Below are 56746 nucleotides of genomic sequence, written 5' to 3'. Positions count from 1 at the left end.
GATGCCGTGCCCGGCGCCGGGCGAGACCTTGACCAGGTGCGGGGCCGGCGGCGGGCCGTTGACTATGCGCAGTCCCAGGCCGCCGAGGACATACCCGATCTCCACCCGCGCCCCGGCGCCCGGCGCATGCCGCAGCGAGTTGCTCAGCGCCTCCTGCACGATCCGGTACGCCGACAGCTCCACCCCCTGCGGCAGCTCCCGCACCGCGCCGGTCACCGCCTTCTCCACCTCCAGACCGGCCTCGCGCACATTGGCGAGCAGGCCGTCCAGATCGGCCAGAGTGGGCTGCGGGGCGTCCGGCGCCTCGTAGTTCTCCGCGCGGACCACCCCGAGGACCCGGCGCAGCTCGGTCAGGGCCGCCACCGCGTTCTCCCGGATGGTGGCGAACGCCTTCTCCAGCTCCGGCGGCGGGTTCTCCACCCGGTAGGGGGCGGCCTCCGCCTGGATGGCGACCACCGACATGTGGTGGGCGACGACGTCGTGCAGCTCACGGGCGATCGTCGTGCGCTCCTCCAGCAGGGTGCGCCGCGAGCGCTCGTGCTCGGTCACCGTCTGCTGGGCGGTCACCTCCTGCTGGGCCTGCCGGCGTATGTGACGGACCGTGACGGCCAGCAGAAGCAGCGCGGACACGACCAGCATGGGACCGGTGTCGGTGTCGTAGTGCCCGAAGCCGAAGAGAGCCTCGGCGAAGAAGCCGTACAGCCCGGTCAGCAGCCACATCCAGGCCGCCGCGCGCGGGCGGGTGCGGCTCGCCACGATCGTGAGCACCAGCAGGTGGGAGACCAGGCTGCCCGGCAGCCAGGGCCAGCTGCCCCAGTCGCCGCCGATGACGGCGGTGGCGGTGGTCGCCGCGAACGACAGCCAGAACGCGCCGACCGGACGCACCAGCGTCAGCAGCACCGGCGCCAGGGCGAGCAGCCCGCACAGCAGCGCCGCCGCGCCGGCGTCCGTGCCCGTCATGCCGGCGGCCAGCGCGACGAGTCCGCCGGCCACCACCACGGCGTGCGGGGTCCAGGCCGCATACCCCTGTATCCGCTCGGAGAAGTGGCGGGAGAGGGGGCCGGCCACGGCCCTGGGGGGCAGCGGGCGGTAGGCGAAAGCGTCGTGGAACAGGTCCTGCCACAGCCCGCGCAGGGCGTCCGCAGCCAGCCTGACCTCGGGGCTGCGCGGCCGGCCGGCCGGGCCCGGCGTCGTCTGCGTGTGCGTCGTCTCGGTCACGTACAGAACGGTAGGCGCGGGCGGGGGGTGCGGTCGTCCCCTTGGAGAGGGGTCCTTGGGGGTCCCTCTCAGGTACTACGGGTGGGAGGGGTCCCACCGGGGGGAGGGGCTGACGCCGGCCTGGCGGCTGGGGGCAGGGGCCGACGCGGGCCCGGTGGCCGGGGGCCTCGGCCGACGCGGCCCGACGGCGGAGCAGGGGCCGATGCGGGCCGGCCGGGAGCAGGGGCCGACGCGGGCCAAGCGGCCGGCGCGGCTGGTCAGCGGGCGGGGGTGCCGGCCGGGGCGCTGCTGGGGGCCGGCTGGGGGCTGTCAGCGGCCTCCGGGGCGGACCACGCCGGACTCGTAGGCGAAGACCGCCGCCTGGGTGCGGTCGCGCAGGCCCAGCTTCACCAGGATGCGGCCCACGTGCGTCTTCACGGTCTGCTCGGCCACGACCAGCCGTTCGGCGATCTCCGCGTTCGACAGACCCTGCGCGATCAGTGCCAGCACCTCCGTCTCCCGCTCGGTGAGATCGCCGACGCGCTGCTTGAGCGGGCCCCGGCTGCTGCCGTCCAGGCGGGAGAACTCGGCGATGAGGCGGCGGGTGATGCCGGGGGCCAGCAGGGCGTCGCCCGCGGCCACGACCCGCACCGCCTCGGCCAGTTTGTCCGCCGACGCGTCCTTGAGCAGGAAGCCGGAGGCCCCCGCCCGCAGCGCGTCGTACACGTACTCGTCGAGGTCGAACGTGGTCAGCACCAGCACCCGGACGGCGGGGTGGTCCTCGATGATCAGGCGGGTCGCCTCGATGCCGCCCATTCCCGGCATCCGGATGTCCATCAGCACCACGTGCGGGACCAGTTCGGCGGTCCGGGCGATCGCGTCCCGGCCGTCCACCGCCTGCCCGATCACCTCGATGTCGGGCTGGGCGTTGAGCAGCACGGTGAAGCCCTGCCGGACCATCTGCTGATCGTCCGCGATGAGTACCCGGATGCTGCCGGTGCCGCTTGTCATGGCGTCTGTTCTCCTGTCAGGGGCTGTCGGGCGTGGTCGGGGTGATGTCCCGGGGAAGGAAGGCCGTGACGCCGAAACCGCCGTCCGCGGTCGTCTCCGCGAGGACGTGACCGCCGAGCATCGCCGCGCGCTCCCGCATGCCGAGCAGCCCGTGCCCGGCGCCCGGGGAGCGCGGGACGGGATACCGCGGGCGGGAGTTGGTCACCACCAGGTGCAGACCGTTCGGGAAGTGCCCGACCTCGACGTGCACCCGGGACCCCGGCGCGTGCCGCAGCGCGTTGCTCAGCGCCTCCTGCACGATCCGGTACGCCGACAGCTCCACGCCCGGAGCGTACGGCCGTACCTCGCCCACGATCTCGGCCGTCACGTCCAGCCCCGCCGCGCGGGTGTTCTCGATCAGCGCGTCGAGACGGTCGAGCGTGGGCTGGGGAGCGTCCGGGGCCGCTCCGGTGCCGGGACTGCCCAGCCCGTAGGGGTCCTCGGGGTTCTCGGACCGCAGCACGCCCAGCACCCGGCGCAGCTCGGTGAGCGCCTCCAGGGCGTTGTTGCGGATGCCGGCGAGGTTCTCCAGCAGCTCCTCGGAGGGATTCTGCGCCAGATGGGGCGCCACCTGGGCCTGAATGGAGATCACCGACATGTGGTGGGCGACCACGTCGTGCAGCTCACGGGCGATCCGGCTGCGCTCCTCCAGCAGCGTGCGGCGGGCCCGCTCCTCGGCGGTGATCGTCGTCTGCTGGACCAGTTCCCTACGGGCCTCCTGGCGGCTGCGCAGGGTGCCGCCGATGGCGGTGGCGATGGCGAACAGGGACACGGCGATCATGCCGGTGCCGGAGTAGTGCCCGGTCGCGAGGCCCGCGTGCAGGAGGTAGGTCACGACAGTGGTCACGCCGAGCGCGGTCAGCGTGCCGAGCAGGCGCACGCGCAGCGCGAAGAGCAGCAGGACGGCCATGTGGGCCAGCAGCGCGGGCGTCGACCAGGGCCAGTTGGGGCCGGGCGGCGCGACCGACTCCAGATGCGGACGGCCGAGCAGGGCGGTGACGGCGGCGGCGGCCAGGGACACCGCCCAGGCGGGGACGGGACGCCGGACGGCCAGGACGAGGGCGGCGGCCTGGAGCGCCGTGGCGAGGAGGGCGACGGGGTAGGTGAGGTCGTACGACTCGGAGACGTCGACGCCCCCGCCAAGGGCGATGCCCAGGGCCGCCCAGGCGATGAGGAGGTAGGTGAGGAGGCGGGCCCAGCGGTACTTGGAGAAGGGGGGCGAGTTGCGGACGGGGGCCTCGCCCAGCCAGGTGCGGAGGCGGGGGCGCGGGCGCGCGGAGTCGGCGGGCGGGGCGTGACGGCCGTCCGCGGGACTGGGGGTGGGGTTGGGGTCCGCGGGCGTCACAGGGGCAACCTTAGGCATGGTGCGGGGACTTCGTCGGCGGGAGGTGGCGGTGGACCACCCGGGACGGGCGGTTGCGGGGGCGGCGCGGGCCCTGTTCGTGGTGACGGAAGGCCGCCCGGCACAGGGCGAGCGCCAGGGTGAACAGCGGGAGCCAGACGAGACGGGACGCCACCCAGGTCAGGGAGTCGGGTGCGGTGTGCAGGCCGGGCAGACGGCCGGCCAGGAGACCGGTGGCCGTGGTGGCCATCATCGCCGTCTGGTGCCAGAGGAAGATCGTCATCGCGGAGAGGTTGACGAGGGCCACCCCCGCCCAGGCAAGGGGGCGGGCCATCGTACGGCGCAGCCGGTCGCGCAGCAGGAGCGCCAGGCCGCACTGGGCCAGGCCGAACGTGACGGCCGCCAGGGTCGGGGGGTTCAGGTTGGAGACCGCGCTGCCGGGGACGCCGACCATGGACGCCGGGTAGCCCGCGTAGCCGACGAGCAGCGCCGTGGCCGCCGTACCACCGAGGAACAGCGCCCAGGCCGAGCGGCGGGCGCGCAGCCCGCCCCGGGCCCAGGCCGCGCCCAGGGTGTAGGGAACCAGCCAGCCGGCGGCCAGGTTCACCCAGCCGAGCCAGGACGGGCCGAGGTGCAGGCCGAAGCGGAGCAGGTCGACGTGGAGGACGACGGCGAGCGGCCAGAGCGGGTTGAGGCGGGCGACCAGCGGAGTGGCGGCCGTCAACGCGGCGAAGACCAGCAGGAACCACAGGGGGGACAGCGCCAGCTTGAGCAGGGTGTGGATGGTGGGCAGGGACGCGCCGGTGAGCAGCAGGGCCGTGGCGGCCACCGACCACAGGGCCACCAGTGCGGCCACCGGGCGGAGCAGGCGGGTCAGGCGGACGCGCAGCCAGGCGGCGTAGGACTCGCCTCTCGTGCCGGCCGAAGCGAGGCTGCGGGTCGCCACATGGCCGCCGACCAGGAAGAACACGGCCAGGGTCTGGAAGAGCCAGGAGACCGGCGCCAGCCGGGGCATGTGCTGCAGCGGGCTGGCCGCGTGCAGAGCGCCGTCCTCCGCCACCAGGGCGGTCACCAGCCAGTGGCCCAGGACGACACCGAGGATCGCGACGGCGCGCAGCGCGTCGACGGCACGGTCGCGGGAGGCGGGGGTGGCGCCGTCCACGCGGTGGGCTGCGCGGTCGGCTGCACGGTGGAGCGCGTGCAGCGGTCGGCGGAGGGGGTGTGCGGGGCCGCGCGTACGCCGGGAGGGCTCAGGCACGGGTTACCTCCGAGGGGTCGTCGAGGGTGATCCGGGCGAGGTTGGCGAGGGAGGCCGAGCCCGGGGTGAAGTAGCCGCTGTGGTCGGCGTCGGCCGCGTCGAAGACCCGGGCCCCGAAGGCCGCGGAGACCGGGTCGGTGCCGAAGCCGACGGTGGTGCCGAAGAGGTCCGCACGGACGTGCGGGACCTGCTCCACCCAGTCGTCGCTGCCGCGCGCCGCCCAGATCCGGGCGCGGGTGTGCAGGGCGGCGGCGGAGTCCGCACCGGTGCCGGGGCTGCCGACCAGGGCTATGTCGTCCGCGTCCAGGCCGGGAGCGGCGCGGCCGCAGACCACGGAGCCGTAGGAGTGGCAGAGCAGGGAGAGGTGGGCTCCGGCGGGGGCCACCGTGCGCAGTCGGCGTATGAAGGCGCGCAGGTCGGGGGCGGCTTCGTCGGCGCGGGTGGTGGTGGTCACCGTGGTGCTGACCGTGGCCGGGGTCTCGTAGCCGAGCCACGCTATGACGGCGACGCGGGTGCCGGGGGTGGAGCGGTGGGTGAGGTCCGCGTACAGGGCCGTGGCTGCTCGGTGGAAGCGGGCGTAGGTGTCCAGGGAGGTGTCCGAGCCGGGGACCAGGACGGCGATGTGGTCGGCGTGGGCGAGGTCGCCGAGCACCTCCGCCGCCTGGCCCGCGCCTCGGCCGTCGAAGGTGAGGAGGTGGCGGGTGGGGGCGGCGAGGGTGCGGTCTGCGGTGGCGCGGTGCGGGTCGCCGTGGGCGGCGGCCATGCGGGCGGCTGCGGCGGCGTTGGCTCGGTTCGCCGCGTATATGGAGGGGAGAGTGGCGGGAGTGAGGGTGGGGAGGGTGGCGGGGGGTGGGGCGGGGATGGCGGGGCGGGTCGCGGCGGCGAGGGGGGCGACGATGGCGGCGGTGAGGAGGGCGGACAGGAGCGTGCGGAGGGCTTTTTGACGGGGGCGGGGGGCTGTGCGGGGGGCTGTGCGGCGCGTTGTCGGGTGCGGGTTGGTGGGTGGACGCCCGGCCTTCGGCCGGATCCGGTTTCCCACCCGCACCACCCGTGCAGCTTTCGTCGTCACCTGAGGGTGGCCCCCGCGGGGCGAAATCGCCGTCGGCGGCTGCGGATTGTGGATGGGCGTCGAACCCGCCACCGGAAACGTCGACAGCCGCTGTGCAGCGTCGGTGCGCGCCGAACCCGCCACCGGAAACGCCGCCGGCGGCTGCGGGATGTCGCTCGGTGGCGGGTCTGTTTGCCCCATGGGTGGCTTCCTTTCAGAGAGCCCGGCCATCGGGCTTTGCTGACAAGGAAGTTAGGCAGGGGGGCGTGTCGTCGGCGTCCCGCCAGGGAGCTGTCCTGCGGGGTAGCTCTCAGGTATTACGGGTATCACCGGGTGCGCCCGTAGTGGCCGCATCCGGTTGCTCACCAGGCCAGTTGTGCGATCTCCTCCGCCACCACCGCGCAGGCGTCCGCCGCCGGGTCGATCAGCGGGAAGTGGCCCACGTCCTCCAGGAGCGTCAGTCCGACCACCTCGCCCGACTTCGCCGCGGCCTCCGCGTACGACTCGGCCACCTGGTGCGGCACCACCAGGTCGGTACGGCCCTGGACGAGCGTCGTCGCGATGCCCGTCGGAAGGAGCAGCCCGGGGTCCGCGTACGGCCTGCGCTCGGCGAAGTGATCCTGCCCGCCCAGCAGTTGCAAGGACGCGTGCGCGCACACGTCCAGCTTCTCCGCCACCTCGAAGTCCGCGATCGGGGCCAGCGCGACGACGCCGCGGAGCGGTGCCGGGCCGTCGGTGCGCCAGGCGGCGTCCGCCGGGAGGACGTGCCGGGCCGCCGCCCACAGGGCCAGGTGGCCGCCCGCCGAGTGGCCGGTCAGCACCGTGCGGCGGGGATCCGCCTGCGGGAGCGCCTCGCGGACCAACGCCGGCAGGGCGTCCAGGGCCGCCGCGACGTCGTCGAACGTGTCCGGCCAGCGCCCGGCGAGCGGCGTGCCGCCGGCCCCGGCCGGCTCCTCGTTCCCCGCCTGCTGCCCCGGGATCAGTGGCTCGCCGCCCCGCCTGTACTCGACGTTGGCCACCGCGAAGCCTCTTCGGGCCAGGTAGTCCGCGAAGGGGGTGATGTGGCGGCGGTCGTAGCGGGCCCGCCAGGCGCCACCGTGCAGGACGACGACCAAGGGGGCCGACGAGTCGGGAGCGGCGGACACCGTGCCGGTGCGGGGGGCGTAGAAGTCGATCACCTGGTCGGGGTGGTCACCGTACGCGGCGGTGACGTCGGGGTCGACTGCGGGGTGTGAGAAGGCCGATTCCTCTTCGGCGGCGGCGCGGGCTGCTGCTGCGTCGTCCGGCATGCTCCAACCTCTCAGCGACGATGGGGGCACCTCCCAGGCTTTCGGCACTGGGGGAGGGCTTGGCGGACCAGGTGGGAAATCGGCCGTTGGCGGGGACGGTATCAGGCCGGTGACGTGCGGGGATACGGGGATGTGACGCACCGTGAGGGATAAACGGTTCTGTGCCGCACGGGGCGCCCGACAACACCGGCCGCGGGCCCCGACAGGCCCGAATCGCCGGGGTGCGGGCCCCCGGACCAGGCACTGAACGCCGGGCGCGGGACCCGCCACCACGCACGAACGCCGGCCGCGGGGCCCGCCACCAGACACGGAGGCCGGGGCGCAGGGCCAGCGCCTCACACCAGCGCCCCGCACCCCACGCGCCCCACACCAACACCACGCACCCGGCACCAGCCGCCAGCCGCCAGCCCTAGCCACCCGCACCCGCACCCGCACCAGGCCCCTCCCGGCCCCCGACCCCACGCACCAACGCCCTACCCCAACTCCTCCCCCAACACCCGAGCCGCCCGTTCCACGTCCCGGAAGCCCACGTACAGCGGGGTGAAGCCGAAGCGGAGGACGTCGGGGTGGCGGAAGTCGCCCACCACGCCCCGGGCGATCAGGCGCTTCATCACCTCGCCCGCGTCCGGGCAGCGCAGCGCGATCTGGCTGCCCCTCTCCTCGTGCCGCTCGGGCGTCACGCACTCCACCCGGCCGGGCTCGGTGTACGCGGACACGCACCGCAGGAAGAAGTCCGTCAGCGCCAGTGACTTGGCGCGGACGGCGGAGACCGACACCCCGTCCCAGACGTCGAGGGCCGCCTCCAGCGCCAGCAGGGAGAGGATGTCCGGGGTGCCGACCCGGCCGCGCAGGGCGCCCGGTGCCGGTGTGTAGACCGGGCTCATCCCGAAGGGCTCGGCGTGGGAGTTCCAGCCGGGCAGCGGGGAGTCGAAGCGGTCCTGGTGCTCGGCGCGCACATACAGGTACGCCGGCGAACCCGGGCCGCCGTTCAGGTACTTGTAGGTGCAGCCGACCGCCAGGTCCACCCCGTGCTCGTCCAGGCCCACCGGCAGCGCGCCCGCGCTGTGGCACAGGTCCCAGACCGCGAGGGCGCCGGACGCGTGGATCGCGGCCGTCAGAGACGGCAGGTCGTGCAGCCGGCCGGTGCGGTAGTCGACGTGGTTGAGCAGCACCGCGGCCGTACGGCCGCTCAGTGCGGACGGCACCTCCGACGGGGTCACCGCGCGCAGGGTGCGGCCGGTCAGCCGGGCCGCCGACTCGGCGATGTAGCCGTCCGTGGGGAAGGTCGTCGCGTCGACCAGCAGCTCGTCCCGGGCGTCCCCGGCCATACGGACCGCCGCCACCAGCGCCTTGAAGACGTTGACGCTCGTCGAGTCGCCGACGACGATCTGGCCGGGTGCCGCGCCCACCAGCGGGGCGATCCGGTCGCCGATCCGCTCGGGCGCCGTCCACCAGCCGCTCTCGTCCCAGGAGCGGATGCGCAGTTCGCCCCACTGGCGCCGGACCACGTCCGCCACCCGGTCGGGGACGCCCGCCGGCAGGGCGCCCAGCGAGTTGCCGTCCAGGTAGACGCCCGCGGCGTCAGCCGCATGATCGGGCACGGCGTCCAGGACGAAACGCTCCCGCAGTGGCGCCAGCTCGTCCGCCGCGTCCAGCTTCTCGGCGTGCAGGGCAAGCTCAGACATGGGACCTCGCCGTCCACAGCTCCGGGAAGACGTTCTTGCGGGCGCGCTTCTCCAGCCAGGCCACTCCGGCGGAGCCGCCGGTGCCGGCCTTGGCGCCCATCGCGCGCCGGGTGGCGACCAGGTGGTCGTTGCGCCAGCGCCACACCAGCTCGGCCACATCGCTCAACGCCTCGCCGAGGCGGGCGAGTTCGGCGTTCTGGTCGCCGGAGTAGATCTCCGCCCAGGCCGCCTCGACGGCGTCGGAGTGCTCGTACCGCCGGGTGACGTCACGGCGCAGCACGGACGCGGGGATGGCGTGGCCGCGGCGCGCGAGGAGCCGTACCACCTCGTCGTACAGGCTCGGCTCGTGCAGCGCCTTCTCCAGTTCCGCGTGGACGCGCGGGGCGCCGCGGTGCGGGACGAGCATGGACGCGGACTTCTCGCCGAGCAGGAACTCCAGGCGCCGGTACATCGCAGACTGGAAGCCGGAGCCCTCGCCGAGGGCGCTCCGGTACGAGTTGAACTGGGCGGGGGTGAGCTGGCCGAGCGGCTTCCAGGAGGCGTTCAGGGCCTCCAGCTCGCGCACGGAACGCTTCAGCGCGGCGACGGCGGTCGGCACGTCGTCCGAGCGGAGCGCCTGCGCGGCCGTCTCCCACTCGTGCACGATGACCGTGAACCACAGCTCCATGACCTGGGTCGTCACCAGGAAGACCATCTCTCCGGGGTCGTCGGAGAGGGTCTGCTGGAGGTGGGTGAGCACGTCCGCCTTGACGTAGTCCTCGTACGGCGTCGTCCCCGCGAAATCGAGATTCGGGGTCTCGGGCTCAGCGGCCTCGTAAGGGGGGTGAGCCTGTTGGGACATCGCTGTCTCCTGTTGTTACTCCGGGTAGCGGTCCGCCCCTGCCGATGCCGGCACGGGGGCCCCGGTCCCCACCCCGACATCCTCCGCAATGCCCCCGGGTACGGCAAGGCCCGTCTGCTGCCAGACGGGCCACACCGGTGACTCCCCTACGGGTCAGCCCAGGGTCTGGGCCGCCGTCGGCGAGGAGTCCTTCAGGAACTGCGTGCAGCGCTCGTACTCCTCCTGCTCACCGATCGCCTGTGCGGCGCGGGCCAGGCCGTGCAGGGCGCGCAGGAAGCCGCGGTTCGGCTCGTGCTCCCAGGGCACCGGGCCGTGGCCCTTCCAGCCGCTGCGGCGCAGGGCGTCCAGGCCGCGGTGGTAGCCCGTACGGGCGTAGGCGTACGACTCCACGACCGAGCCCCGCTCGAAGGCCTCGTCGGCCAGCTGGGCCCAGGCGAGGGAGGAGGTGGGGTACCGGGCGGCGACATCCGCCGGCGCGGTGCCGTCCGCCAGCAGGCGACGGGGCTCCGGGGCGTCGGGCAGGTGGGTGGGAGGCGGGCCGCCGAGGAGGTTCTCGTGAATCGTCATGGGTTCAGTCTGTCACTGGGGGATGCTCCCGGCCCCTGCCCCTCCAGGGGTGGAGAGGTCACCGAGCCGTGGGTGCGGCACTCCGGCCGGCGGCAGCCCGGGGCGGGACGGCGCACCCGGGTGAAGGCCAGCAGCGCACCGGCGGCCAGCAGGCCCGCGCAGATCGGCATCGCCCGGTCGAAGGCCGCGTCGAAGGCGGTCGGCGACCGGTACGCCTCCGGCCCCATGCCCGCGAGCAGCGGGAGTGCCGCCACGGCCACCAGGCCCGCCGCCCGCGCCGCCGCGTTGTTGATGCCGCTGGCCAGGCCCGCCCGGGCGGTGTCGACGGAGGCGAGGACGGTCGCCGTCAGCGGCGCGACGAGGGTGACCATGCCGGCGCCCATCACCAGCACCGCGGGCAGGACGTCCGTGAGGTAGTCGGCGTCCGCCCCCACCCGGAGCATCAGGAGCATCGCCGCCGCGCACAGCAGCGGGCCCACGGTCAGCGGCAGCCGCGGGCCGGTACGGTCCGCCAGGGCGCCCGAACGGGCGGAGAACAGCAGCATCAGTGCGGTGGTCGGGAGCAGGGCCGTACCGGCGGCCAGGGGCGAGTAGCCCGTCACGACCTGGAGCTGGAGGGCGGTGAGGAAGAAGAAACCGCTGAAGGCCGCGTACACGCACAGCGTGACCAGGTTGACCGCGGTGAACTGGCGCGAGGCGAAGATGTCCGGCGGGAGCATCGGGTCGGGGCGGTGACGCTCCACCTGGACGAAGGCCACCGCCGAGGCCAGGCCCGCCACGGCCGTCAGGGCCACCACCAGCGAACCCGCCCGGGCCTCGATGAGCGCGTACGTCAGCAGGGCGAGGGCCAGGGCGCCCAGGGCCGCGCCGAGGACGTCGAAGCGGCCGTGGGCCCGGCGGTCGGCCGACTCCGGCACGTGCCGCAGCGCGACCGGTACGCACAGCAGCGCCAGCGGCACGTTGAGCAGGAACACCCAGCGCCAGCCGGGGCCGGCCACCAGCCAGCCGCCCAGGAACGGGCCGACGGCGGCACCGATCCCGCCGAAGCCGGACCACAGGCCGACCGCGCGGCTGCGGTCGTCGGGGTGGAAGGACGCCTGGATCAGGGCGAGCGAGCCGGGGGTCAGGAGAGCGCCGCCGATGCCCTGCAACGCGCGCGCGGCGATCAGCACGCCGGAGGTCGGGGCCAGGCCGCACAGCAGCGAGGCGGCGGCGAACCAGACCACGCCGAGGACGAAGACCCGGCGGCGGCCGTAGCGGTCCCCCAGCGAGCCGCCCAGCAGGATCAGACCGGCCAGCGTGACCATGTACGCGTTGACCGTCCACTGCAGGGTGGCGAGGCTCGCGTCCAGGTCGTGGCCGATGCGCGGAAGGGCGACGTTGACGACGGTGGAGTCCAGCATGGCCATGCTGGAGCCGAGCACGGTGGTGAGCAGGATCCGCTTGCCCTGGGGCGAGGCCAGCCGGACATCGGGCATGGTCCCAGGTATACAGCGGGCCCGGCGGCATGGACAGCCGCCGGGCCCGCCGGGTAGTACCGCTTACTTGATCTTGTTGCCCGCCGAACGCAGGTGCTGCGTGGCCTCGACGACGCGCGCGGCCATGCTCGCCTCGGCCAGCTTGCCCCAGGTACGCGGGTCGTAGGCCTTCTTGTTGCCGACCTCGCCGTCGACCTTCAGGACGCCGTCGTAGTTCTGGAACATGTGCGCGGCGACCGGACGGGTGAAGGCGTACTGGGTGTCCGTGTCGATGTTCATCTTCACCACGCCGTTCTCCAGCGCGGTGAGGATCTCCTGCTCGGTGGAGCCGGAGCCGCCGTGGAAGACGAAGTCGAACGGAGCGGCCTTGCCGAACTTGGCGGCGACGCCTTCGTTCAGCTCCTTCAGCAGCTCGGGGCGGAGCACGACGTTGCCCGGCTTGTACACGCCGTGCACGTTGCCGAAGGAGGCGGCCAGCAGGTAGCGGCCCTTCTCGCCCAGGCCCAGGGCCTCGGCGGTGCGGATCGCGTCGTCGACGGTGGTGTACAGCTCGTCGTTGATCTCGTGGGTGACGCCGTCCTCCTCACCGCCGGTCGGGGTGATCTCCACCTCCAGGATGATCTTGGCGGCGCGGGCGCGCTCCAGCAGCTCCTGGGCGATGGCGAGGTTGTCGGCGAGGGTCTCGGCGGAGCCGTCCCACATGTGCGACTGGAAGAGCGGGTTACGGCCGGCCTTCACGCGCTCCTCGGAGAGCGCGATCAGCGGACGTACGTACCCGTCGAGCTTGTCCTTCGGGCAGTGGTCGGTGTGGAGCGCGATGTTGACCGGGTACTTCTCGGCGAGGATGTGCGCGTACTCGGCGAGCGCGACCGCGCCGGTCACCATGTCCTTGCTGTACTGACCGCCGAGGAACTCGGCGCCGCCGGTCGAGATCTGGACGATGCCGTCGCTCTCCGCCTCCGCGAAGCCGCGCAGCGCCGCGTTCAGGGTCTGGCTCGAGGTGACGTTGATGGCCGGGTAGGCGAACTTGCCTGCCTTCGCCCGGTCGAGCATCTCGTTGTAGACCTCGGGGGTTGCGATGGGCATCTGTCCGCTCCTTGAGTTGCGGGTTGGCGTTCTGCGTTACGGCCCTGACCTAGACCTTGGGGGCGACGTCATCGTCGGCCCCATCTTTCCAGACATGAACCGATGGTCCATGCGCCGGTCAAGTCCAGGTCAATTCGGGTCGTCAGTCCAGTCCCAGTTCATCCTTCGAGAAGGCGAAACGGTACGGAACGCCCGCTCCGGCCTCGATCTTCTCGGCGGCGCCGGTCGCCCGGTCGACGATGGTGGCGACGGCGACGACCTCGGCGCCCGCCTCGCGCACGGCCTCGACGGCGGTGAGCGGCGAGCCGCCGGTGGTGGAGGTGTCCTCGACGACGAGGACCCGCCGGCCCGCGATGTCCGGTCCTTCGACGCGCCGCTGCAGGCCGTGCGCCTTCGCGGCCTTGCGTACGACGAAGGCGTCCAGCTTCTTCCCGCGCGCGGCGGCGGCGTGCAGCATGGCGGCCGCGACCGGGTCGGCGCCCATGGTCAGCCCGCCCACCGCGTCGAAGTCGAGGTCCGCGGTGAGGTCCAGCAGCACCTGGCCGACCAGCGGGGCGGCCTCGCCGTCGAGGGTGATGCGGCGCAGGTCGACGTAGTAGTCGGCCTCCAGACCCGAGGAGAGGGTCACCTTGCCGTGCACCACGGCCTTGTCCTTGATCTGCTGCAGCAGCTCGCCACGTACGTCCGTCATGCCGACCAGCTTAGAGCCGGCGCCAGGTCCAGGTGGTCGTGGCTTCCAGCGGTTCCAGCGGGGTGACCAGGCGCGGCAGGGTGTTCAGGCCGTTGGGCGGGCCGGTCTGCGGCTCCACGCACACGGCTTCGGCCTGCTCGTCGTAGACGACCACCCACTCCTCGCGGCTGGCCACCTTCAGCTCCAGCCGGCCGGGCCAGGTGAGGGTGACGTCGACCCCGTCGGGCATGCCGAAGCAGTCGTCCCAGGGGCCGGGCTTCGGGTCGATCCGGTTGCCGGTGGGCAGATGGTCGGCGCCCCGCTCCTCCTGCCAGGCCGGCGTGAAGTCGAGGCGTACGTCCGCGCCGTCCAGGTTCCGGTTGAACCACGGGTGCCAGCCGATCTGCGCCGGGAAGGAATCGTCGTACGCCTCCACGGACATGGTCAGCGTCAGGCTGTCCTCGGCCAGCGTGACCACCTGGGTGACGCGGCCGCGGTACGGCCAGGGGTCGACCAGGTCGTGCGTGATGACGGCCTCGTTCGCGGCGGTGCGCGCGGTGCGCCAGGCGCCGTCGCGTGCGGTGCCGTGGATGGCGTGCGGCGGGGAGTTGAGGGGCATCTGGCGCACGGTGGCACCGTCCAGGAAGCGGCCGTCCCGGATCCGGCCGCACCAGGGCACCATCGGGAAGCAGCCGTAGCGCTCGCCCTGCCGCAGCAGCTCCACACCACCGATGCGGAGCCCGCCGATCCGGCCACCGTTGCCGGGCCGCACGGTCACTTCCGCGTCGCCCGCGGTCAGCGTGATGTCTTCGTTACTCACGGGACCGACCCTACTGGGGCGATCAAGAGGGCGTGCGGCAAGCCGTTCAGCGTCGCTTGCGCAGGGCGCGGGTCACCACGATCGCCGAGGCCAGGGCCAGCGCCGCGGCGGGGGCCGCCCAGCGCAGGGCCGGGTTCCCGGCGATGGTCTGCGCGGCCGGTACGGGGGCGTAGCGGCCGCGGGGCGGGGCGTGGTCGACCTCTTCGGCGCTGCGGCCGATCATCGTGCGGCGGGCGTGCGCGGCCTCGGCGGGCGGTTCGCCGGTGTCGGCGAAGTCCCCGGTGAGGCGGTCGGGGTACTCGACGTCGTCGTCCGCGTCCGGGTCCAGGGAGGGCGGGGGCACCTCGGTGTCGAAGACGGAGGTGCGGCCGGAATCAGTGCCCGGGGTCTCCGGTTTCTCCGTCCCGGCCCCGGGCTCAGCCGTCTCGGCCTGCGGCTCTTCCGCCTCGGCCTCCGGCTCCTCCCCTTCGCCCTCCGGCTCCTCCGTCTCGCCCCCGTCCGTCGCCAGGTTCTCCACAAAACGGTTCAGCAGCCGCGTCACCGCCGAGGCCACCGCCTCCGCCGGGAGTTCGGTGATCCGTCCGGACGCGTCCGCCGTGCCCTCGGCCGTGACGGTGCAGCCGCCCTCGGTGTCCGCGAGGCGCAGGGTGAGCGCGAGCTTGACCGCGCCGGTGCCGCGGGCCTCGGTGACGTCGCCCTCGACGGCGTACGTACCGTCCGCGCGGACCGTCACCCGTGCCGTTCCCCGGTAGGTGACGGAGTGTCCGCCGACGCGCAGCTTCAGCCGGCCGGCGACGGGTTCGGCACCGGCGTCCTGGTGCAGGCCGGGGACCGCCCGGGCGACGCGTGCGGGGTCGGCCAGCGCCGCGCTGAGCCTCTCGGCGGGGACCGGGACGAAGACCTGGTGCCTCATGGTCGGTGAGCCTACCCAGTCGTGGCCGGAACTCACCCTGTCGTGCCGGGGCTCTCGCCCCCGACCCCCGTTTGCCCGTCCACCCGCCGACCCGGCCGGCCGACGGAAACCGGCCCGCACTCCTCAGTACCGCGGATGCACCAGCGTCGACGCCCGCAGCCCCCCGATCCGCGTCCGTTCCGCCGCCCGCGCGTCCGCCGTCAGCTCGGCCTGGGTCAGGGTGCGCAGTCGGCCGGGGCCGGGCCGCAGGGGCGGCGGGGTGTCGCCCGGGGCCGCCAGCAGGAAGCCCCAGTCGTGCGGGGCGCGGGAGGTGCCCGGCGAGCGGTCGGGGCCGGCCGCGAAGCCGGAGCCGTCGCCGAGGACCCGGTAGGGGGAGACGGCGAAGCCGGCCGTGCGGAGGGTCGCGGCGACGGTCCAGAAGGCACGGGGGCGGGCGGTGACGGGACCGGCGTGCACGGCCAGGCGGCCGTCTCCGGCCAGCACGCTGCGGGCCAGGCCGTAGAACTCCTGCGAGTACAGCTTGGTGCTGGCGGTGATGCCGGGGTCGGGGAGGTCGGCGATCGCCACGTCGTACGCCGGACCGTGCGCTCCGCGCAGCCAGGTGAGCGCGTCGGCGGTGGTGACGTGCACCCGCGGGTCGGCGAGGGCGTGTCCGTTGGCGGCGGCCAGGCCGGGGTCGTGGCGGGCCAGGCGCAGCAGGCCGGGGTCGAGTTCGACGATGTCGACGCGGCGCACCCCACGGTGGCGCAGCACCTCGCGGGCGGCCAGGCCGTCGCCGCCGCCGAGGATCAGGACGCGAGTGTGCGGGCCGGCCAGGGCCGGCTGGACCAGGGCCTCCTGGTAGCGGCGCTCGTCCCGGCCGCCGGTGCGCAGCCGGCCGTCCAGGAAGAGTTCGAGGGGCCGGCCGTGGGTGCCGCCGGCCAGGACGATCTCCTGGACGCCGGTCTGCACGGCCACCCGGACGTCCGCGCCGTACACGGCGTGCCGGGCGGCCCGTTCGAAGTCGCCGGCGAGGGCTGCGGCGGAGGCGAGGACGCCGAGGACGGTGAGACCCGCGGCGAGCAGGGTCCAGCGGGCGCGGCGGGTGAGGTCACGGCGGAACAGGCCGAGGACGAGGGCGCCGCCGGCGACCACGTTGACCGTGCCGGTCAGCAGCGCGCCGGTCAACTGACCGAAGAACGGCAGCAGGAGGAAGGGAAAGGCCAGGCCGCCGACGAGCGCGCCCACGTAGTCCGCGGCGAACAGGTCGGCCACCGCGCCGCCCGCGTCCTGCCGGCGGATCCGCTGGATCAGCTCCATCAGCAGCGGGACCTCGGCACCGATGAGCAGGCCGATGGCGAGGGAGAAGGCGACCAGCAGCCAGCGCGGCCCGTCGGCCCAGATGCCGCCCCAGCCGCCGGTCCAGGCGAACACGGCGTACAAGGCCATCGCGCTGCACCCGCCGACCAGCGCGAGGGCCGACTCGACCGCGCCGAATCCGGCCGCCGCGTGCCAGCGCAGCCGCTTGGCACCCAGCGAGCCGATGCCCATCGCGAACACCATCACGGACAGCACCACGGAGGCCTGGGTGACCGTGTCGCCGATCAAGTACGAGGCGAAGGCGACGAGTTCGAGTTCGTACACGAGTCCGCAGGCCGCGCAGACGAAGACGCACACGAGGACCAGGAACCGCCCGGTGCCGGGCCGGACGGGCAGCCGTGCGGGGCCTGTCCGGTGGGGCGGGGCACCCGGGGGCGCGGGGGCGTGCGGTTCGATCACTCTGCGACGTTACGTCAGACACTCGGGACGCTTCGTCACCCACACGTGTGGAAACAACGGCAGTTGACGCCTGGCGGGTTTATGCCGCCGCGAGGTGATCAGCTCCGCTGTCGCACCGGCACCCGGACCCCGACCCGGGTCCGGGTGGCCACCAACTGGCCGTCCTGCGGGTAGGCGTGCCAGGTACGCCAGTGCACCTGCCCCTCGTGCCGCTGGGCCAGCATCGCGGTGAAGGCGTGCGGGCTGCCGGGGAAGACACCGGCGAGGCCGTGCGGATGGTCGGAGACGAGGGCCAGCAGTTCCTGGGCGCGGCCCGCGAACGAGCCGGGGGTGAGCACCTCCACCCGGGCGGCGAACTCGTACTCCCAGTCGTCGACCCGCTTGGCGACGCCCAGCGGCAGCGGGGTGCTGGAGCCGGGGAGGCACGCGACCGTCTCCGAACAGCTGCCTCGCTTCTCCTCCAGAAGCACCTGATGGGACGCGCCGAGCAGCCTCAACTGGAGTTTTGCGCCCGTCAGTTCGAGATCGAGGGTGGCGAGGGCGGGCAGCGGCTCGCGCCCCAGGGCCCAGGCGAGGTCCGCAGCGCGCGTATCGGTATAGGAGGTGTTCAGGGTCGTGAGCATGGATCGGCTCCGCTAACACGCGATGAGGGGGAGATCGGCCATGTCAGCCCAGCCGGCCCGGCCGGTGTGGGGAGGCGTCAGGGACGTCCGAGGGGCTGCGTTGGCGATGTAGAGGGAATCATGAACAGTGGCGTCGCCACAGCGTTTTTACCCAACTTCGTGGGGTTTCCATCCCCTAGAGGGCTCCACAGCTCAACTGTTCAACCATGGCGTACGCCGGGCGCGGGAGCGGACAGGCCGAGCGCCCGCCGGAAGTCCTCTCCGACGGGCGCTCGGCCGTGTGCCGCCCGGCTGCGGTTCCCCCGTTCCTGCAAGCTCAGCTGCCCCGTGTCAGCTGCCTCCCCCGCAACCTCCCCCGCCGCCGCACGACGAACCTCCGCCGCACGACGAGCCGCCACCGCACGAGTGGCCCCCGCAGGAGTGCCCCCCGTGCCCTCCGTGCCCCCCGTGGTGCCCGCCGTGTCCCCCCGACGAGCCGGAGTCACCGCCCCCGACCCACCAGCTGCTCCCGCCGCCGTCGTAGGACGACGAAGACGAAGACGAAGACGCCGCCGAGCGGCGCCTCCCGCTGCGCCCGCCGCCCTTGCCGAGTGACAGCCCGGCCTGCAGCCGGTTGCGACGCACCCGGTTCACCCCGATGAGCACCATCACGATCACCGCCAGGATGATGCCTGCGATCTCGGTGTCACTCATGGCGTCACCCTCCTTCCGTTCCCCCGAAGCGGCCCCCCGTGGGCGCCTCGCATGCTGCCGCGTCTCGCGCGGTGCCGGGGAGATGCCCAACGGCCCGAACCCGCAAAGCAGAGTTGAGGAAGTCCAGAGCTTGAGCGCAGGATGACCGGCATGACCTCCAGCGCACGCCCCCACCTCAACCGCCGGCTCGCCGCGTTCGGGACGACGATCTTCGCCGAGATGTCGGCGCTCGCCGTGGCGACCGGGTCGATCAACCTCGGCCAGGGCTTCCCCGACACCGACGGGCCCGAGGAGGTCCGCGAGGCCGCCGTACGGGCGCTGCGCGACGGCCGCGGCAACCAGTACCCGCCGGGCCCCGGCGTCCCCGAACTGCGCACCGCGATCGCCGCACACCAGCAGCGCCGCTACGGCCTGTCCTACGACCCCGACACCGAGGTGCTGGTCACGGCGGGCGCGACCGAGGCGATCGCGGCCGCGCTGCTGGCGCTGGTCGAGCCGGGCGACGAGGTCGTGGCGCTGGAGCCGTACTACGACTCCTATGCGGCGAGCATCGCGATGGCGGGCGGCCGGCGGGTGCCGGTGACCCTGCGGCCGCACGTCACCGAGGGAGCCGGCTTCCGCCTGGACCTGGACGAGCTGCGCGCCGCGGTCACCGACCGCACCCGGCTGCTGCTGATCAACACCCCGCACAATCCGACCGGTACGGTCCTCACACGCGCGGAGCTGGCCGCGATCGCCGAGCTGGCGGTGGAGCGGGATCTGTTGGTGGTGACCGACGAGGTCTACGAGCACCTGGTCTTCGACGGCGCCGCGCATCTGCCGCTGGCCACGTTCCCCGGGATGCGCGAGCGGACGGTGACCATCGGCTCGGCGGGCAAGACGTTCTCGTTCACCGGCTGGAAGGTCGGCTGGGTGACGGCCGCGCCCGAGCTGGTGAGCGCGGTCCGGGCGGTGAAGCAGTTCCTGACGTACGTCTCCTCGGGACCCTTCCAGTACGCGGTGGCCGAGGCCCTCGCGCTGCCCGACACCTACTTCGAGGAGTTCCGCCGGGGCATGCTGGCCCGCCGGGACATCCTGGCGGAGGGGCTGACGGCGGCGGGTTTCCAGGTGTTCCGGCCGGCCGGCACCTACTTCATCACCACCGACATCCGGCCCCTCGGCGAGAAGGACGGGTTCGCCTTCTGCCGCGCGCTGCCGGAGCGGGCGGGCGTGGTGGCCATCCCCAACGCGGTCTTCTACGACGACCGGGAGGCGGGGGCGCCGTTCGTGCGGTTCGCCTTCTGCAAGCGGGAGGACGTGCTGCGGGAGGCGGCGGAGCGGCTGCGGAGCATGTGAGGGGGTGCGGTCCGGGGGCGGCGCCCCCGGACCGGTCCGGGCTCGGTTACTCCCCGTCGCCCTCGGGCTTCGGGGCGTCGTCCGCGCCGTTCTGGCCGTTCTCGGGCGTCTCCGCCTCGTTGACCTCCTGCTCCAGGCCGAGCTGCTCGACCAGCCACTTGTCGAACTCGATCGCGGCCCGCACCCAGCTGACCGTGGAGGAGACGAAGTGGTTGATGTCGACGCCCGTGCCGATCAGCATCTGGGCCTCACCGATCAGGCGGACGGTGCCGTCGTCGTGGGTGTGGGTGTACACCTTGGGCCACAGAGTGCGGCGGTTCCACTCGTCGATGGACTCCAGCAGCTGGGGCCGCTCGTCGATCTTGTGGGGGCGGTCGTAGAAGGTCCGCACCGAGAAGATCGCCTGCTCGGCCTCGCCGCGGAACATGAAGTAGGTGCGGAACTGCTCCCACGGCGCCGCGAGGTCACCCTCCTCGTCGACGATGTACTTCAGCTCCATCTGGTCGAGAAGCTGCTTCACCAGGTCCTGATCCGGGAGGACGGGGCCCACCGGTCCTTGGGGCTGCGGTTCGGGCTGGCCCCCGAAGTTCGGAATCGAGGACGGGTCGATGGTCACCGTGTTTTTCCCTTCATGCGGATGCCGCCATCCTCCCCCATGCGGGGAGGGGGGTGGCAAGCCCCGACGGGGCCCTGTCAGCCGTGGGCTGACATGATCCGGCTGGTCGGGTGGCGGGCGTACGGCACGGGGGTGGCGTGATGGCACGGGCACGGACCAGGTGGGGGCGTTTCACGGCCGTCGCGGCGCTGCCCGGACTGGTCCTGATCTGGGTGATCGTGGCGGTGGTGAAGTTCGCGACCTCGGACTATCCCCTCGGCGGTGCCCCCGAGGAGGTGCCGTGCGCCGAGGCGCTCGCCTTCGGCGGGGCGAAGCTGCCGTCCGGGGCGTACGGCGCCGAGTGCGCGGTGCAGTCCTGGCTGGACACGAACTACGAGGCCCGCTTCCGTATGCCCCGGAAGGACGTCCGCCACTGGCTGGAAACCACGTACCCGGTCGGGCCGGAGCCGAAGACGGAGTACTGCTACCCGGACTCCGTCGATCTCTGTCTGCACCTGGAGTTCCAGCAGGGTTCCGCGGACTACGCCGGGCTGGTCCCGGGCGCGTCCGACCCGGGCTTCGGCGCGTACGCCGCGGACGTCACCGTGACGTACGAGGGCCCGGACCGGGCCCTCGTACGCTTCTCGGCGTTCACCACCTGAGCGTCACAGCGTCTTGCCGGTGGCCGGGCCGACCAGCAGGCCCTCGCCGGAGCGGTCGACGCGGACCGTGTCGCCGTCCTTGATCTCGCCGGAGAGGATCTCCCTGGCGAGCCGGTCGCCGATGGCGCTCTGCACCAGGCGGCGCAGCGGGCGGGCGCCGTAGGCCGGGTCCAGGCCCTCCTCGGCGAGCCAGGCCAGCGCCTCCGGGGTGACGTGCAGGGTGAGCCGGCGCTCGGCCAGCCGCTTGGCCAGGCGGTCGATCTGGAGCTGCGCGATCCGCGCCAGCTCGGGCTTGGTCAGCGCGGAGAAGACCACCAGGTCGTCGAGCCGGTTGAGGAACTCGGGCTTGAACGAGGCCCGGACGACCTCCAGGACCTGCTCCTTCTTCTGCTCCTCGCTGGTCAGCGGGTCCATCAGGAACTGGCTGCCCAGATTGGAGGTGAGCACCAGGATGGTGTTGCGGAAGTCGACCGTCCGGCCCTGACCGTCCGTCAGGCGGCCGTCGTCCAGCACCTGGAGCAGGACGTCGAAGACCTCCGGGTGGGCCTTCTCCACCTCGTCCAGCAGCACCACGCTGTACGGGCGCCGTCGCACCGCCTCGGTCAGCTGACCGCCCTCCTCGTAGCCGATGTACCCGGGGGGCGCGCCGACCAGCCGGGCCACGGTGTGCTTCTCGCCGTACTCCGACATGTCGATTCGGACCATGGCCCGCTCGTCGTCGAAGAGGAAGTCGGCGAGCGCCTTGGCGAGTTCGGTCTTTCCGACACCGGTCGGACCGAGGAAGAGGAAGGAGCCGGTCGGGCGGTCGGGGTCGGCGATGCCGGCCCGGGAGCGCCGTACGGCGTCGCTGACCGCCCGGACCGCCTCGGTCTGGCCGATGAGCCGCCGGCCCAGCTCGTCCTCCATGCGCAGCAGCTTCTGCGTCTCGCCCTCCATCAGCCGTCCGGCCGGGATGCCGGTCCAGGCGGCGACGACGTCGGCGATGTCGTCGGCGCCGACCTCCTCCTTGACCATGGTGTCCTTGGCGACCTCCTCCTCGGCCTCGGAGGCGGCCTCCAGCTCCTTCTCCAGCTGCGGGATCTCGCCGTAGATCAGCTTGGCGGCGGTGTCGAAATCGCCGTCGCGCTGGGCGCGTTCGGCCTGGCCGCGCAGGTCGTCCAGCTTCTCCTTCAGCTCGCCGACCCGGTTGAGGGACTGCTTCTCCTTCTCCCAGCGGGCGGTCAGGCCGCGCAGCTCCTCCTCCTTGTCGGCGAGGTCGCGACGCAGCTTCTCCAGCCGTTCCCGGGAGGCCGGGTCGGTCTCCTTGCCGATCGCCAGCTCCTCCATCTTCAGCCGGTCGACGGCGCGCTGGAGCTCGTCGATCTCCACGGGCGAGGAGTCGATCTCCATGCGCAGCCGGGAGGCGGCCTCGTCCACGAGATCGATGGCCTTGTCCGGCAGGAAGCGGGAGGTGATGTACCGGTCGGACAGGGTGGCGGCGGCCACCAGCGCGCTGTCCGCGATCTGCACCTTGTGGTGGGCCTCGTACCGGCCCTTCAGGCCGCGCAGGATCGCGACGGTGTCCTCGACGTTCGGCTCGGCGACCAGCACCTGCTGGAAGCGCCGCTCCAGCGCCGGGTCCTTCTCGATCCGCTCGCGGTACTCGTCCAGGGTCGTGGCGCCCACCATGCGCAGCTCGCCGCGCGCGAGCATGGGCTTGAGCATGTTCCCGGCGTCCATGGCGGAGTCCCCGCCGGCACCGGCGCCCACGACGGTGTGGAGCTCGTCGATGAAGGTGATGATCTGCCCGTCGGAGTCCTTGATCTCGGCGAGGACGGCCTTCAGCCGCTCCTCGAACTCGCCCCGGTACTTGGCGCCGGCCACCATCGCGCCGAGGTCGAGCGCGACCAACCGCTTGTTCTTCAGCGACTCGGGCACATCGCCCTTGACGATCCGCTGGGCCAGGCCCTCCACGACGGCGGTCTTGCCGACGCCGGGCTCGCCGATGAGCACGGGGTTGTTCTTCGTACGGCGGCTCAGCACCTGCACGACCCGCCGGATTTCCTGGTCCCGTCCGATGACCGGATCCAGCCGGCCCTCGCGGGCGGCGGCGGTGAAGTCGGTGCCGAACTTCTCCAGGGCCTTGTACTGGCCCTCGGGGTCGGCGGTGGTCACGCGGCGTCCTCCCCTGGCCTTCCGGAAGGCCTCCAGCAGCTTCTTGGCGTCGGCGCCCTGTCCCCTGAGCAGCTCGGCGGCCGCGCCGCCCTGCGCGGCGACACCGATCAGCAGGTGCTCGGTGGACAGGTAGTCGTCACCGAGTTCCCTCGCCCGCTCGCCCGCGTCGGCGATCACGGCCAGCAGCTCCCGGTTGGGCTGCGGAGGCGCCACGGTGGAGCCGGTCACGCTGGGCAGCGAGCCCAGGATCCGCTCCGCCCCGGCGCGTACGGCGGCCTGGTCGGCGTCGACGGCGGCGAGCAGGTCGGTGATGTTCTCGTTCTCCTGCCCCTGGAGCAGAGCCAGCAGCAGGTGGGCAGGGGTGAGGTCCGGGTGGCCCTCGGTCACGGCGCGATTGCTCGCCGCGTTGATCGCGTCCCGGCTCCTGTTGGTCAGCTCGGCGTCCACCTGTCCGTTCTCCTCCTCGACCGCTCTCCACTGCTGACTTAACCAGCGTACACAAAGTTGAGTCTATTCCACTCAAGGTCAGCCGGGCAGTGGTTCGGGGCTAGGTTGCGCCTATGACGAGGCACTCCGTGGATCCGGTTTCCCCCGACGAGCCGTACCTCGCCTTCTGGCGCGAGCGGCATCTGTGCACGCTGACCACCCTCCGGCCGGACGGCAGCCCGCACGTCGTACCGGTCGGGGTGACCTACGACCCGGCGGCGCGGCTGGCCCGGGTGATCACGAACGGATCGAGCGCGAAGGTGGCCCATGTGCGCGCCGCCGGGAACGAGGGCGCCCGGGTGGCGGTGTGCCAGGTGGACGGCCGGCGCTGGGCCACGCTGGAGGGGCGCGCGCGGGTACGGACCGAGCCGGAGCGGGTGGCGGAGGCGGTGCGCCGGTACGCCGATCGGTACCAACGGACGCCCGCCCCGAACCCGTCCCGGGTGGTGATCGAGATCGAAGTGGAGCGGGCGCTCGGGCACGGCTGAGATCCGACGGTTTTCGGCCATCGTGAGATTCCCCCCGCCCCAGGACTCTCCCGGAAACCCTGCGCCGTCGTCCTCTTTTTCGGCTCGCGGCCCCCCCGCTGCGGGGGGAAGCGCCTGAGCGATGTGTTACGACGGGGGAATCGCGTCAGGCACTGCGGGGGGTGGCCGAGATGGTCCTCAGGTCGGACTCCGCCGGCTCGTACAGCCGGTGATCCCGCTGGTCCAGGTTCACAAAGATCATTCCGTACCGGATGGCACATCGCACCGGTTGCGGCGCGCCACGCGGCTTACGCAGGCATCGGTACGCCCGCACGTCTCCGTCCTCGTCCCGCGTGACGACGACCGGCTCGCCGAACACGGTCACCATCAGCGAGTCACCACTGTGGGGGATGGCGGTGACCAAGTCGATGAAGTGCCAGCCGGAGCGGTAGGCGGTGGCCATTTCGCGGCGGAAGGAGCGGTCGTCAGGTGGAGTGGTCACGTCAGCTCCACACGGTGTCATCTGGAGTGGCGGACGTGGCGCCGTCACCGGCGACCGGAGCCGTAACAGACCAGACGGTGTCCGCTCGAACGTCACCCTTCTCGCCAGAGAGGCCACTCAGCGATCCGAAGGCCACAACGGCGGAGAAGGCGGCGACAAGCACCGAGCGAAGCATTCTCTTACGCATAGTCGGCTTCGTCCTCACTTGAAGGTCCCCTCTTCCCCCGTCGGATAAGACGATGGCTCATTCGGACACGTCATGACCACACAATCAGTGCATCATGTTCCTGCATGTTCAGGACCCTGGGGGGTGGAGATTTGGCAACGAATCAGACTATCGAGACACATCCCCATGCCTTGACGGACCTCTGCCCGGAGGGAAGCCGCCTCTACGCGAACGCTCTGCGCATGGGACGCGTCTCGCGCGCCGATGTGGAGGCCGCTCCCTGCCTGATGGAGTTCGCTCTCCTCCACCCCGACCCCGACGACGCCGACTGGCTGCGGCCCGTACCGCCGTCGGTCGCCCTGTCCCAGCGGCTCAACCCCCTCGAACGCGAGATCACCGAGCGCAGGCGGCTGTCAACCGAACTGGCCGAGGCTTTCGAGCCGTTCATGGACCTCAGTACCCAGGCGACGGCAACCACCCACTCCATCACCGTGCTGGAGGGCCTGGACCGGATCAACACGGCCCTCGACCTGGCCACCGCCCAGTGCCAGAAGGAGGTCCTCACGGTCCAGCCGAGTGCCCGCCATCCCGAGCGCCGGCTGGTCGAGGGACTGGAACGGGACAAGCCGCTGATCGAACGCGGCGTACGGATCCGCACGCTCTACCAGCACACGGCCCGGTACAGCCCCGAAAGGCTCGCCTACGTCGACCAGTTCGTCGACGGCAAGGCGGAGTACCGCACCATCGACGAACTCGTCGAGCGCCTCATCATCTGCGACGAGACCGTGGCCTTCATACCGGTCCGGGACGACCGGCAGGTCGCCCTCGAACTCCGGCACCCGGGGCTCGTCCGCTACCTGATCAAGGTGTTCGAGTTCATGTGGGACCGGGCGGTGCCGCTGAGCGCCGGCGCCCCCTACGAGACGGCACCCGACGGCATCACCGAGATCCAGCACTCCATCGCCAAACTCCTCGTGGAGGGCCACGTGGACGAGGCCATCGCCCGCCGGCTGGGGATGAACGTCCGCACCTGCCGGGCCCACATCGCCAAACTCGCCCAGGCCCTCGGCAGCGGCAGCCGGGCCCAGCTCGGTTATCTCATCGCCCAGTCCGGGATCCTGGACCGGGACCAGTGAGGCGATGACCGGGCCCGGAGCGATACGAAGGGCCCCGCACGGCGGCACCGCCTCCGCGTCCGCGCCGCCCTCCCTCGGTGGCGGCAGCGGCAGCCGGGCGCAGCTCGGCTAGCTCATCGGACGCTCGGGGATTGTTGATCCGGACCGGTGAGGGCGCTGGTCGGCACCGGCGGGCGGTGACCGTCCAAACCCACCTGGGCGATCCGGACGCCCAGTTGGGTACGGCTGGCCGCGCCCAGCGTCTCCGACAGCCGGGCGATATGGGCCCGGCAGGTGCGCACGCTGATGCCGAGCCGCTCGGCGATGACCGCGTCCTGGTGGCCCTCGGCGAGCAGCGCGGCGATGGACTGCTCGCGGTGCGAGATGCCCTCGATGCCGGTGTCGGGCAGGGGGGCCGTCAGCGGGATGGCGAGGCGCCAGAGGCGCTCGAAGACCGTCACCAGGTATTCGACCAGGGCCGGGTGGCGCAGCTCCAGGGCCATCGTGCGGTCGGCGTTGGCGGGGATGAAGGCCACGGTGCGGTCGAAGAGGATGAGCCGGTCGATGACCTCGTCCAGGGTACGGGCCTCCACCGTGTCGCCCATCAGCTCCAGGTAGTTGAGCAGTCCCTGGCCGTGCCGGGCCACGTGCGTGTAGAGGTCGCGCATCCGCACGCCCCGGCCGCGCAGCGCCAGCGCCCGGTGCAGACCCTCGGTGAGTTCCGCCTCCCGCCGGATGCCGCCCGGCTGCACGGTGAGCACCTCGGTGGTGCACGCCTCGGTGGCCTCGTCCATCGCGGCCTGGATGCGGGAGAGTCCGTCCAGGACGCGGATCGCGGTGCCCTCGCCGGGGCCCGCCGGCGTCCCCAGCTGCCGGCCCAGGTCCGCGTACCACTCGAAGGCGGCCACCGCCGAGCCCACCCGCCGCTGGCTCTCACTGACCTCGTCGTAGACCCCGCGCAGCAGCCGGGTCATGACCTCCTGCGGCGAGGTCGGCACCAGCCAGTCCATGTCGTCGGGATCCGGGTGCAGCAGGGCCAGTTCCAGCAGGCAGGGCACCGGTTCGGCATCCGTGCGCGGTACCCGTCCCCGGCGTACGGCACGGGAATACACACGGTCCCCGGCCTCGCACAGCCGGTCGGCACCGTGAGGATGCTCCTCCGCCCCGTGCCCGGCCATCGCCCATTCCACCCCCGGTGTGCTGCCACTTCCGCAGCGCAACTATGCGCGGCCCCGACCCGGTCCGCAACACGGCTCCTGTCGCACCGGCCGCCGAAAACAGCCACTATGCCCGGGTTTCGGTGACGCTCCATCCCACACGTTGCAACAAGACGATGGTGGTGGTGCGGACGTGATTTCGGCATCGCGGGTGCCTCCTCCCGTAGCGCGCCCACGGGGGTGGCGCGATACCGGGGGGAGGCCGTCCGCGAGGGACCGCCGGAGAGCGCGGAACCTACTTCAGGCCGATCGCCGCGCAGGCCGCCTTGTGCTTGACGGTGCAGATGGCGTCGACGCTGTAGATGCCGTCCGCGACGACCGTGTCCTTGATGGTGCGCTTGGTCAGCGCGGTGACCTGGACAAGCCTGGCCGGGATGTCCTTGGCGGTGGGGCTGTCCACCCGGTCCTGGGTGAGGGCGTCGAACTGGATGTCCTTGCCCTGGATCTTGGTGACGGCCATCTGCGCGGCGGCCTCGGCCTCGTCCGGGTAGGACTTGTAGACGCTCATGTACTGCTCGCCGGACACGACCCGCTGCACGGCGTCGAGTTCGGCGTCCTGGCCGGTGATCGGGGGCAGCTCGGTGACGCCGGCCACCTTCAGGGCCTTGATGACACCGCCCGCCATGCCGTCGTTGGCGGAGTAGACGGCGGCGATGTTGTTCTTGCCGATCGACGCGATCGCCTTGGCCATGTTGGCCTCGGCGTTCTCCGGCTTCCAGTCGGTGGTGTCGTAGCTCGCCGCGATGGTCACCTTGCCGTTCAGCTCGGAGAGCGCGCCCTCCTTGAACTGCTTGGCGTTCGGGTCGGTGGGCGAGCCGTTCATCATGACGATCTTGTCGGACGTGTCGACGTCCGACCCCAGCGCCTCCAGCAGGCTGCGGCCCTGCACCTCGCCGACGAGCTCGTTGTCGAAGGAGATGTACGCGTCGATCGGGCCCTCGGCGAGACGGTCGTAGGCGATGACCGGAATGCCCGCGTCCTTGGCCTTCTTCACCCCTGCGGCGACGGCGTGCGCGTCCACCGCGTCGAGCAGGATGACGTCGACCTTGTTATCGATCATGTTCTCGAGCTGCTCGGCCTGCCGGGTGGCGCTCGCGTCCGCGTTGGCGTACTCGACCTTGCCCTGCTTCTTGGTGAGTTCGGCCACCTTGTCCTTGATGATGGGGTAGTCGAACTTGTCGTAGCGGGTGTTCGCCTTCTCCGGCAGCAGAAGGCCCACGGTGACGTCGTTGCCCTTGGTCGGGCTCGCGCTCGCCCCGTCCCCCGTCGCGTTCAGCACGCCACAGCCGGCGAGCGAGAGGGTCATCGTGGACGCGGCCACGGATATGGCGATACGACGCATTCGGGGGCTCACTTCAGGTGCGTTCCGGACGTGGGTGCTGCTATACGACCCAGGTGTCTGAAAAGACAACGCGGAGGCCACACCCGGCGTCAAGAAGAATCACTTAACGAGTGCGCAACACCACGCTCAGCTGCACCTGTGAAGGTCACGCGAAACCCCCTTCAAACGCTTTTTACGGACCGTCCACCCCAAGGGAGTTCACGGTTCGGCAACGATCCGCACAACCAACCCGGTTCACCGCGAGTCGTGATCACGGCGGCCCCGAGCCGCGCTCGAAATCGATCAGAGGACCGAATGAACCCAGCCAGACGTACGACCGCCACAGCCGTCGTACTCGTCGCCTCCTGCGCACTGCTCGGCGCGGTCGCCCCGCCCGCGTCCGCCACCACGAGCTGCTCCTCACCGGTCTACACCCGGCAGTTCTACGCGAACACCACCTTCTCCGGCACCCCGAAAAAGACCGACTGCGACAGCGGCGTCAACGAGCAGTGGGGCACCGGCGCGCCCGCCTCGGGCCTGCCGAAGGACAACTTCGGCGTGCGCTGGACCGTCACCCGCGACTTCGGCTCCGGCGGCCCCTTCAGCCTCGCCGCGACCGCCGAGGACGGCATCCGGGTCTACCTCGACGGCACCCGCAAGGTCGACCTGTGGAAGAACGTCTCCCGTTCGCAGGCAAAAACGGTCAACGTCACCATTCCATCCGGCCGACACACCCTGCGCGTCGACTACGTCAACTGGACCGGCGGCGCGTCCGTCTCCTTCGGCTACGCCCCGCGCGCCGAGGCCGACGTCGACAAGGTCAGTCCCCTGGTGCCGGCCGGGGTTTCGGCGTCGTACGACAAGGCGACCGGCAAAGCGAAGCTGAGCTGGGCGAAGAACAAGGAGATGGACCTCGCCGGCTACCGCGTCTACCGGCGCCTGAAGGGCACGGCGTTCGGCAGCAAGCCGCTCGCGACCACCACCGGCACGTCGTACATCGACAGCTCCCTGCCGCAGACCGGCGAGACGTACTCCTACGAGGTCCGCGCCTACGACCGGTCCGGCAACGAGTCCGCGGGTACGGCCGACCAGGCCGTGACCACCGTCGACCGGGTCGCGCCCGCCGTGCCCGTCATCACGCGCGCGACCGGCGAGGTGACCCCGGAGGGTGGTACGGGCGGGCTGAAGGTCGCCTGGGGCGAGGTCCCGGGCGCGGTGTCGTACCGGGTCCTGCGGGCACCGGCCGAGAACGGCACCTATATCGAGCTGGCCACCACGGCCCAGCCCTCCTACCTGGACACCTCGGCCGCCGAGAGCGTCGTCTACTACTACCGGGTGTCGGCCACCGACGCGGCCGGCAACGAGTCCGCCCCGTCCGTGCCGCAGCGAGGCAGGATCTGGGACAACGACCCGCCGGCGCTCGTCACCGGTCTGAAGGTCACCCCGACCGAGTACGGTTTCCGACTGGACTGGGACAAGAACCCGGCCACGGACCTGAAGTACTACACGGTCCACCGGGGCGAGCTGGTCGGCGACGAGGACGACCGGGTCTGCTACGGCCTCGCGACGGACTACGTCTCGCCCACCGCCACCTCCCACGCCTACACCACGCTCCCGGACGGCGGCGAAGCCTGCTTCTTCGTCGACGCCGTGGACGACGAGGGCAACTCGGCGGTCGAGTGGAACGGCCCGGCCGAGGCCGTGGTCGCCACCGAGCTGGACATGACGCCGAGCGTGACCACGCCCGAGGGCTCGCCGGTGCACGTGACGGCGACCACCGGGCAGGACGGCGCGGCACCGGTCACGCTGGGCTGGTCCCCGGTACCCGACGCCACCGGCTACCGGGTCTACCGCTGGAACCCCGGCACCGAGGCGTACGAGAAGCTGGCGGAGACGACCGGGACCTCCTACGAGGACACCGGCGCCGCCCAGGGCACCACCCACTTCTACTGGGTGACCTCGCTCGCCGCGGACGGCACCGAGTCCGCGCCCGGCGGCGACGGGGCGGTCCTGGCGCCCTGAGCACCGCCCTGACCCCGTAGGCGCCCTGGCGCCGCCCTGGGCATGCGGAAGGGGCCGGCAGGATCGCTCCTGCCGGCCCCTTCCCGTTCCACTCGGTTCAGTCCTGCTGCTGCCGCTTCGGCCGCCACACCACCAGCGCGCTGGTCTGCTGGACCTCCTGGTACGGAACCAGGTCGCGCCGGTAGGAGGCGTGCACCGCGGCCTCGCGCTGCTGCATCGCGGCCGCAGCGCCGTCCAGGGCCGCCTCCAGCTCCGCGACCCGGGACTGGAGCGCGGCGACCTGGTTCTCCAGTTCGATGATCCGCTTGATGCCGGCCAGGTTGATGCCCTCGTCCTGCGACAACTGCTGCACCTGGCGGAGCAGTTCGATGTCACGGGCCGAGTAGCGGCGGCCCCGGCCCGCGGTGCGGTCCGGGGAGACAAGGCCCAGGCGGTCGTACTGGCGCAGCGTCTGCGGGTGGAGTCCGGAGAGCTGGGCCGCCACCGAAATGACGTAGACCGGGGTCTCCTCGGTCAGTTCATACGGGTTACGTCGACGGCCGTCCATCTCTCTCAGACTCCCTTCGCGGCCTCGAACAGCTCCGCCCGCGGATCCTCGCCCGCAGTCGCCTCGCGATACGCCTCCAGCGCGTCACGAGCCTTCCCCGACAGGTCCGTGGGGACACGCACCTCCACGGTGATCAGCAGATCGCCGCGGGTGCCGTCCTTGCGGACCGCGCCCTTGCCTCGCGCCCGCATCGTACGACCGTTCGGCGTGCCGGGCGGCAGCTTCAGGGTGACGGCCGGGCCGCCGAGGGTCGGCACCCGCACCTCGCCGCCGAGAGCCGCCTCGGCGAACGTCACCGGCACGGTGACGGTGAGGTTGTCGTCCTTGCGCCCGAACACCGGGTGCTCGCCGACATGGACGACCACGTACAGATCGCCCGCCGGGCCGCCCCGCTCGCCGGGCGCGCCCTTGCCGCGCAGCCGGATCCGCTGGCCGTCGGTGACCCCGGCCGGGATGCGGACCTGCATCGTCCGGGACGACTTGGCCCGGCCGCTGCCCTTGCAGTCCAGGCAGGGGTGCTCGGCGATCAGGCCGCGGCCCTTGCAGTCGGGGCAGGGGTCGGTGAGCGAGAAGCCGCCGCCGGAACCCCGCGCGACCTGCCCGGTGCCGACGCAGGTCGGGCACACGCGCGGTGTGCCGTTCTTGTCGCCGGTGCCGGAACATGCCTTGCAGGGTGCCTGGGAGGACATCCTGAGCGGCACCGTGGCGCCCTCGATGGCCTCCGTGAAGCTCAGCGTGACCTCGGACTCGATGTCCTGGCCGCGCCGGGGCTGGGTCCGCGTGCCCGCGGCGCCGCCCCGGTTGAACAGGCCCCCGAAGACGTCACCGAGTCCGCCGCCGAAGCCTCCGCCCTGGGCACCGCCCGCGCCTCCGAAGAGGTCGCCCAGGTCGAAGTTGAAGGAGCCGCCGGCCCCGCCCGGCCCGGGGCGGAAGCCGCCGTTGCCGAACAGGGCGCGAGCCTCGTCGTACTCCTTGCGCTTCTTGGGGTCGCCGAGGATGTCGTTCGCCTCGGAGATCTCCTTGAAGCGCTCCTCCGCCTTGGCGTTGCCCTTGTTGGCGTCCGGGTGGAACTCGCGGGCGAGCTTCCGGTACGCCTTCTTGATCTCGGCCTCGGTGGCGTCCTTGGGGACGCCGAGGACCTTGTAGTAGTCCTTCTCGATGAAGTCCTTGGTGCTCATCCTCGACGTACCCCCTTTCCGCGGTTCCCCTGGGTTTTCCCGTCAGCCCTCGTCCGGGCCACCGTTGTCCTTGTCGTCGGCCGCCGCGGTGCTCTCCTCGGCGTCCTCGCCCTTGCCGGACTGCGCGCCGGGCTGCGGCTCGGCGACGGCCACTCGCGCGGGGCGGATGGTGCGCTCGCCGATGCGATACCCGGGCTGGAGGATCGCCACGCAGGTCGTCTCGGTGACGTCCGGCGCGTAGGAGTGCATCAGGGCCTCGTGGATCGTCGGGTCGAAGGGCTCACCCTCCTTGCCGAACTGCTGAAGCCCCAGCTTGGCCGCGACCGTCTCCAGCGACTCGGCCACCGACTTGAAGCCGCCGACCAGTTCGCCGTGTTCGCGCGCGCGGCCGATGTCGTCGAGCACGGGCAGGAGCTCGGTCAGGAGGTTCGCGATGGCGATCTCCCGGACCGCGACCCGGTCGCGCTCGACGCGGCGGCGGTAGTTCTGGTACTCGGCCTGAAGGCGCTGGAGGTCCGCCGTGCGCTCGCCGAGCGCGGTGCGCACCTGGTCCAGCTGGGCGACCAGACCGGCACTTTCGTTCGCGTCCCCGGCCGGGGCCGCCCCCTCCTCGGGGGCGGCCTTCGGCTCGGCGTCGTCGGAGGTGGCGCCGGAGGGGACGTCGGGCTTCTCCTCGAAGCCCGGGGTCTCCTCCGTCACGCGGCACCGTCCTTGCGCTCGTCGTCCACGATCTCGGCGTCCACGACGTCGTCGTCGGCCTTGGCCTCACCGGCACCGGCGGAGGCACCGCCGGCGGCCTGCGCACCCTGGGCGTCGGCGTACATGGCCTGGCCCAGCTTCTGCGAGACGGCGGCGACCTTCTCCGTGGCGGTGCGGATCTCGGCGGTGTCCTCGCCCTTGAGGGCTTCCTTCAGCTCGCCGACCGCGGCCTCGACCTCGGTCTTGACCTCGCCGGGGACCTTGTCCTCGTTGTCCTTGAGGAACTTCTCGGTCTGGTAGACCAGCTGCTCGCCCTGGTTGCGGGCCTCGGCGGCCTCGCGGCGCTTGTGGTCCTCCTCCGCGTAGCGCTCGGCCTCCTCACGCATGCGGTCGACCTCGTCCTTCGGGAGCGAGGAGCCGCCGGTGACGGTCATCTTCTGCTCCTTGCCGGTGCCGAGGTCCTTCGCCGTGACGTGCATGATGCCGTTGGCGTCGATGTCGAAGGAGACCTCGATCTGCGGGACGCCACGCGGCGCCGGCGGCAGACCGGTCAGCTCGAACATGCCGAGCTTCTTGTTGTAGGCCGCGATCTCACGCTCGCCCTGGTAGACCTGGATCTGCACCGACGGCTGGTTGTCCTCGGCCGTGGTGAAGATCTCCGAGCGCTTGGTCGGGATCGTGGTGTTGCGCTCGATCAGCTTGGTCATGATGCCGCCCTTGGTCTCGATGCCGAGGGACAGCGGGGTGACGTCGAGCAGCAGGACGTCCTTGACCTCGCCCTTGAGGACACCGGCCTGGAGCGAGGCGCCGATGGCGACGACCTCGTCCGGGTTCACACCCTTGTTGGCCTCCTTGCCGCCGGTCAGCTCCTTGACGAGCTCGGCGACGGCGGGCATACGGGTGGAGCCACCGACGAGGACGACGTGGTCGATCTCGTTGATGGAGATGCCGGCGTCCTTGATGACGTTGTGGAACGGCGTCTTGCAGCGCTCCAGCAGGTCGGCCGTCAGCTGCTGGAACTGAGCCCGGGTGAGCTTCTCGTCCAGGTGCAGCGGGCCCTCGGCGGACGCGGTGATGTAGGGCAGGTTGATCGAGGTCTCGGTGGAGGAGGACAGCTCGATCTTGGCCTTCTCGGCGGCCTCGCGGAGGCGCTGGAGGGCCATCTTGTCCTTGGACAGGTCCACGCCGTGGCCGGACTGGAACTGCTTGACCAGGTAGTCGACGACGCGCTGGTCCCAGTCGTCACCACCGAGGTGGTTGTCACCGTTGGTGGCCTTCACCTCGACGACGCCGTCGCCGATCTCCAGGAGGGACACGTCGAAGGTGCCGCCACCGAGGTCGAAGACGAGGATCGTCTGGTCGTCCTTGTCGAGGCCGTAGGCGAGCGCCGCCGCGGTCGGCTCGTTGACGATGCGCAGGACGTTCAGGCCGGCGATCTCGCCGGCCTCCTTGGTCGCCTGGCGCTCGGAGTCGTTGAAGTAGGCCGGGACGGTGATGACCGCGTCCGTGACCTTCTCGCCCAGGTAGGCCTCGGCGTCCCGCTTCAGCTTCTGCAGGATGAACGCGGAGATCTGCTGCGGGTTGAAGTCCTTGCCGTCGAGCTGGATCTTCCAGTCGGTGCCCATGTGGCGCTTCACCGAGCGGATGGTCCGGTCCACGTTCGTGACCGCCTGGCGCTTGGCGACCTCGCCGACGAGCACCTCACCGTTCTTCGCGAAGGCGACGACGGACGGCGTGGTCCTGGCACCCTCGGCGTTGGTGATGACGGTGGGCTCGCCGCCCTCCAGAACGCTGACGACGGAGTTAGTCGTGCCCAGGTCGATGCCGACCGCACGTGCCATGGTTGATTCCTCCAGCTGACTTGAGTGGAACAGGCTCAAGTGTGCATGAGCGGACCCACTGGGTCAACAGACCTGAGCCAGCTGGGCTCAACTCTTATCCGTTCCTTACACGCAAGTGCCCGCTGACCTGCGTCGACGGCACACCTCGGGGCTGCTGGACAGGCGTCCTGAGGAGGACGAGAACGGCAACGGCGAGGACCGTCCCGCCGGCCACCCAGAGCGCGGCCCCCTTCCCGGTCCAGCCGGTGTGCACCAGTACCCCCACGAGCACGGCCGAAAAGGAGCCGGTCCCCAGCAGCACGACCGCCCCCTGCGGGGCGAGCCCGAGCCGCCGCAGCCGGTGCGCGAGGTGGTCGGGGCCGCGCCGCAGCAGCGGCCGCCGGGCCAGCCCCCGGGCGAGGACCACCAGCAGGGCGTCGGCGACGGCGACGGCACCGAGGCAGAACACCACCGCCGCGCTCGGCCCGATCTCGTACCCCGCGCGCGTGAAGACGACCGCCGACGACAGCAGGAACCCGGTGAACAGCGAGCCGCATGCGCCGAGCCCGATCCGCGCGGGAGGCCAGTTGTGCATGAGGAACCCGGTGAGGGCGGCGGCGACCACGCTCAGCAGCACGGCCAGCCCGTCCATCACCTCGGCGGCGGCACAGGCCCCGGCGCCGAAGGCGGTGATCACCCCGATCGTGCCCGCCAGGCCGTCGGCGTGGTCGAGCCCCTTGAAGGCGAGCGTGGCGAGGACGACCCAGCCGACGGCCAGCACCCCGCCCCAGACGCCCGTCTCGTCGTACGGCACCACCCAGGCCGCCGCCACGGCCGTACCGGCGACGAGCACGCGCGCGCGAAGCCGCCACACGTCGGCCACCAGGCCCAGCGCGGCGACCCCGACGGCGGCCGTCAGCAGCCCCCCGACCCCCTCCCCGAGGGGGGCGACCCGGGTCCACTCGCCCATCCAGGAGACCAGAGAGGTGACCGCCACGACGGCGAGCCCGCCGAGAAGCGGAAGGGGCCGCTGCCGACGGCGGTCCAGGATTCCAGCCCTGAGCGCGGGCAGCCGGAACGCCGCTGCGAGCACGGCGGTGAGCAGCAGGGCGGCGGAGGCGGCGGCAATCCCGTAGAGCACGGCTCTAAGGTAGGGGTGAAAGTATCAATTCGGTACGAATAACACGATCTGATTGCCGGGCGGCGACCCATATCACCCCGCGCCCTGCTGCATCCCGACGGAAGATGGGGGTAGTCTCAGACGAACTGCATAAGTTACCGCTTAGTAATGTAGCTCAGCTCAGACAGCTCGTTCAGACCGAGGCCGCCTCAGGAGCCCCAATGCAACTCGCCGCGATCATCGTGTCGCTGGTCCTGATCGTGGTCGGCGTGGCACTGTTCGGCCGCGCCCTCCTCCAGATCTACAACTTCATGCGGCTGGGCCAGCCCGTGCCGGCCGGTACGCGGACCAACGATCCCACACAGCGCACCATCACCGTGGTCAGGGAGTTCCTCGGCCACACCCGGATGAACCGCTGGGGCGTCGTCGGTGTGGCGCACTGGTTCGTGGCGGTGGGCTTCTTCACCCTGCTGCTGACGATCGTCAACGCGATCGGCCAGTTGTTCCAGGCGGACTGGATCCTGCCGGTCCTCGGCGAGTGGGCGCCGTACAACATCTATGTCGAGTTCATCGGCACGATGACCGTGGTCGGCATCCTCGTCCTGATCGTGATCCGCCAGCTGAGCCACCCGCGCAGGCCGGGCCGCAAGTCCCGGTTCGCCGGTTCCAACTTCGGCCAGGCGTACTTCGTCGAGACCGTCATCCTCGTCGTCGGCGTCTGCATCTTCATGCTGCACGCCCTCGAAGGCGCCCAGCACCACGTGGACGGCTACGAGTCCTCGTTCTTCATCTCGTACCCGGTCGTCTCGTGGCTGGAGGGGATGGACGTCTCCACGCTCCAGAACCTCACCTACTTCTTCGCCGGCCTGAAGATCGCGACCTCTTTCATCTGGATGATCACGGTCGCCCTGAAGACCGACATGGGTGTGGCCTGGCACCGCTTCCTCGCCTTCCCGAACATCTGGTTCAAGCGCAACGCCACCGGTGAGACCTCCCTCGGCGCCCTGCTGCCCATGACGTCCGGCGGCAAGCCGATCAACTTCGAGGACCCGGGCGAGGACGACGTCTTCGGCGTCTCCCAGGTCGAGCAGTTCTCCTGGAAGGGCCTGCTGGACTTCTCCACCTGCACCGAGTGCGGCCGCTGCCAGTCGCAGTGCCCCGCCTGGAACACCGGCAAGCCGCTCTCCCCGAAGCTGCTGATCATGTCCCTGCGGGACCACGCGCACGCCAAGGCGCCGTACCTGCTGGCCGGCGGCGGCAAGACGACGGAGGGCGAGGAGAAGGCGTCCGAGGAGCAGCTCGCCTCGGTGCCCGCCGCCGCCCTGGCCGAGGCCGAGCGCCCGCTGATCGGCACCGCCGAGGAGAACGGCGTCATCGACCCGGACGTCCTGTGGTCCTGCACCACCTGCGGCGCCTGCGTCGAGCAGTGCCCGGTGGACATCGAGCACGTCGACCACATCGTCGACATGCGCCGCTACCAGGTCATGATCGAGAGCGCCTTCCCCTCCGAGGCGGGCACGATGCTCAAGAACCTGGAGAAGAAGGGCAACCCCTGGGGTCTGGCCAAGAAGCAGCGGCTGGAGTGGACCAAGGAGGTCGACTTCGAGGTCCCGGTCGTCGGCAAGGACATCGAGGACCTCACCGAGGTCGAGTACCTGTACTGGGTCGGCTGCGCCGGCGCCCTGGAGGACCGCGCCAAGAAGACCACCAAGGCCTTCGCCGAGCTGCTGCACATCGCGGGCGTGAAGTTCGCGATCATGGGCGGCGACGAGAAGTGCACCGGTGACTCCGCCCGCCGCCTCGGCAACGAGCCCCTGTTCCAGGAGCTCGGCATGGAGAACGTCATGGCCCTGAACACGGCGTTCGGCGAGGAGCTGGACGACGAGGGCAAGGTGACGCCCGAGTCGAGGAAGCCCAGGTCGGCGAAGAAGATCGTCGCGACCTGCCCGCACTGCCTCAACACGATCGGCAACGAGTACCCGCAGCTCGGCGGCGACTACGAGGTCATCCACCACACCCAGCTGCTCCAGCACCTGGTGGACGAGGGCAAGCTGATCCCGGTGACCCCGGTCGAGGGCATCATCACGTACCACGACCCGTGCTACCTGGGCCGCCACAACAAGATCTACACGCCTCCGCGCGAGATCATCGGCAAGGTCCCGGGCCTGCGCAACGAGGAGATGCACCGCCACAAGGAGCGCGGCTTCTGCTGCGGCGCCGGTGGTGCGCGGATGTGGATGGAAGAGCGGATCGGCAAGCGCATCAACAACGAGCGCGTGGACGAGGCCCTCTCCCTCAACCCCGACATCGTCTCCACCGCCTGCCCGTTCTGCCTGGTCATGCTGACCGACTCGGTCAACGGCAAGAAGAACGACGGCAAGGCCAAGGAGTCCATCCAGGTCGTGGACGTCGCCCAGCTGCTGCTCGACTCCGTCAAGACGCCGGTCGACCCGGCGGGCGAGCCGGAGACGGAGAGCGAGCCGGAGCCGGAGCCGGTGAAGTAACCGCGCCCCGCCCAGGACCGACGGCGCCCCCTGACCCGCACAGGCAGGGGGCGCCGTCGTGTCCGCGCGTGCCTCGCGGCACCGGCGCGGACGGTGGCCGGGACGGCGGGATTTCGGTCAGGCGCTCTTCGGGGCCGCCTGCTGCACCACCTCGAACGACCACAGGGTGGAGCCGGAGGCCGCCGGCTTCGGGCGTTCGCCGGCCTCGCCGCCGCCCTGGTGCGCGGACTTCATCGGGCCCTCCATCCACGCCTGGAACGACTCCTCGTCCCGCCAGCGCGTGTAGACGAGGTAGGTGTCGGTTCCCTCGACGGGCCGCAGCAGCTCGAACCACTCGAAGCCGTCGGAGTTCTCCACCGCGTGGGCCCGCGAGGCGAACCGCTTCTCCAGGACCTCCCGCTGCTCGGCGGGCACGGTCAGCACGTTGATCTTCACTACGCTCATGGACCCATCCTGGACCATGCCCCCGCCCGGCCTCGGCAGCCGGTGGTGGATCGCGGGAGGCGGTCCGGTTCAGAAGGCGGTGGTGAAGGCGTACACCAGCAGGACGAGCACGAAGCCGCCCCCGGCGAACACGTACGACAGCGCGGGCGCCTCCTGCCCGAGCAGGACCGGGCGCCAGCCCAGGTACAGCCCGGCGACCAACAGGGCCCGCACCGTCTGCCACGGCGCCGACCAGGCCCGTTCCTCCAAGGAGTCCGGGTCCGGGATCAGGGAGAAGATCGAGGCCATCACGGCGCCGAAGACCCCGGCGAGGAGAACGAAGGAGGTCAGCGCGGCGCCGCCCAGCTCGTCGTCCGCGAACGGCCGCCAGCGGCCGGCGGCCAGGGTCGGCAGGTCCCGGGACTCGTTGACGTACCCGCCCAGCTCCGGCGCGGACCGCGCCCACAGCACCTCGACCCGGGTGCCTTCGCGCGGCTTGCCGTAGGTGTAGGCGCCCACCGGGAGGCGCCGGGGGCCGCCGTCGACGGCGAGCACGAGCCGCGAGGTGTAGCCCTGCACCACGTCCTCGTCGTCCCGGTCCGCCCGCACCCGCAGCGGATCCCCCGCCACGCGTGCCGTGCCCACCTCGGCGCCCGCGTCCCGCAGCCTCTCGATCCGCTCGTCGGTCGTCATGCTCATCAGGCACGCGAACATGGCGCCGGACGCGAAGGCGACGAGCAGCCAGACGAGGGCCGTGCGCCCCTTGACCCAGAGTGCGGAGTCACCGAGGTCGAGCCGCCTCTTCCGCGTCGGCGGCCTCTTCGGCGGCACCGCCTCCTTCCTCAGTGACACCACCCGAAGACCCGGCGCCCCGTCCTCGTCCAGCAGCCGCAGCACCCACAGCCCCGCCACCCGCGCCGCCGCGCAGCCGGCGGCCACCCCACCCCACACCAGCGGTCCCTCCCACGGCCGTGGCATGGGCGCGGCCCCCAGCAGCCACAGGCAGGCGGCCGCCCCCGCAGCCCACCCCACCAGCCCGCACAACCGCACCAGCCACACCAGCACGGACGCCATCCGGTCCCCCTCCAGCTCCCGCCCCCGGCCCACCCGGCCCGAAGACCCCAGCGGTCACAGCGATCTCATACCGTTACCGAACGCATGTACAACCCCGGCGTCCCCCGGCGGGTCTCCTGATCGCCGACCGCCCGGTGAACGACGGGACAACCCACGACGAACACGGGCGGTCCACCCCATCATCAGCGGATGCCCCGCCGGGCATCCCCCGCATGCCGCAGGAGACCGCATGCACAAGCACCCGCGACTCGCCCTCGCGACGGCCACCGCAGCCGCGCTGACGGGCGGCCTGCTCACGTTCGCCGCACAGCCCGCCACCGCCGCCGACTCCGTCAAGGTGGCGAAGGCCGACTTCAACGGCGACGGCATCGGCGACATCGCCACCTCGGCGGCCACCGCCTACGTCAGCGGCCAGAAGAGCGCCGGCCAGGTCGTCGTCCTGTACGGCACGGCCACCGGTGTCTCCTCCGCCCAGCGCACCACCCTCAGCCAGAACAGCTCCGGCGTCCCGGGCACCGCCGAGGCCGAAGACATGTTCGGCGGCGACCTGGCGTACGCCGACTTCAACGGCGACGGCTACGACGACCTCGCCGTCGGCTCCCCGGGCGAGAAGGTCGACACCGACACCAACGGCGGCGGCGTGGCCGTCCTCTGGGGCTCCCCGAGCGGCCTGACCGGCCAGGGCATCAACCTCCCCGACCCGGCCGCCTCCTCCCACGACTTCTGGGGCCAGAACCTGGCCGCCGGCGACTTCGACGGCGACGGCAAGGCCGACCTGGTCGTCGGCAGCTCGGCCAGCACCCTCTACCTGTACAAGGGCGGCTTCACCACCGCCGGTGCCTACGGCAGCCGGACCACCGTCAAGCCGCCGATCGTGTCGGGCACCAACGACTACCCGTACGGCCCGCTCAACCTCACCGCCGGTGACGTCAACGGCGACGGCCGCACCGACCTCGTCGTGGACGGGTACGAGACCACGACGCAGTACGGCTGGAACACCAACTACTGGCTGCCCGGCACCTCCACCGGCCTGAGCGCCGCCTCCGCCAAGACCCTCAAGCCCGGCCTCGTCACCGCCATCGGCGACATCAACGGCGACGGCTACGGCGACATCGTCAGCGGCGCCGACTGGGACGCGAAGACCAGCGACGGCACCGCCATCCCCTACGCCTCCGACGGCGGCAAGGTGAACGTCACCTACGGTTCCGCGTCCGGCCCGGCCTCCACCACGGGCATCACCCAGAACACCGGCAACGTGCCCGGCTCCTCGGAGAAGGGCGACGCCTTCGGCTGGGAGCTGGACCTGGGCGACATCAACGGCGACGGCTACCAGGACCTCGTCGTCAGCAGCCCGCAGGAGGACATCGGCGGCGTGACCGACGCGGGCAGCGTCACCGTCCTGTACGGCTCCGCCTCCGGCGTGAACACCGCCTCCGGCGCCCAGTCCTTCGGCCAGAACACCGCGGGCGTCCCGGGCGGCGACGAGAAGTCCGACCTGTTCGGCGCGGACGTCAAGCTGGACGACGTCACCGGCGACGGCAAGGCCGACCTGGTGATCGGGTCGTACGAGAACAGCGGCGACGGCGCGGTGACCTACCTGCCGTCCAGCGGCACCAAGCTCACCACCACCGGCTCGCGCTCCTTCGGTGCGTCGACCGTGGGCGTCTCCACCACCGGCGCCCCGCAGTTCGGCGCGGTCTTCGCGGACTGAGCCGGCGCTCCCGGCAGCCCCGCACCCGCCGCGGAACCCCGAGGAATGCCGGGGGCCGCGCCTGACGGCCCCTTAGGGGATGTCACAGGTCGGCCGCAAAGCCGGGCCCGGACCGCCGGGCCCGGCACGTCGGCGTCCCGGACCAGGTACGTTCGATGACGTGGCTGGATTCAGGATCGGACGCGGGGGCCGGGACAACCGCACCCCCCAGGGACAACAGGCGCCGCAGGGACCGTCGTACGGGCACGGACAGCAGCACGGTCAGGGGCGCGGACCGGGTCGGCCCGGGAGGCCGTCGCAGGGGCAGCCGCCGTACGGCCAGCCGCCGCAGGGACGGCAGGGCGGCGCCTCGTACGGCTATCCGTCGGCGCCGCAGCCGCCGTACTCGCAGCCGGGACAGCCGTACGGATACCCGCAGCCGGCCGACGACGGACCGGAGTACTTCGGCGACGGCGGCTACCCCGACCCCGGCCACGCCCCGCAGGACCCCTACGCGGCCAACAACCCCGGCCACACCCAGGCCTTCTCCATCGACGAGGCTGCCGGCTACACCCAGGGCGCGACCTACCACGCCGGCTCGGCCGCCGCGCCCGCCGCCCCGGTCGGCCCGCCCCTGCACTGGAAGGAACTGCTGAAGGGGATCTTCCTCTCCCCCGACCAGACCTTCCTGCGCATGCGGGACTACACGATGTGGGCCCCCGCCCTCATCGTGACCTTCCTCTACGGCCTGCTCGCCGTCTTCGGCTTCGACGGCGCCCGCCAGGACGCGATCAGCGCGACGCTCTCCAACGCGGTGCCGATCGTGCTGGTGACGGCCGTCGTGATGGTGCTGGGCCTGTTCGTCCTCGGCGTGGTCACCCACACCCTGGCCCGCCAGCTCGGCGGCGACGGCGCCTGGCAGCCCACGGTGGGCCTGTCCATGCTGATCACGGCCCTCACGGACGCCCCCCGCCTCGTCGTCGCCATGTTCTTCGGCGGCGACGCCGGCTTCGTCCAGCTGCTCGGCTGGGCGACCTGGGTCGGCGCGGGCGTCCTGCTGACGCTGATGGTCCGCCGCTCCCACGACCTGCCCTGGCCGAAGGCGCTGGGCGCGTCGGCGATCCAGCTGATCGCACTGCTGTCGATCGTGAAGCTGGGCACGTTCTAGCTTTCCGTGAACGCCGAAAGGGCCCCCGGCACGGCAGCCGGAGGCCCTTTTTCATGTGTCTGGGAACTAGGCGTCCAGAACCTGCCCGGCCCGCTTCACCACGGGCGGCTCGACACTCCACGGGAAGTTGATCCAGTCATCGGTCCGCTTCCACACGTACTCGCACTGCACGAGGGAGTGGGACTTCTCGTAGATCACCGCGGAGCGCACCTCGGCGACGGTGTCGAGACAGAAGTCGCGCACCAGCTTCAGGGTCTTGCCGGTGTCCGCGACGTCGTCGGTGATCAGCACCTTCTTGTCGGAGAAGTCGATCACGTTCGGCACGGGCGCGAGCATGACCGGCATCTCCAGGGTGGTGCCGACGCCCGTGTAGAACTCCACGTTCACCAGGTGGATGTTCTTGCAGTCGAGGGCGTAGGCGAGCCCGCCGGCGACGAAGACCCCACCGCGGGCGATGCTCAGCACGACGTCCGGCTCGTACCCGTCGTCCGCGATGGTCTGCGCCAGCTCCCGGATGGCGGTCCCGAACCGCTCGTAGGTCAGGTTCTCGCGCACGCTTGCGTCCGTCATGTCGTCGTCGCCCTCACACCTGGGTCCGATGGAAGTTGAGGAAGGACCGCGAGGCGGTGGGCCCGCGCTGCCCCTGGTACCGGGAGCCGTACCGCTCACTGCCGTACGGCGACTCGGCGGGCGAGCTCAGCCGGAACATGCACAGCTGGCCGATCTTCATTCCCGGCCACAGCTTGATGGGGAGCGTGGCGAGGTTGGACAGTTCCAGCGTGACGTGCCCGCTGAACCCGGGGTCGATGAACCCGGCGGTGGAGTGCGTGACCAGCCCGAGCCGCCCGAGCGAACTCTTCCCTTCGAGCCGCGAGGCAAGATCGTCGGGCAGCGTGATGACCTCGTAGGTGGAGGCCAGCACGAACTCTCCGGGGTGCAGGATGAACGGCTCGTCGCCCTCGGGCTCGACCAGCCGCGTCAGATCCGCCTGCTCGACGGAGGGGTCGATGTGCGGGTACCGGTGGTTCTCGAACACCCGGAAATACCGGTCCAGCCGTACGTCGATGCTCGACGGCTGCACCATGGATTCGTCGTAGGGATCGATCCGTACCCGCCCGGCGTCGATCTCGGCCCGGATGTCCTTGTCTGAGAGAAGCACGTAGCGAGGATACGCAAGGCGCGCGGAACCATCGCAACCACGACGGCCCCGCGCGCCTGCGGTGACCCTCCGGCTACAGCCGGTGGCATTTCCCTGCCTTGTCGTTCACCGCTTAACGCTTACGGCTTCTCGCTCACCGCTTCTCCAGGATGACCGGCACCGCACTGCGCAGCCGGGCACAGCGCGGACACCGCACGAGCCGGCCGGGGCCGAGCCGCTCGGCCTGCTGCATCGGGAACGAAGTGGTGCTGAAGACGTGACCGTCCGCGCATCGGACGACGGTGCGTTGCATCAAGTCCCTCAAGTCCCTTCCCCAAGAGCCGCGTCCGGCGCTGCTACCCGGACGACAAAAGCCACATTACGGGATCAAAGAGACGACTCTCCAGGCGGCACCCCGGCCTCACCGGACCCCTCGCCCACGCCCCCACGGTACGCCCCAACTCACGTCAGCCGCAGCCGGATCCCGCCCCTGAAACAGACTCAGACCCCCGGGGTTCGAGCACCGGAGGTCTGCGATGATGTAAAGTGAGCAAGCGTCCGGACACCGGCCCCTCGAGGGCCCGTCCATACTTACGCGGGTGTAGTTTAATGGTAGAACATCAGCTTCCCAAGCTGAGAGCGCGAGTTCGATTCTCGTCACCCGCTCTTCTTGTAGCCCCAGGCCACCGGTCTGGGGCTTTGTCGTTGTCGGGCTGCGCCGAGCCAGCGGACTCCGGTATCCCGTTCTCCTCCCATGCCCGGTGTCAGAGGGGTGGGGCAGAGTGACGGGGATGACGCCCGTCCCGCATCCGCCCGGGGCGGGCGAAGCTCCACGGTGAGGGGTGGTATGCCGAAGATCCCGAAAGGGCGGCGCGTGGGACAGGCCGCCGTGAACGCGCTGCGCGCTCTACTCGAAGAGCACGACCACATCGTTCAGGAGATATCCGGGCAGAACGACTTCGGCGAGGACTTCTACGTCACCTTCGCCGACGGTGGCGAGATCACCAGCGACACGATCAAGGTCTAGGTGAAGGGCGGGGGCAGCTGGCGCCGGGGCAATGGCTACGCGGTGCCTGTCGATCACCACGGCGACACCTGGGCGGACGGGAACATCCCCGTCTACTGCGTGGTGTATGACCCGGACACCACGAAACTGCACTGGGCGAACGCCACCCAACAGCTACGGCGGTCCGGTCCGTTCAATCCGCCGCGCTTCATCGGTGTCAGCCCGAACGCGGTGCTGAACGACACCACCATGGCGTCCTTCGTCACTCAGGCCCGCCGCTACGTCGGACGCTACCGAGGCCGACAGGCCGTCCTCACCCACCTCGGCGAGATGTCCGGAGTCGATTTCGCACCGGAAGACCACGTGCTGCACTTCGTCAACGGCTACGACGACGACCTCGTCTTCTGGAAACGCCCGGGGGACGCGCTGGCAACGCTGCTGCTCAGCGCCCACGACTGGGAGCCGTATCTGGTCAGCCTGGAGTCCCTGATGCGCTCCGAGGTCGCGCCTCCGGAGGACCCGAACAGCGGCGGTCCCGTGCACGAATGGGGCGACGACGACCTGCCGACCGCCGACGACCTGGAGCTGAGCCGAACCGAAGTCATGTGGGTGGCCTCGTGCTTCCTCTCCGCCCGGCAGGCCGGCGAAGGACCTGAGGACGACCTCGTCACACCTGTCGAGTGCGAGAGGTGCCCGAGCGGCACAGGCGAGGAGCCCGAGGAACACGGCAACATCTCGGCGGACGTGCTCCACGCATACGTCCTCGCCCGCATCATCGACAGAATCGAGGCGGAGCCCGACCTGCTGCAGCGCTCGACCCTGGCCCTGCGCGAGGACGGTGAACTCCCACCGGAGATCGTCGCCGAGCTCGGCCCCCTCGAAAGCGAGCCACGCATCGTCCGCCAGGTGAACAATCTCGGCCGGGCAACGGTGACGACGATGGACGACATCGAACCAGAGGCATTCCGGCTCGCCGTCCACTACCTCATCCACCGTATCTACATCGGCGGCCCCTCACTCCCCCTCGACGAACAGATCAGGATCCTCTGGCGCATCCCCGAGCCCAAGCGCTTCAGCGGTGTCGACCGATCCAGCGTCCGTTCGCGCGCGTCCCGGACCTCAATGCACCGTCTTCGGGACCGCTGGGGTCCAAGCGGCGAATCCTGAACTCAATCCCGTGCATCGATAGAGATATAATCGATGGCGGAGTTGATATCAAAGGAGGTGTAATCGATGAGCCGAACTGTGATCGACCTCGACGATCAGCTGGTGGCGGACGTGGCGAAGGCCCTCGGCACCAGCACCAAGAAGGAGACTGTGAACACCGCGCTGCGCGAGGTGCTGGAGAACCGGCGGCGGGCTCTGGCGCTCACCCGCCTGCGGGCGTCGGCAGAAGAGGGCGCCTTCGACCTCGGTCTCTTCGAGGACAAGGGCAACTACCGCCGGTGAACGCCGCGCAATACCTGATCGACACCAGTGCGCTCGCCCGCATGCTGCGCGGCGACGCCGAGCAGTTCGGATGGGACCAGGCAGCAGCAGCCGGGCTCATCGCCACCTGCCCCATCACCGAGCTGGAGTTCTTCTACAGCGCGCGTTCCGCCGCCGACCGGGCACAAGGCATCGAAGACATGCGTCTGCTCTTCGGCTGGGTGCCGGTCGACGACCGTGCCTACGACCGCGCCTGGCGGGTCCAGGAGGTCCTCACCCAGCGCGGACAGCACCGCAGCGCCGGGGCCGTCGACCTCGTAGTGGCTGCCACGGCCGAGTTGCAGGGACTGACGCTGCTGCACCGCGACCGGGACTTCGAGTGCATCGCCGCCGTCACCGGCCAGGCGCTCCAGTGGTACGGCCCAGAAGCCGGCAAATGAGCCAAGGGGCCAAGCGCCGGCTGTCCTGAGGGGTACTGCCGCCCGTACGGGGGGTTATGCGGTGGTGGTGCATAGGTCCGGCCCTATTGCTCGCAGTGGTCGCGTCCTCCGGAACACGGACCGTAGCACGAATGCGCAGGTCAGGGGCCATGCGAGCGTTCAGGCGACGTCGCTTCCCAAGCTGAGAGCGAGTTCGATTCTCGTCACCCGCTCCACTGTGAAGGACGCGCCGGAAGGAAGCACACGCTTCTCACCGACGAAGAGCAGCCCATCAGGCCCCGGCTCGGCGTAGTCCTGCAGGCGGCGTGCCCTCACTCCCGTCCGCAGACCGCCGACGGCAAGCGAGCGGTGACGCTGGGCCGGACCGGGACGCCCGGCTCGGTCTCCTTCCGAGTCGAGGCCCTCGACAGCAAGGGCACCAGCGTCACCCGGACGCGGATCAACGCCTACCGCACCACGAGGTGACCGGAGAAGTTTCCGGCGCGAGGCAACCCTTTGCGAAGCCTGTGACCACAAGGAGTCGGATCCGGCCATTCATGAGCCTGGATCCGCCTTCGTCTGGTGAACGGCATGCAAGGAGAACACCTCCCCATGAAACACCCCACGAACGGCGGGCGCCGCGGGCGTCACCGCCGTCGCTGGACCGCGACCGGTCTGCTGCTCGGCGTGCCCGCCATCGTCGTACCGTATTTCCTGTTCGTGCAGGAGGACTCGCAGGCCGCGACGGTCGACGGCGATGCCTACTACCGGCTGGTCTCCGTGCGCAGCGGCAAGGTGCTGGACGTCAACAGCTTCTCCACCGCCGACGGCACCCGTATCCAGCAGTGGACCGACCAGAACACCGCCAACCAGCAGTGGAGGCTGAAGCCCACCGGGGACGGCTACTACGAGCTGGTGAACCGCAACAGCGGCAAAGTGCTGGGCATAGCGGGTGATTCGACCGCCCAGGCGGCCGCCGCCGAGCAGCAGACCGACAGTTCCGCCACGTCTCAGGAGTGGCGGATCGACGATGTGAGCGGTTCCGACGCCGTCACCTTCACCTCCCGCAGGAGCGGCCTGGTCCTGGACGTCTCCGGAGGGTCCACGGCCCAGGGCGCGGCAGTCATCCAGTATCCCGACAGGGGCAGCACCAACCAGCAGTGGAAGCTGGTGAAAACGGCCGAGACCCAGGCGGGCGGGTCGAGCGGGGCGCAGACCACGGCCGAGGCCGGACCGTATGTGTGGAACAACGCCCAGGTGGTGGGCGGCGGTTATGTCACCGGGCTGGTGTTCAACCCGCGCGAGAAGGGTCTGCTGTACGCGCGCACCGACATGGGCGGCGCCTACCGCTGGGACGCCGCGGCCGAGCAGTGGATCCCGCTGACCGACTGGGTCGGCGAAAAGGACTGGAACCTGCTGGGCATCGATTCGCTGGCCACCGACCCCGTCGACCCCGACCGGCTCTACGTCGCGGCGGGCACCTACACCAACGACTGGGCGGGCAACGCCGAGTTGCTGCGCTCCACGGACCGGGGCCGCACCTTCAAGCGCACCGCTCTGCCTTTCAAACTGGGCGCCAACGAACACGGCCGCGGGGCGGGCGAGCGGCTGGCGGTCGACCCCGCGGACAACGGCACCCTGCTGCTGGGCACCCGCAAGAACGGGCTGTGGCGCAGCACCGACCACGGCATGACATGGAGTCAGGTCTCCTCGTTCCCCGTGAAGGACGGGGCGAGCAGCGGCGCCGGCATCGCCTTCGTGACGTACGGCCCGGCCGGCAGCAAGACGGTCTACGTCGGCGTCGCCGACAAGTCCACCTCCCTGTACCGCTCCACCGACGGCGGCAACACCTGGCAGGCCGTCTCCGGTCAGCCCACCGGCCAGCTGCCGCAGCACGGCGTGCTCTCCGGTGACGGCTCGCTGTACCTGACGTACGCCGACTCCATCGGCGACGCGACGGCGGGTTCGGTGTGGAAGTACACGCCGGCCGGCGGGGCGTGGAAGGACATCTCCCCGTCCCAGGGCCGCTACGGGTTCTCCGGTCTGGCCGTCGACCCGCAGAAGCCGTCCACGGTGATGGTCGCCACCCTCCACCGCTGGTGGCCCCAGGACGAGCTGTACCGGAGCACCGACGGCGGCACGACTTGGAAGGCACAGGCCGCGAAATCCGAGCGGGACGCCTCCGGCGCGCCTTACGTCGGTACCGGCATCGGGCACTGGATGACCGCCCTGGCCATCGACCCCTTCGACTCCGGGCACGTGCTGTACGGCACCGGCAGCGGCATCTGGCGCAGCAAGGACGCGGGCGCCACCGACACCGGCGGCGCCAGCCACTGGATCGTGGGGGCCCGCGGGCTGGAGGAGACGTCGCTGATGGACGTGATCGCCCCGCCCGGCGGCGCCACCGCCATCACCGCCATGGGGGACCTGGGCGGTTTCCGCTACGACTCCCTGACGAAGGTGCCCGCCGGACGGCTGGACAACCCGATGATGATCACCAGCACCGACATCGATTTCGCCCAGTCCAACCCCTCGGCGATGGTCCGCGTCGGCCGTGGCGGCGCGCAGGACGGCGCCTACTCCACCGACGGCGGCAGCAGCTGGAACGGCTTCAAGTCAGAGCCGGTGGGCAGCGCCGACAGTGGCCATGTCGCGCTCGCGGCGGACGGCTCCGCCATCGTCTGGACCGAGGCCGGTCAGGCCCCGTACCGCTCGACCGACAAGGGGGCGAGCTGGTCGAAGGTCGGTGGCCTGGGCAGCAGCGCCGTGGTCGTCGCCGACCGCTCCTCCGCCAAGACTTTCTACTCACTGGACGGCGGCACGCTCTACGCCAGCACCGACGGCGGCGCGACCTTCACCGCCCGGGCCACCAACCTGCCCGCCGGCCGGCTCGCGGCCGTCCCCGGCATCGCCGGGGACCTGTGGATCGCCGGCGGCGGCAAGGGGCTGCTGCACTCCACCGACGGCGGCCGCACCTTCACCACGCTCACCACGGTGCGGTCCGCCTCCGCCCTCGGCTTCGGCAAGGCCGCGCCGGGCTCCGACTACCAGGCCCTGTACCTGATCGGTACCGTCAAGGACGTCACCGGAGTCTTCCGCTCCACCGACAAGGGCGCCACCTGGCTCCGCGTCAACGACGACGCCCACCAGTGGGGCAGCATCGGCGGTGTCGGCGTCGTCACCGGCGACCCCGACACCTACGGGCGCGTCTACGTCGGCACCAACGGACGCGGCCTCCAGTACGGCGACCCCTCCTGACACCGACGCCCGAGCGGGGTCGCAGGCACAACGGCCTGCGGCCCCGCCGTGGCTGGGGGCCTCGCTTCGTCCTGCACGAGCCGGTCTCTGGCCTGGTCACGGGCACTTGGAAGCCGTGGCATCCGGAGTTCTCGTGCTGGAGGTAATGCAACAGCTCCTGGAGCAGCCAGGCGTGCGCATGCCCACGCCCTCGTGCCGGATCAGCGTCTGTGCCTGATGGGCCACTTCGGCCAAAGCTCGTGCCGTCCGTGTCCACCGATCGGTGGACGTGAAGTTCAACCCGTCACCTCTGTCTGCCAGTCACCCTGGCCAGCAAGGCTTTCGGGTATGAATTCATTCACTGTGCGCCTGGCGCGCTGGAGTGCTCGGCACCCCTGGCGGGCCATCGTCGGCTGGCTCGTGTTCGTGGTGGTGTGCCTGGGGGTCGGCAGTGCCGTCGGCACACACAGCGCGACGACGGCCGACTACCGGGTCGGCGAGGCCGGCCGGGCGGAGGCGATGGCCGCCGAGGGGCACCTGGAGCGCAGATCCACCGAGCAGGTGCTGATCTCCTCTCGGTCGGGGCCTGTCGATCGCAGGGCGGCCGAGGCCGCCGCGGGCGAGCTGACCGCGCGGATGCGGCGGCTGCCCGACGTGGCGGGCGTGGCCGACCCGGTGCTGTCCGAAGATCGCGGGATCCTCATGGTCGAAGTGGCCCTGAAGGGCGAGGAGCGGGACGCGAAGGACAAGGTCGGCGCGCTGGTCGAACAGACCGAGGCCGTGGGGAAGGCGTACCCGGGGCTGAGGCTGGAGGAGACCGGCAGTCCCTCCGTCAGCAAGGGAGTCGACCAGCAGCGCGGTGACGACCTGGCACTCTCGGAGAAGATCACGCTTCCCATCACCCTGATCACGCTGTTGGTCGTGTTCGGGTCCGTGACCATGGCGGGAGTGCCGCTGCTGCTCGCGCTGTCCTCGATCGCGGCGGCCGTCGGGCTGTCGATGGTGGCGTCACATCTGTCCCCCGACGCCGGGGTCGGCACGAACGTCATCCTGATGATCGGTCTCGCGGTCGGCGTCGACTACACGCTTTTCTACCTCAAGCGGGAGCGGGAGGAGCGTGCCCGCTCGGGTGGCCGGCTGAGTTCCGAGGCGCTGGTGGAGCTGGCCGCGGCGACCTCGGGCCGGGCGGTCGTGGTGTCCGGGCTCGCGGTCGTGGCCTCCACCGCCACGCTGTATCTCGCCGCCGACGTCATCTTCTCCTCGCTGGCCACCGGCACGATCGTGGTCGTCCTGGTCGCGGTGGCCAGTTCCCTGACGGTGCTGCCCGCGCTTCTGGTCAAGCTCGGGAAGCGGCAGGAGCGCAGGGCGCGGCGCCGCGCCGAGCGCGGGAAGCCAGCGCGCCGGATGCGGGCCGACGGCGGGGGCCGCGTGTGGGCGGCTCTGCTGCGCCCCGCGAGCGGGCACCCCCTGGCCACCCTCTGCGTCTCCGTTCTCGCCCTGCTCGCGCTCGTCACCCCGCTGGCCGGGCTGAAGATCACGGAGATGAGCCGGGACACCCACTCCCGCGACATCCCCGCCATGCGCGTGTACGACCGGCTCAACGAGGCGTTCCCGGAGCACCGGGTCGCGCACCAGGTCGTCGTACGGGCCGACGCCGCGCGCGCCGGCGAGGTCGCCGGGGCTCTGCGGGAGGTGGCCCGGCGCGTCGGCGACGACCCGCTGTTCGCCGGCGCCTCGCGCGTTTGGACCTCCGCCGACCGGCGGATCAGCACGCTCGAACTGAAGGTGCCGTACCTGGGCAACTCCGAGCAGGCGTACGACTCCCTCGACCACCTGCGAGACCGCTACCTGCCCGCGACCGTGGGGCGGGTCGCCGGGGCGGAGTTCGGGGTGAGCGGGGACGTCGCCCGGTACGCCGACTATCCCGCTCACCAGAACGGCAAACTTCCCTTGGTCCTCGGGGCGTTGCTGCTGGTGACCTTTGCGATGACCGCGTACGCGTTCCGCTCGGTGGTGCTGGGACTGATCGGTGTCGGGCTGAACCTGCTGTCCGCGGCGGCGTCGCTCGGGCTGCTCGTCCTGGTCTTCCAAGGGTCCTGGGCCGAGGGGCTGTTGGACTTCCACTCCACGGGTTCGATCGGATCGCGCGTACCGCTGTTCCTCTTCGTGATCCTCTTCGGGCTCTCGATGGACTACCAGGTGTTCGTGGTGAGCCGCATCCGGGAGGCCGTACTCGCGGGCGTGCCGACGCGGCAGGCCGTTCTCGACGGAGTCCGCCGGTCGGCGAGCGTGGTGACGAGCGCGGCGGTGGTGATGACGACCGTCTTCGTGAGCTTCGTCTTCCTGCACATCATCGAGATGAAGCAGATCGGCTTCGTGCTCGCCGCGGCCGTGCTGCTCGACGCCTTCATCGTCCGGATCATGATCCTGCCGTCGGCGATGCTGCTGCTCGGGGAGGCGAGCTGGTGGCCCGGTCGGGCAGCGGTGCGCACGGCCGCGGCCTCGGCCCGAACGGCCGACGGGCGGCCGGTGGTCGACGTACGTTGATGGGTATGACCGCTCCGACCGCTCCCCTGGCCGACGCCTTCTGGGCCACGTCGCTGCGCCGGTGGAACATGGTGTGCTGGGTGCTGTTCGGTGCGATGGCCGTCGGACTGGTGACGACGGCTCCGCCCGGCGGAGGCGCGTACAAGCCCCTCGCGCTGCTCAGCTGCGTGGTGCTGTGTTACGCGGTTCTCGACCGCTTCCCGGGGAATCCCGTCGTACGTCCGCAGGTCTACCTCTCGGTGCTCGTCCTCGCGCTCGGCGGGCTGGCTCATGCGGGCAGCAGCTATGCGGCGTTGTTCATGGTGACGCTGCCGCACTACTGGATGTTCGGGCGCACGCCGAGGGCCTCGATGGGATTCCTCGGGCTGGCCACCGGTACCACGCTGGCCGGGAGCCTGGTCCGGCAGGGCTGGTCGGCGGAGTTCTTCGGCGAGACGCTGGTGTCCACCCTGATCGTGGTCGCGGTGGGTGTACTGATCGGCCTGTGGGCGCACTCCGTCGTCGCGCAGAGCAGCGAACGGGCGCGGCTCATCGAGGAGTTGGAGCAGACGCAGGCGCGTCTCTCCGAGGCGCACCAGCGCCAGGGCGCGGCGGACGAACGGGAACGCATCGCACGGGACATCCACGACACGCTCGCGCAGGGCTTCGCGTCGATCATCGTCCTCGCGGAGGCGGCCCGGGCGGGCATGACCGACGATCCGGCACGTAGTGCCCAGCAACTGCGGTCGATCGAGGCCACCGCCCGGGAAAACCTCGCCGAGGCACGTGAGTTGGTCGCTTCGGCCGGGCAGCCGGGCCCGGGCCGGGTGGTGTCCGGTTCGGTGGCGCAGACGCTGCGCCGCACGCTGGACCGCTTCGCGGAGGACACCGAGCTCGTCGTGGACGCCGACCTGGCAGACCTCGACTGCGACCAGCAGACCCGGATCGCGCTGCTGCGCTGCACCCAGGAGTCCCTGGCCAACGTGCGCAAGCACGCGGGGGCGTCCACGGTCGGCGTGGTGCTGGTCCGGCGGCCGTACGGAGTGGAGCTGGAGATCACCGACGACGGAACCGGATTCGTGGTGGAGGAGTCGACGGGCTTCGGGCTGGACGGCATGCGCAAACGACTGGCGGAACTGGGCGGGAGGCTCACGGTGACGAGTTCGGTGGGTGACGGGACGCGGGTCCTGGCGGTGATCCCCATGGCGGACGAGGTGGAGGCATGAGCGAGGGGGGTCTGCGCATCGTCGTGGTGGACGATCACACCGTGATGCGCGCCGGAGTCGTCGCTCTGCTCGCCGACGAGGCCGGTATCGAGATCGTCGGTGAGGCGGGGGACGGGCGTGCGGCGCTGGACCTCGTGGAGCGGTTCGACCCCGACGTGGCTCTGGTCGATCTGCGGATGCCCGTCCTGGACGGGGTGGCGACGACGACCGAGATCGTCGCCAGGTATCCGCGCACCCGGGTCCTGATCCTGACGACGTACGACACGGACGTGGAGATCGAACGCGCGGTGGAAGCCGGTGCCATCGGCTACCTGCTCAAGGACACCACGCGCGAACAGCTCGTCGACGCCGTGCACGCGGCGGCACGCGGCGAGACGGTGCTCGCTCCCCGGGTCGCCGCGAAGCTGGTGGCGCGGATGCGCCGGCCGGCCCAGGAACCGCTGACCGAGCGCGAGACCGACGTCCTCGACGCGGTGGCCGACGGCCTCACCAACGCCGAGATCGGCAGACGCCTCGTCATCGCCGAGGCCACGGTGAAGACGCATCTGCTGCGCCTGTTCGCCAAGCTCGACGTGAACGACCGGACGAGGGCGGTGGTGGTGGCGATGGAGAGAGGGCTTCTGCCGCGGCCGCAGCCTCGACCTGCGGTGCGGAAGTCCGATTGAGGCCGACGCCGCCCAGCGGCGAGCCGGTCGGCGACGGGGCGTGGGCGGCTCGCCCGGCCCGGGGAAATCGCCGTGTGGTCTTCGTCTCCCTTTCGGGGGCTCGGCGCGCTCGTCGGGGTGCCGGCCCGCGATGACGACAGCGGCCGCGTACGGATCGTCGCAGGAGGTCACAGCGCTGTGGGCGGAAGCGCTCGTCGGCAATACTGCACCCCCGGAAACCAATATCTGTGGTCGCCACGTAAGAAATCGGCGCGGCGCACTACAAGTATTCCTGCGACCTCAGGCGGCCCAGAATTACTTACGGCGCGGGGGCGACCCCGACGTGCTACTGTCGTCATCAGTTGCAGGTGTGGTTGCCAGAAGGTTTTTCCGACGGCTGATCATCACGGCGACACGGAATACGCACAGGGTGTATTCCTGGCACCGTCTCCGAAGGAGAAACAAAATGGCTACTGGTACCGTGAAGTGGTTCAACGCGGAAAAGGGCTTCGGCTTCATCGAGCAGGACGGCGGCGGCCCCGACGTCTTCGCCCACTACTCGAACATCGCCACCCAGGGCTTCCGCGAGCTGCTGGAAGGCCAGAAGGTGTCGTTCGACATCGCGCAGGGCCAGAAGGGCCCGACGGCCGAGAACATCGTTCCCGCCTGACGCACCGGCGCTGACGCATACTTCGCAGCTGGGGCCCGCACCTTGGGGTGCGGGCCCCGGCTCGCTTTATTTCCAGGGTGATTCTGCCCTGTCATTTCCGGCTCGTTCTCGCGATTCTCTGCGCCGCTCATTCTGCTGCGGAAATTCCTTGATACGTGCCCGCATCGAGGAAGGTTCCGCATGAACCGCACCCGTACCACTCGCGCACGCACCACTCGCACGTACGACCGCTTCGAAGGAAGTGCCGCGGGACGCTCCGGCGGTCCGCGCCGCTCCAGCGGTTACGGAAACCGGCAGCCCGCGCGGGGCGAGTTCGCCCTGCCGAAGACGGTCACGCCCGCGTTGCCCGCCGTCGAGTCGTTCGCCGATCTCGCCATGCCGGCGCCGTTGCTGGCCACCCTCGGCCAGGAAGGCGTGACCGTACCGTTCCCGATCCAGGCGGCGACCCTGCCGAACTCGCTGGCCGGCCGTGACGTACTCGGCCGCGGCCGCACCGGGTCGGGCAAGACCCTCGCCTTCGGCCTCGCGGTACTGGCCCGTACGGCGGGCCGGCGCGCCGAGCCGCGCCGGCCGCTGGCCCTGGTCCTCGTCCCCACCCGTGAGCTGGCCCAGCAGGTCACCGACGCGCTCGCGCCGTACGCCCGCTCCGTGCGCCTGCGGCTCGCCACCGTCGTCGGCGGCATGTCCATCGGCAGGCAGGCCGGTGCGCTGCGGGGCGGCGCGGAGGTGGTCGTCGCGACGCCCGGCCGGCTCAAGGACCTCATCGACCGGGGCGACTGCCGGCTCGACGACGTGGGCATCACGGTTCTCGACGAGGCCGACCAGATGACCGACATGGGCTTCATGCCCCAGGTCACCGCCCTGCTCGACCAGGTGCGCCCCGAGGGCCAGCGACTGTTGTTCTCGGCCACCCTGGACCGCAACGTCGACCTGCTGGTCCGCCGCTACCTGACCGACCCGGTGGTGCACTCCGTCGACCCGTCGGCCGGTGCCGTCACCACGATGGAGCACCACGTCCTCCATGTGCACGACGCCGACAAGCACCGCACGACCACCGAGATCGCGGCCCGCGACGGCCGGGTCATCATGTTCCTGGACACCAAGCACGCCGTGGACCGGCTGACCAAACACCTGCTGGACAGCGGTGTCCGCGCCGCGGCCCTGCACGGTGGCCGTTCCCAGCCGCAGCGCACCCGGACCCTGGCGCAGTTCAAGGACGGTCACGTCACCGTCCTGGTGGCCACCAACGTCGCGGCCCGCGGCATCCACGTCGACAGCCTCGACCTGGTCGTCAACGTGGATCCGCCGAGCGACCACAAGGACTACCTGCACCGTGGCGGCCGTACGGCCCGCGCCGGGGAGTCCGGCAGCGTCGTCACCCTGGTGACCCCCGCCCAGCGCCGCGGCATGACCCGGCTGATGGCTTCGGCCGGGATCACCCCGCACATCACCCCGGTCCGCTCGGGCGAGGCGGAGCTGAGCCGCATCACCGGCGCCCAGGCGCCCTCCGGCGTCCCGGTGGTCATCACCGCGCCTGTGGTGGAACGTCCCCGGCGCGCGTCTTCGCCGTCCCGGGGCCGCCGGGGCCGCACCGGCCAGGGCCGACCCGTCGGCGCGGGGGTGCGCCGCGGGGCACAGCGGCGGCCCGGGAACGACTCGGCCGCCTGATCCCGTCATGGCGGGTCCCCGGGTCGCGCACCTGACCGTGTGCGACGGGGGACGACCAGCCATGTGAGGACGGGCGGGAAACCGCCTCAGGATCCCGGTGGGGGGCCCGGGGAGGAGCGCGGGGGGGGGCAACCCCCCTTGTTCTCCTTCTTCTTCGGCACCCCCCATCCGACCCGAGGGGAAAAAAACGTCTCCCCCTTC

General features: G+C 71.2%; 49 protein-coding genes and 1 tRNA gene (1 of these 50 cut by a window edge). 19 read left to right on the top strand and 31 right to left on the bottom strand.

The annotated features are described in order from the left end of the window. The 16 genes from ACZ7DL_RS20560 to ACZ7DL_RS20485 all read right to left on the bottom strand — a co-directional run. A protein-coding gene (locus ACZ7DL_RS20560) for a sensor histidine kinase (RefSeq protein WP_470775699.1) crosses the window boundary here: on the bottom strand, positions 1-1218 show its 5' portion. The gene continues 129 nt to the left of window position 1, outside the view; 1218 of the gene's 1347 nt are visible here — the first part of the coding sequence; it begins with the start codon at positions 1216-1218; its stop codon lies beyond the left edge, outside the window. A 309-nt stretch (positions 1219-1527) separates the two neighbouring features. Further along, positions 1528-2208, bottom strand: coding sequence for a response regulator (locus ACZ7DL_RS20555; RefSeq protein ID WP_470775698.1), 681 nt, complete (start codon positions 2206-2208; stop codon positions 1528-1530). A 16-nt stretch (positions 2209-2224) separates the two neighbouring features. Next, positions 2225-3610, bottom strand: a complete 1386-nt coding sequence (locus ACZ7DL_RS20550) for a sensor histidine kinase (RefSeq protein WP_470775696.1) — start codon at positions 3608-3610, stop codon at positions 2225-2227. Then, the gene (locus ACZ7DL_RS20545) at positions 3603-4793 is read right to left on the bottom strand and encodes an acyltransferase family protein (RefSeq protein WP_470775781.1); all 1191 of its coding nucleotides are present in this window, start codon (positions 4791-4793) and stop codon (positions 3603-3605) included. Before ACZ7DL_RS20545 ends, ACZ7DL_RS20550 begins: the two co-directional genes overlap by 8 nt. A gap of 46 nt (positions 4794-4839) precedes the next feature. Beyond that, positions 4840-5886 (bottom strand): alpha/beta hydrolase, encoded by a 1047-nt coding sequence (locus ACZ7DL_RS20540; protein ID WP_470775693.1) that lies wholly within the window; start codon positions 5884-5886, stop codon positions 4840-4842. A 371-nt stretch (positions 5887-6257) separates the two neighbouring features. Next, positions 6258-7184: an alpha/beta hydrolase gene (locus ACZ7DL_RS20535; RefSeq protein ID WP_470775692.1), complete on the bottom strand. Its 927-nt coding sequence runs from the start codon at positions 7182-7184 to the stop codon at positions 6258-6260. 473 nt (positions 7185-7657) lie between these two features. After that, entirely contained in the window at positions 7658-8869 is a 1212-nt protein-coding gene (gene kynU / locus ACZ7DL_RS20530; RefSeq protein WP_470775690.1) for a kynureninase, read from the bottom strand. Beyond that, the gene (locus ACZ7DL_RS20525; RefSeq protein ID WP_470775688.1) at positions 8862-9710 is read right to left on the bottom strand and encodes a tryptophan 2,3-dioxygenase family protein; all 849 of its coding nucleotides are present in this window, start codon (positions 9708-9710) and stop codon (positions 8862-8864) included. The genes kynU and ACZ7DL_RS20525 overlap by 8 nt, the downstream gene beginning before the upstream one ends. A 153-nt stretch (positions 9711-9863) precedes the next feature. Next, positions 9864-10277 (bottom strand): DUF3151 domain-containing protein, encoded by a 414-nt coding sequence (locus tag ACZ7DL_RS20520; RefSeq protein ID WP_470775686.1) that lies wholly within the window; start codon positions 10275-10277, stop codon positions 9864-9866. Beyond that, positions 10274-11755: an MFS transporter gene (locus ACZ7DL_RS20515; protein ID WP_470775685.1), complete on the bottom strand. Its 1482-nt coding sequence runs from the start codon at positions 11753-11755 to the stop codon at positions 10274-10276. The genes ACZ7DL_RS20520 and ACZ7DL_RS20515 overlap by 4 nt, the downstream gene beginning before the upstream one ends. Before the next feature lie 63 nt (positions 11756-11818). After that, positions 11819-12841, bottom strand: a complete 1023-nt coding sequence (fbaA, locus tag ACZ7DL_RS20510; RefSeq protein ID WP_470775684.1) for a class II fructose-bisphosphate aldolase — start codon at positions 12839-12841, stop codon at positions 11819-11821. Between the two features lie 142 nt (positions 12842-12983). Next, positions 12984-13532 (bottom strand): orotate phosphoribosyltransferase, encoded by a 549-nt coding sequence (gene pyrE, locus ACZ7DL_RS20505; RefSeq protein WP_470775683.1) that lies wholly within the window; start codon positions 13530-13532, stop codon positions 12984-12986. Between the two features lie 10 nt (positions 13533-13542). Next, a complete protein-coding gene (locus ACZ7DL_RS20500; protein WP_470775681.1) occupies positions 13543-14331 on the bottom strand; it encodes an aldose epimerase family protein in 789 nt (262 codons plus the stop codon). A gap of 46 nt (positions 14332-14377) precedes the next feature. Then, a complete protein-coding gene (locus tag ACZ7DL_RS20495; RefSeq protein WP_470775678.1) occupies positions 14378-15244 on the bottom strand; it encodes an SRPBCC family protein in 867 nt (288 codons plus the stop codon). A 123-nt stretch (positions 15245-15367) separates the two neighbouring features. Then, a complete protein-coding gene (locus ACZ7DL_RS20490; protein ID WP_470775676.1) occupies positions 15368-17002 on the bottom strand; it encodes a polyamine aminopropyltransferase in 1635 nt (544 codons plus the stop codon). Between the two features lie 98 nt (positions 17003-17100). Beyond that, on the bottom strand, positions 17101-17625 hold the full coding sequence (locus ACZ7DL_RS20485) for a DUF2617 family protein (RefSeq protein ID WP_470775674.1): 525 nt from the start codon (positions 17623-17625) through the stop codon (positions 17101-17103). A gap of 834 nt (positions 17626-18459) precedes the next feature. On the opposite strand from ACZ7DL_RS20485, the gene ACZ7DL_RS20480 reads away from it, so the two are divergent. Further along, the gene (locus ACZ7DL_RS20480) at positions 18460-19653 is read left to right on the top strand and encodes a pyridoxal phosphate-dependent aminotransferase (RefSeq protein WP_470775671.1); all 1194 of its coding nucleotides are present in this window, start codon (positions 18460-18462) and stop codon (positions 19651-19653) included. A gap of 46 nt (positions 19654-19699) precedes the next feature. Here ACZ7DL_RS20480 and ACZ7DL_RS20475 read toward each other — a convergent pair whose 3' ends face one another. Further along, positions 19700-20269 (bottom strand): type III secretion system chaperone family protein, encoded by a 570-nt coding sequence (locus ACZ7DL_RS20475; protein ID WP_470775669.1) that lies wholly within the window; start codon positions 20267-20269, stop codon positions 19700-19702. 140 nt (positions 20270-20409) lie between these two features. Here ACZ7DL_RS20475 and ACZ7DL_RS20470 point away from each other — a divergent pair, with 140 nt between their 5' ends. Beyond that, on the top strand, positions 20410-20910 hold the full coding sequence (locus ACZ7DL_RS20470; protein WP_470775667.1) for a hypothetical protein: 501 nt from the start codon (positions 20410-20412) through the stop codon (positions 20908-20910). Between the two features lie 3 nt (positions 20911-20913). On the opposite strand, the gene clpB is transcribed toward ACZ7DL_RS20470, so the two are convergent. Then, positions 20914-23511 (bottom strand): ATP-dependent chaperone ClpB, encoded by a 2598-nt coding sequence (clpB, locus tag ACZ7DL_RS20465; protein ID WP_470775665.1) that lies wholly within the window; start codon positions 23509-23511, stop codon positions 20914-20916. A gap of 113 nt (positions 23512-23624) precedes the next feature. On the opposite strand from clpB, the gene ACZ7DL_RS20460 reads away from it, so the two are divergent. Continuing rightward, on the top strand, positions 23625-24038 hold the full coding sequence (locus ACZ7DL_RS20460) for a pyridoxamine 5'-phosphate oxidase family protein (RefSeq protein WP_470775663.1): 414 nt from the start codon (positions 23625-23627) through the stop codon (positions 24036-24038). A gap of 145 nt (positions 24039-24183) precedes the next feature. Here ACZ7DL_RS20460 and ACZ7DL_RS20455 read toward each other — a convergent pair whose 3' ends face one another. After that, complete coding sequence (locus tag ACZ7DL_RS20455) at positions 24184-24519, bottom strand: hypothetical protein (RefSeq protein WP_470775661.1); 336 nt, start codon at positions 24517-24519, stop codon at positions 24184-24186. A gap of 291 nt (positions 24520-24810) precedes the next feature. On the opposite strand from ACZ7DL_RS20455, the gene ACZ7DL_RS20450 reads away from it, so the two are divergent. Next, positions 24811-25821, top strand: coding sequence for a helix-turn-helix transcriptional regulator (locus ACZ7DL_RS20450; RefSeq protein WP_470775659.1), 1011 nt, complete (start codon positions 24811-24813; stop codon positions 25819-25821). A gap of 113 nt (positions 25822-25934) precedes the next feature. Here ACZ7DL_RS20450 and ACZ7DL_RS20445 read toward each other — a convergent pair whose 3' ends face one another. Continuing rightward, positions 25935-26978 (bottom strand): helix-turn-helix transcriptional regulator, encoded by a 1044-nt coding sequence (locus tag ACZ7DL_RS20445; RefSeq protein WP_470775658.1) that lies wholly within the window; start codon positions 26976-26978, stop codon positions 25935-25937. A gap of 274 nt (positions 26979-27252) precedes the next feature. Further along, positions 27253-28359 carry a sugar ABC transporter substrate-binding protein gene (locus tag ACZ7DL_RS20440; RefSeq protein WP_470775657.1) on the bottom strand — a complete coding sequence of 369 codons (1107 nt, stop codon included), beginning with the start codon at positions 28357-28359 and terminating at the stop codon, positions 27253-27255. Positions 28360-28653: 294 nt separating this feature from the next. Here ACZ7DL_RS20440 and ACZ7DL_RS20435 point away from each other — a divergent pair, with 294 nt between their 5' ends. Beyond that, on the top strand, positions 28654-30360 hold the full coding sequence (locus tag ACZ7DL_RS20435) for a PA14 domain-containing protein (protein WP_470775656.1): 1707 nt from the start codon (positions 28654-28656) through the stop codon (positions 30358-30360). A gap of 97 nt (positions 30361-30457) precedes the next feature. Here the strand turns inward: ACZ7DL_RS20435 and ACZ7DL_RS20430 are convergent, their stop codons facing one another. The 5 genes from ACZ7DL_RS20430 to ACZ7DL_RS20410 all read right to left on the bottom strand — a co-directional run bounded on the left by ACZ7DL_RS20430 (position 30458) and on the right by ACZ7DL_RS20410 (position 35745). Then, positions 30458-30907, bottom strand: a complete 450-nt coding sequence (locus ACZ7DL_RS20430; protein WP_055705130.1) for a heat shock protein transcriptional repressor HspR — start codon at positions 30905-30907, stop codon at positions 30458-30460. Between the two features lie 5 nt (positions 30908-30912). Then, on the bottom strand, positions 30913-32085 hold the full coding sequence (dnaJ, locus tag ACZ7DL_RS20425; RefSeq protein WP_470775655.1) for a molecular chaperone DnaJ: 1173 nt from the start codon (positions 32083-32085) through the stop codon (positions 30913-30915). 42 nt (positions 32086-32127) lie between these two features. Continuing rightward, positions 32128-32784, bottom strand: coding sequence for a nucleotide exchange factor GrpE (grpE, locus tag ACZ7DL_RS20420; RefSeq protein WP_470775653.1), 657 nt, complete (start codon positions 32782-32784; stop codon positions 32128-32130). Then, entirely contained in the window at positions 32781-34625 is a 1845-nt protein-coding gene (gene dnaK, locus ACZ7DL_RS20415; protein ID WP_470775651.1) for a molecular chaperone DnaK, read from the bottom strand. The genes grpE and dnaK overlap by 4 nt, the downstream gene beginning before the upstream one ends. Before the next feature lie 94 nt (positions 34626-34719). Beyond that, positions 34720-35745: an MraY family glycosyltransferase gene (locus ACZ7DL_RS20410; RefSeq protein ID WP_470775649.1), complete on the bottom strand. Its 1026-nt coding sequence runs from the start codon at positions 35743-35745 to the stop codon at positions 34720-34722. 200 nt (positions 35746-35945) lie between these two features. Here ACZ7DL_RS20410 and ACZ7DL_RS20405 point away from each other — a divergent pair, with 200 nt between their 5' ends. Next, the gene (locus ACZ7DL_RS20405; protein ID WP_470775647.1) at positions 35946-38228 is read left to right on the top strand and encodes a (Fe-S)-binding protein; all 2283 of its coding nucleotides are present in this window, start codon (positions 35946-35948) and stop codon (positions 38226-38228) included. A gap of 117 nt (positions 38229-38345) precedes the next feature. Here ACZ7DL_RS20405 and ACZ7DL_RS20400 read toward each other — a convergent pair whose 3' ends face one another. Both ACZ7DL_RS20400 and ACZ7DL_RS20395 read right to left on the bottom strand, forming a co-directional pair. Then, positions 38346-38672 carry an antibiotic biosynthesis monooxygenase family protein gene (locus ACZ7DL_RS20400; protein ID WP_470775646.1) on the bottom strand — a complete coding sequence of 109 codons (327 nt, stop codon included), beginning with the start codon at positions 38670-38672 and terminating at the stop codon, positions 38346-38348. A 69-nt stretch (positions 38673-38741) separates the two neighbouring features. Beyond that, entirely contained in the window at positions 38742-39725 is a 984-nt protein-coding gene (locus ACZ7DL_RS20395; protein ID WP_470775645.1) for a hypothetical protein, read from the bottom strand. Positions 39726-39954: 229 nt separating this feature from the next. Here ACZ7DL_RS20395 and ACZ7DL_RS20390 point away from each other — a divergent pair, with 229 nt between their 5' ends. Beyond that, entirely contained in the window at positions 39955-41436 is a 1482-nt protein-coding gene (locus tag ACZ7DL_RS20390) for an FG-GAP and VCBS repeat-containing protein (protein WP_470775642.1), read from the top strand. A gap of 79 nt (positions 41437-41515) precedes the next feature. Then, complete coding sequence (locus tag ACZ7DL_RS20385) at positions 41516-42583, top strand: Yip1 family protein (protein ID WP_470775640.1); 1068 nt, start codon at positions 41516-41518, stop codon at positions 42581-42583. 66 nt (positions 42584-42649) lie between these two features. On the opposite strand, the gene ACZ7DL_RS20380 is transcribed toward ACZ7DL_RS20385, so the two are convergent. The 3 genes from ACZ7DL_RS20380 to ACZ7DL_RS20370 all read right to left on the bottom strand — a co-directional run bounded on the left by ACZ7DL_RS20380 (position 42650) and on the right by ACZ7DL_RS20370 (position 44034). Then, complete coding sequence (locus tag ACZ7DL_RS20380) at positions 42650-43153, bottom strand: phosphoribosyltransferase (RefSeq protein ID WP_470775638.1); 504 nt, start codon at positions 43151-43153, stop codon at positions 42650-42652. 13 nt (positions 43154-43166) lie between these two features. Further along, complete coding sequence (gene dcd / locus ACZ7DL_RS20375; RefSeq protein WP_067033216.1) at positions 43167-43742, bottom strand: dCTP deaminase; 576 nt, start codon at positions 43740-43742, stop codon at positions 43167-43169. 133 nt (positions 43743-43875) lie between these two features. Then, positions 43876-44034, bottom strand: a complete 159-nt coding sequence (locus ACZ7DL_RS20370; RefSeq protein ID WP_470775636.1) for a hypothetical protein — start codon at positions 44032-44034, stop codon at positions 43876-43878. A 282-nt stretch (positions 44035-44316) separates the two neighbouring features. On the opposite strand from ACZ7DL_RS20370, the gene ACZ7DL_RS20365 reads away from it, so the two are divergent. From ACZ7DL_RS20365 to ACZ7DL_RS20315, 11 genes are all read left to right on the top strand, one after another. Beyond that, positions 44317-44387 (top strand) — tRNA-Gly (locus ACZ7DL_RS20365). Between the two features lie 208 nt (positions 44388-44595). After that, on the top strand, positions 44596-44748 hold the full coding sequence (locus tag ACZ7DL_RS20360) for a hypothetical protein (protein ID WP_470775635.1): 153 nt from the start codon (positions 44596-44598) through the stop codon (positions 44746-44748). A 42-nt stretch (positions 44749-44790) separates the two neighbouring features. Continuing rightward, the gene (locus ACZ7DL_RS20355; protein WP_470775633.1) at positions 44791-45894 is read left to right on the top strand and encodes a DUF4365 domain-containing protein; all 1104 of its coding nucleotides are present in this window, start codon (positions 44791-44793) and stop codon (positions 45892-45894) included. 66 nt (positions 45895-45960) lie between these two features. Continuing rightward, positions 45961-46176: a type II toxin-antitoxin system VapB family antitoxin gene (locus ACZ7DL_RS20350; protein ID WP_102932945.1), complete on the top strand. Its 216-nt coding sequence runs from the start codon at positions 45961-45963 to the stop codon at positions 46174-46176. Further along, positions 46173-46595 (top strand): PIN domain-containing protein, encoded by a 423-nt coding sequence (locus tag ACZ7DL_RS20345; protein WP_470775632.1) that lies wholly within the window; start codon positions 46173-46175, stop codon positions 46593-46595. The genes ACZ7DL_RS20350 and ACZ7DL_RS20345 overlap by 4 nt, the downstream gene beginning before the upstream one ends. Positions 46596-47186: 591 nt before the next feature. After that, positions 47187-49832, top strand: a complete 2646-nt coding sequence (locus tag ACZ7DL_RS20340; protein ID WP_470775630.1) for an RICIN domain-containing protein — start codon at positions 47187-47189, stop codon at positions 49830-49832. 327 nt (positions 49833-50159) lie between these two features. Then, positions 50160-52358: an MMPL family transporter gene (locus tag ACZ7DL_RS20335; RefSeq protein ID WP_470775629.1), complete on the top strand. Its 2199-nt coding sequence runs from the start codon at positions 50160-50162 to the stop codon at positions 52356-52358. A gap of 5 nt (positions 52359-52363) precedes the next feature. After that, positions 52364-53563, top strand: coding sequence for a sensor histidine kinase (locus tag ACZ7DL_RS20330; RefSeq protein WP_470775627.1), 1200 nt, complete (start codon positions 52364-52366; stop codon positions 53561-53563). Then, entirely contained in the window at positions 53560-54228 is a 669-nt protein-coding gene (locus ACZ7DL_RS20325; protein WP_470775626.1) for a response regulator, read from the top strand. Before ACZ7DL_RS20330 ends, ACZ7DL_RS20325 begins: the two co-directional genes overlap by 4 nt. Positions 54229-54673: 445 nt before the next feature. After that, positions 54674-54877 carry a cold-shock protein gene (locus ACZ7DL_RS20320; RefSeq protein WP_030648194.1) on the top strand — a complete coding sequence of 68 codons (204 nt, stop codon included), beginning with the start codon at positions 54674-54676 and terminating at the stop codon, positions 54875-54877. A gap of 180 nt (positions 54878-55057) precedes the next feature. Next, positions 55058-56545, top strand: a complete 1488-nt coding sequence (locus tag ACZ7DL_RS20315; RefSeq protein ID WP_470775624.1) for a DEAD/DEAH box helicase — start codon at positions 55058-55060, stop codon at positions 56543-56545. Positions 56546-56746 lie beyond the last annotated feature (201 nt).

It is taken from the genome of Streptomyces sp. NPDC036984, assembly GCF_055607665.1.
The sequence above is the reverse complement of the archived record's forward strand: the minus strand, read 5'-3'. Positions and strand labels throughout refer to the sequence as shown.

What these genes read in the sequence shown, in the direction of transcription:
- ACZ7DL_RS20555 (WP_470775698.1), bottom strand. Translation starts at nt 2,208, where the DNA reads ATGACAAGCGGCACCGGCAGCATCCGGGTACTCATCGCGGACGATCAG.
- ACZ7DL_RS20550 (WP_470775696.1), bottom strand. Translation starts at nt 3,610, where the DNA reads ATGCCTAAGGTTGCCCCTGTGACGCCCGCGGACCCCAACCCCACCCCC.
- ACZ7DL_RS20535 (WP_470775692.1), bottom strand. Translation starts at nt 7,184, where the DNA reads ATGCCGGACGACGCAGCAGCAGCCCGCGCCGCCGCCGAAGAGGAATCG.
- kynU (WP_470775690.1), bottom strand. Translation starts at nt 8,869, where the DNA reads ATGTCTGAGCTTGCCCTGCACGCCGAGAAGCTGGACGCGGCGGACGAG.
- ACZ7DL_RS20525 (WP_470775688.1), bottom strand. Translation starts at nt 9,710, where the DNA reads ATGTCCCAACAGGCTCACCCCCCTTACGAGGCCGCTGAGCCCGAGACC.
- ACZ7DL_RS20520 (WP_470775686.1), bottom strand. Translation starts at nt 10,277, where the DNA reads ATGACGATTCACGAGAACCTCCTCGGCGGCCCGCCTCCCACCCACCTG.
- ACZ7DL_RS20515 (WP_470775685.1), bottom strand. Translation starts at nt 11,755, where the DNA reads ATGCCCGATGTCCGGCTGGCCTCGCCCCAGGGCAAGCGGATCCTGCTC.
- fbaA (WP_470775684.1), bottom strand. Translation starts at nt 12,841, where the DNA reads ATGCCCATCGCAACCCCCGAGGTCTACAACGAGATGCTCGACCGGGCG.
- pyrE (WP_470775683.1), bottom strand. Translation starts at nt 13,532, where the DNA reads ATGACGGACGTACGTGGCGAGCTGCTGCAGCAGATCAAGGACAAGGCC.
- ACZ7DL_RS20495 (WP_470775678.1), bottom strand. Translation starts at nt 15,244, where the DNA reads ATGAGGCACCAGGTCTTCGTCCCGGTCCCCGCCGAGAGGCTCAGCGCG.
- ACZ7DL_RS20485 (WP_470775674.1), bottom strand. Translation starts at nt 17,625, where the DNA reads ATGCTCACGACCCTGAACACCTCCTATACCGATACGCGCGCTGCGGAC.
- ACZ7DL_RS20480 (WP_470775671.1), top strand. Translation starts at nt 18,460, where the DNA reads ATGACCGGCATGACCTCCAGCGCACGCCCCCACCTCAACCGCCGGCTC.
- ACZ7DL_RS20470 (WP_470775667.1), top strand. Translation starts at nt 20,410, where the DNA reads ATGGCACGGGCACGGACCAGGTGGGGGCGTTTCACGGCCGTCGCGGCG.
- ACZ7DL_RS20460 (WP_470775663.1), top strand. Translation starts at nt 23,625, where the DNA reads ATGACGAGGCACTCCGTGGATCCGGTTTCCCCCGACGAGCCGTACCTC.
- ACZ7DL_RS20450 (WP_470775659.1), top strand. Translation starts at nt 24,811, where the DNA reads ATGTTCAGGACCCTGGGGGGTGGAGATTTGGCAACGAATCAGACTATC.
- ACZ7DL_RS20445 (WP_470775658.1), bottom strand. Translation starts at nt 26,978, where the DNA reads ATGGCCGGGCACGGGGCGGAGGAGCATCCTCACGGTGCCGACCGGCTG.
- ACZ7DL_RS20440 (WP_470775657.1), bottom strand. Translation starts at nt 28,359, where the DNA reads ATGCGTCGTATCGCCATATCCGTGGCCGCGTCCACGATGACCCTCTCG.
- ACZ7DL_RS20435 (WP_470775656.1), top strand. Translation starts at nt 28,654, where the DNA reads ATGAACCCAGCCAGACGTACGACCGCCACAGCCGTCGTACTCGTCGCC.
- ACZ7DL_RS20430 (WP_055705130.1), bottom strand. Translation starts at nt 30,907, where the DNA reads ATGGACGGCCGTCGACGTAACCCGTATGAACTGACCGAGGAGACCCCG.
- dnaJ (WP_470775655.1), bottom strand. Translation starts at nt 32,085, where the DNA reads ATGAGCACCAAGGACTTCATCGAGAAGGACTACTACAAGGTCCTCGGC.
- dnaK (WP_470775651.1), bottom strand. Translation starts at nt 34,625, where the DNA reads ATGGCACGTGCGGTCGGCATCGACCTGGGCACGACTAACTCCGTCGTC.
- ACZ7DL_RS20405 (WP_470775647.1), top strand. Translation starts at nt 35,946, where the DNA reads ATGCAACTCGCCGCGATCATCGTGTCGCTGGTCCTGATCGTGGTCGGC.
- ACZ7DL_RS20400 (WP_470775646.1), bottom strand. Translation starts at nt 38,672, where the DNA reads ATGAGCGTAGTGAAGATCAACGTGCTGACCGTGCCCGCCGAGCAGCGG.
- ACZ7DL_RS20395 (WP_470775645.1), bottom strand. Translation starts at nt 39,725, where the DNA reads ATGGCGTCCGTGCTGGTGTGGCTGGTGCGGTTGTGCGGGCTGGTGGGG.
- ACZ7DL_RS20390 (WP_470775642.1), top strand. Translation starts at nt 39,955, where the DNA reads ATGCACAAGCACCCGCGACTCGCCCTCGCGACGGCCACCGCAGCCGCG.
- ACZ7DL_RS20385 (WP_470775640.1), top strand. Translation starts at nt 41,516, where the DNA reads ATGTCACAGGTCGGCCGCAAAGCCGGGCCCGGACCGCCGGGCCCGGCA.
- ACZ7DL_RS20380 (WP_470775638.1), bottom strand. Translation starts at nt 43,153, where the DNA reads ATGACGGACGCAAGCGTGCGCGAGAACCTGACCTACGAGCGGTTCGGG.
- ACZ7DL_RS20370 (WP_470775636.1), bottom strand. Translation starts at nt 44,034, where the DNA reads ATGCAACGCACCGTCGTCCGATGCGCGGACGGTCACGTCTTCAGCACC.
- ACZ7DL_RS20350 (WP_102932945.1), top strand. Translation starts at nt 45,961, where the DNA reads ATGAGCCGAACTGTGATCGACCTCGACGATCAGCTGGTGGCGGACGTG.
- ACZ7DL_RS20340 (WP_470775630.1), top strand. Translation starts at nt 47,187, where the DNA reads ATGAAACACCCCACGAACGGCGGGCGCCGCGGGCGTCACCGCCGTCGC.
- ACZ7DL_RS20335 (WP_470775629.1), top strand. Translation starts at nt 50,160, where the DNA reads ATGAATTCATTCACTGTGCGCCTGGCGCGCTGGAGTGCTCGGCACCCC.
- ACZ7DL_RS20330 (WP_470775627.1), top strand. Translation starts at nt 52,364, where the DNA reads ATGACCGCTCCGACCGCTCCCCTGGCCGACGCCTTCTGGGCCACGTCG.
- ACZ7DL_RS20325 (WP_470775626.1), top strand. Translation starts at nt 53,560, where the DNA reads ATGAGCGAGGGGGGTCTGCGCATCGTCGTGGTGGACGATCACACCGTG.
- ACZ7DL_RS20320 (WP_030648194.1), top strand. Translation starts at nt 54,674, where the DNA reads ATGGCTACTGGTACCGTGAAGTGGTTCAACGCGGAAAAGGGCTTCGGC.
- ACZ7DL_RS20315 (WP_470775624.1), top strand. Translation starts at nt 55,058, where the DNA reads ATGAACCGCACCCGTACCACTCGCGCACGCACCACTCGCACGTACGAC.